General features: G+C 49.1%; 44 protein-coding genes and 1 pseudogene (1 of these 45 running past the window's edge). 9 read left to right on the forward strand and 36 right to left on the reverse strand.

Going from position 1 to position 52,459, the window contains the following annotated elements:
- Nucleotides 1-809 carry the beginning of an excinuclease ABC subunit UvrC gene (gene uvrC / locus SOW26_RS04865; RefSeq protein ID WP_276958585.1) on the reverse strand. 1,039 nt of this gene lie to the left of the window's left edge, so only the first 809 of its 1,848 coding nucleotides appear in the window; it begins with the start codon at nucleotides 807-809; the stop codon falls past the left edge of the window.
- Nucleotide 810: 1 nt separating this feature from the next.
- On the reverse strand, nucleotides 811-2,934 hold the full coding sequence (gene ftsH / locus SOW26_RS04870) for an ATP-dependent zinc metalloprotease FtsH (RefSeq protein WP_320651990.1): 2,124 nt from the start codon (nucleotides 2,932-2,934) through the stop codon (nucleotides 811-813).
- Nucleotides 2,935-3,097: 163 nt separating this feature from the next.
- Between ftsH and SOW26_RS04875 the strand changes: the two genes are divergently transcribed.
- Nucleotides 3,098-4,585 carry a DUF1846 domain-containing protein gene (locus SOW26_RS04875; protein ID WP_320651991.1) on the forward strand — a complete coding sequence of 496 codons (1,488 nt, stop codon included), beginning with the start codon at nucleotides 3,098-3,100 and terminating at the stop codon, nucleotides 4,583-4,585.
- A 183-nt stretch (nucleotides 4,586-4,768) separates the two neighbouring features.
- On the opposite strand, the gene SOW26_RS04880 is transcribed toward SOW26_RS04875, so the two are convergent.
- Genes SOW26_RS04880 through SOW26_RS04890 form a run of 3 tightly spaced genes read right to left on the reverse strand, consistent with a single transcriptional unit; the run spans nucleotide 4,769 to nucleotide 8,919 of the window.
- The gene (locus tag SOW26_RS04880) at nucleotides 4,769-6,262 is read right to left on the reverse strand and encodes a BCCT family transporter (RefSeq protein ID WP_320651992.1); all 1,494 of its coding nucleotides are present in this window, start codon (nucleotides 6,260-6,262) and stop codon (nucleotides 4,769-4,771) included.
- A gap of 12 nt (nucleotides 6,263-6,274) precedes the next feature.
- The gene (gene grdH, locus SOW26_RS04885; protein ID WP_472911601.1) at nucleotides 6,275-7,624 is read right to left on the reverse strand and encodes a betaine reductase selenoprotein B; all 1,350 of its coding nucleotides are present in this window, start codon (nucleotides 7,622-7,624) and stop codon (nucleotides 6,275-6,277) included.
- Complete coding sequence (locus SOW26_RS04890; protein WP_154478394.1) at nucleotides 7,594-8,919, reverse strand: glycine/sarcosine/betaine reductase component B subunit; 1,326 nt, start codon at nucleotides 8,917-8,919, stop codon at nucleotides 7,594-7,596. The genes grdH and SOW26_RS04890 overlap by 31 nt, the downstream gene beginning before the upstream one ends.
- A 284-nt stretch (nucleotides 8,920-9,203) precedes the next feature.
- On the opposite strand from SOW26_RS04890, the gene SOW26_RS04895 reads away from it, so the two are divergent.
- Nucleotides 9,204-9,872, forward strand: coding sequence for a TetR/AcrR family transcriptional regulator (locus tag SOW26_RS04895; RefSeq protein ID WP_154478392.1), 669 nt, complete (start codon nucleotides 9,204-9,206; stop codon nucleotides 9,870-9,872).
- A 151-nt stretch (nucleotides 9,873-10,023) separates the two neighbouring features.
- Here the strand turns inward: SOW26_RS04895 and SOW26_RS04900 are convergent, their stop codons facing one another.
- Genes SOW26_RS04900 through nagA form a run of 3 tightly spaced genes read right to left on the reverse strand, consistent with a single transcriptional unit; the run spans nucleotide 10,024 to nucleotide 15,589 of the window.
- Nucleotides 10,024-13,251, reverse strand: coding sequence for an AAA family ATPase (locus SOW26_RS04900; RefSeq protein ID WP_320651993.1), 3,228 nt, complete (start codon nucleotides 13,249-13,251; stop codon nucleotides 10,024-10,026).
- Nucleotides 13,248-14,396, reverse strand: a complete 1,149-nt coding sequence (locus tag SOW26_RS04905) for an exonuclease SbcCD subunit D (protein ID WP_320651994.1) — start codon at nucleotides 14,394-14,396, stop codon at nucleotides 13,248-13,250. The genes SOW26_RS04900 and SOW26_RS04905 overlap by 4 nt, the downstream gene beginning before the upstream one ends.
- A complete protein-coding gene (nagA, locus tag SOW26_RS04910) occupies nucleotides 14,393-15,589 on the reverse strand; it encodes an N-acetylglucosamine-6-phosphate deacetylase (protein ID WP_276958819.1) in 1,197 nt (398 codons plus the stop codon). The genes SOW26_RS04905 and nagA overlap by 4 nt, the downstream gene beginning before the upstream one ends.
- A gap of 229 nt (nucleotides 15,590-15,818) precedes the next feature.
- Here nagA and SOW26_RS04915 point away from each other — a divergent pair, with 229 nt between their 5' ends.
- Nucleotides 15,819-16,106, forward strand: coding sequence for a YerC/YecD family TrpR-related protein (locus SOW26_RS04915; protein WP_154478384.1), 288 nt, complete (start codon nucleotides 15,819-15,821; stop codon nucleotides 16,104-16,106).
- Between the two features lie 153 nt (nucleotides 16,107-16,259).
- On the opposite strand, the gene SOW26_RS04920 is transcribed toward SOW26_RS04915, so the two are convergent.
- The 16 genes from SOW26_RS04920 to SOW26_RS04995 all read right to left on the reverse strand — a co-directional run bounded on the left by SOW26_RS04920 (nucleotide 16,260) and on the right by SOW26_RS04995 (nucleotide 34,937).
- Entirely contained in the window at nucleotides 16,260-16,829 is a 570-nt protein-coding gene (locus tag SOW26_RS04920) for a GNAT family N-acetyltransferase (protein ID WP_320651995.1), read from the reverse strand.
- Between the two features lie 45 nt (nucleotides 16,830-16,874).
- On the reverse strand, nucleotides 16,875-17,603 hold the full coding sequence (locus SOW26_RS04925) for a phosphatase (protein ID WP_276958814.1): 729 nt from the start codon (nucleotides 17,601-17,603) through the stop codon (nucleotides 16,875-16,877).
- 29 nt (nucleotides 17,604-17,632) lie between these two features.
- Complete coding sequence (locus SOW26_RS04930) at nucleotides 17,633-18,826, reverse strand: PP-loop family protein (protein ID WP_320651996.1); 1,194 nt, start codon at nucleotides 18,824-18,826, stop codon at nucleotides 17,633-17,635.
- A gap of 68 nt (nucleotides 18,827-18,894) precedes the next feature.
- Complete coding sequence (locus tag SOW26_RS04935) at nucleotides 18,895-20,232, reverse strand: Gfo/Idh/MocA family protein (protein ID WP_320651997.1); 1,338 nt, start codon at nucleotides 20,230-20,232, stop codon at nucleotides 18,895-18,897.
- Between the two features lie 63 nt (nucleotides 20,233-20,295).
- On the reverse strand, nucleotides 20,296-21,012 hold the full coding sequence (locus SOW26_RS04940; RefSeq protein ID WP_235899437.1) for a YoaK family protein: 717 nt from the start codon (nucleotides 21,010-21,012) through the stop codon (nucleotides 20,296-20,298).
- 127 nt (nucleotides 21,013-21,139) lie between these two features.
- On the reverse strand, nucleotides 21,140-22,495 hold the full coding sequence (locus SOW26_RS04945) for a sodium-dependent transporter (RefSeq protein WP_154478376.1): 1,356 nt from the start codon (nucleotides 22,493-22,495) through the stop codon (nucleotides 21,140-21,142).
- Between the two features lie 153 nt (nucleotides 22,496-22,648).
- A complete protein-coding gene (locus SOW26_RS04950; protein WP_276958808.1) occupies nucleotides 22,649-24,022 on the reverse strand; it encodes a TrpB-like pyridoxal phosphate-dependent enzyme in 1,374 nt (457 codons plus the stop codon).
- A gap of 412 nt (nucleotides 24,023-24,434) precedes the next feature.
- Nucleotides 24,435-24,890, reverse strand: a complete 456-nt coding sequence (locus SOW26_RS04955; protein WP_276958807.1) for a cytidine deaminase family protein — start codon at nucleotides 24,888-24,890, stop codon at nucleotides 24,435-24,437.
- A gap of 121 nt (nucleotides 24,891-25,011) precedes the next feature.
- Entirely contained in the window at nucleotides 25,012-26,208 is a 1,197-nt protein-coding gene (locus SOW26_RS04960) for a sugar ABC transporter permease (RefSeq protein ID WP_154478370.1), read from the reverse strand.
- Nucleotides 26,209-26,225: 17 nt separating this feature from the next.
- Nucleotides 26,226-27,752 carry a sugar ABC transporter ATP-binding protein gene (locus tag SOW26_RS04965; RefSeq protein WP_276958805.1) on the reverse strand — a complete coding sequence of 509 codons (1,527 nt, stop codon included), beginning with the start codon at nucleotides 27,750-27,752 and terminating at the stop codon, nucleotides 26,226-26,228.
- A gap of 149 nt (nucleotides 27,753-27,901) precedes the next feature.
- Nucleotides 27,902-29,032 (reverse strand): sugar ABC transporter substrate-binding protein, encoded by a 1,131-nt coding sequence (locus tag SOW26_RS04970; protein ID WP_320651998.1) that lies wholly within the window; start codon nucleotides 29,030-29,032, stop codon nucleotides 27,902-27,904.
- A gap of 191 nt (nucleotides 29,033-29,223) precedes the next feature.
- Complete coding sequence (locus tag SOW26_RS04975) at nucleotides 29,224-30,252, reverse strand: sugar ABC transporter substrate-binding protein (protein ID WP_320651999.1); 1,029 nt, start codon at nucleotides 30,250-30,252, stop codon at nucleotides 29,224-29,226.
- On the reverse strand, nucleotides 30,249-31,853 hold the full coding sequence (locus tag SOW26_RS04980) for a response regulator transcription factor (RefSeq protein WP_276959571.1): 1,605 nt from the start codon (nucleotides 31,851-31,853) through the stop codon (nucleotides 30,249-30,251). The genes SOW26_RS04975 and SOW26_RS04980 overlap by 4 nt, the downstream gene beginning before the upstream one ends.
- The gene (locus SOW26_RS04985; protein ID WP_276959569.1) at nucleotides 31,846-33,351 is read right to left on the reverse strand and encodes a sensor histidine kinase; all 1,506 of its coding nucleotides are present in this window, start codon (nucleotides 33,349-33,351) and stop codon (nucleotides 31,846-31,848) included. The genes SOW26_RS04980 and SOW26_RS04985 overlap by 8 nt, the downstream gene beginning before the upstream one ends.
- A complete protein-coding gene (locus tag SOW26_RS04990) occupies nucleotides 33,335-34,396 on the reverse strand; it encodes a sugar ABC transporter substrate-binding protein (RefSeq protein ID WP_320652000.1) in 1,062 nt (353 codons plus the stop codon). The genes SOW26_RS04985 and SOW26_RS04990 overlap by 17 nt, the downstream gene beginning before the upstream one ends.
- Nucleotides 34,397-34,733: 337 nt before the next feature.
- Nucleotides 34,734-34,937, reverse strand: a complete 204-nt coding sequence (locus tag SOW26_RS04995; RefSeq protein ID WP_276959565.1) for a hypothetical protein — start codon at nucleotides 34,935-34,937, stop codon at nucleotides 34,734-34,736.
- 151 nt (nucleotides 34,938-35,088) lie between these two features.
- Here SOW26_RS04995 and SOW26_RS05000 point away from each other — a divergent pair, with 151 nt between their 5' ends.
- Genes SOW26_RS05000 through SOW26_RS05015 form a run of 4 tightly spaced genes read left to right on the forward strand, consistent with a single transcriptional unit; the run spans nucleotide 35,089 to nucleotide 38,342 of the window.
- A complete protein-coding gene (locus SOW26_RS05000; protein ID WP_276959563.1) occupies nucleotides 35,089-36,192 on the forward strand; it encodes a metal ABC transporter substrate-binding protein in 1,104 nt (367 codons plus the stop codon).
- Between the two features lie 10 nt (nucleotides 36,193-36,202).
- Nucleotides 36,203-36,916, forward strand: a complete 714-nt coding sequence (locus SOW26_RS05005; protein WP_320652001.1) for a metal ABC transporter ATP-binding protein — start codon at nucleotides 36,203-36,205, stop codon at nucleotides 36,914-36,916.
- Between the two features lie 5 nt (nucleotides 36,917-36,921).
- Entirely contained in the window at nucleotides 36,922-37,767 is an 846-nt protein-coding gene (locus tag SOW26_RS05010) for a metal ABC transporter permease (protein ID WP_418896395.1), read from the forward strand.
- Nucleotides 37,764-38,342: a hypothetical protein gene (locus tag SOW26_RS05015; RefSeq protein WP_320652003.1), complete on the forward strand. Its 579-nt coding sequence runs from the start codon at nucleotides 37,764-37,766 to the stop codon at nucleotides 38,340-38,342. Before SOW26_RS05010 ends, SOW26_RS05015 begins: the two co-directional genes overlap by 4 nt.
- A gap of 96 nt (nucleotides 38,343-38,438) precedes the next feature.
- Here SOW26_RS05015 and SOW26_RS05020 read toward each other — a convergent pair whose 3' ends face one another.
- A complete protein-coding gene (locus tag SOW26_RS05020) occupies nucleotides 38,439-40,199 on the reverse strand; it encodes a B12-binding domain-containing radical SAM protein (RefSeq protein ID WP_320652004.1) in 1,761 nt (586 codons plus the stop codon).
- Between the two features lie 117 nt (nucleotides 40,200-40,316).
- Nucleotides 40,317-40,685, reverse strand: coding sequence for a VOC family protein (locus SOW26_RS05025; RefSeq protein ID WP_276959553.1), 369 nt, complete (start codon nucleotides 40,683-40,685; stop codon nucleotides 40,317-40,319).
- A 613-nt stretch (nucleotides 40,686-41,298) separates the two neighbouring features.
- Here SOW26_RS05025 and SOW26_RS05030 point away from each other — a divergent pair.
- Both SOW26_RS05030 and SOW26_RS05035 read left to right on the forward strand, forming a co-directional pair.
- The gene (locus SOW26_RS05030) at nucleotides 41,299-41,955 is read left to right on the forward strand and encodes a response regulator transcription factor (RefSeq protein ID WP_154478344.1); all 657 of its coding nucleotides are present in this window, start codon (nucleotides 41,299-41,301) and stop codon (nucleotides 41,953-41,955) included.
- Complete coding sequence (locus tag SOW26_RS05035) at nucleotides 41,952-43,307, forward strand: sensor histidine kinase (RefSeq protein WP_276959551.1); 1,356 nt, start codon at nucleotides 41,952-41,954, stop codon at nucleotides 43,305-43,307. The genes SOW26_RS05030 and SOW26_RS05035 overlap by 4 nt, the downstream gene beginning before the upstream one ends.
- Nucleotides 43,308-43,398: 91 nt before the next feature.
- Here the strand turns inward: SOW26_RS05035 and SOW26_RS05040 are convergent, their stop codons facing one another.
- The 10 genes and pseudogenes from SOW26_RS05040 to SOW26_RS05085 all read right to left on the reverse strand — a co-directional run bounded on the left by SOW26_RS05040 (nucleotide 43,399) and on the right by SOW26_RS05085 (nucleotide 52,083).
- Nucleotides 43,399-44,202 (reverse strand): MerR family transcriptional regulator, encoded by an 804-nt coding sequence (locus SOW26_RS05040; RefSeq protein WP_320652005.1) that lies wholly within the window; start codon nucleotides 44,200-44,202, stop codon nucleotides 43,399-43,401.
- A gap of 82 nt (nucleotides 44,203-44,284) precedes the next feature.
- Nucleotides 44,285-45,004, reverse strand: coding sequence for a CPBP family intramembrane glutamic endopeptidase (locus SOW26_RS05045; RefSeq protein WP_276958675.1), 720 nt, complete (start codon nucleotides 45,002-45,004; stop codon nucleotides 44,285-44,287).
- A gap of 191 nt (nucleotides 45,005-45,195) precedes the next feature.
- Nucleotides 45,196-45,636 (reverse strand): Rrf2 family transcriptional regulator, encoded by a 441-nt coding sequence (locus tag SOW26_RS05050; RefSeq protein ID WP_276958674.1) that lies wholly within the window; start codon nucleotides 45,634-45,636, stop codon nucleotides 45,196-45,198.
- 45 nt (nucleotides 45,637-45,681) lie between these two features.
- A complete protein-coding gene (locus tag SOW26_RS05055) occupies nucleotides 45,682-46,488 on the reverse strand; it encodes an ABC transporter ATP-binding protein (RefSeq protein WP_320652006.1) in 807 nt (268 codons plus the stop codon).
- Complete coding sequence (locus SOW26_RS05060; protein WP_320652007.1) at nucleotides 46,485-48,035, reverse strand: ABC transporter permease/substrate-binding protein; 1,551 nt, start codon at nucleotides 48,033-48,035, stop codon at nucleotides 46,485-46,487. Before SOW26_RS05060 ends, SOW26_RS05055 begins: the two co-directional genes overlap by 4 nt.
- A gap of 1 nt (nucleotide 48,036) precedes the next feature.
- Nucleotides 48,037-48,714, reverse strand: coding sequence for a 4Fe-4S binding protein (locus SOW26_RS05065; protein WP_276958582.1), 678 nt, complete (start codon nucleotides 48,712-48,714; stop codon nucleotides 48,037-48,039).
- Between the two features lie 263 nt (nucleotides 48,715-48,977).
- Complete coding sequence (locus tag SOW26_RS05070; RefSeq protein WP_276958581.1) at nucleotides 48,978-49,310, reverse strand: type II toxin-antitoxin system RelE/ParE family toxin; 333 nt, start codon at nucleotides 49,308-49,310, stop codon at nucleotides 48,978-48,980.
- Nucleotides 49,311-49,607, reverse strand: coding sequence for a type II toxin-antitoxin system RelB/DinJ family antitoxin (locus SOW26_RS05075; protein ID WP_276958580.1), 297 nt, complete (start codon nucleotides 49,605-49,607; stop codon nucleotides 49,311-49,313). It abuts the gene before it with no gap.
- A gap of 232 nt (nucleotides 49,608-49,839) precedes the next feature.
- A pseudogene (locus SOW26_RS05080) lies at nucleotides 49,840-49,986 on the reverse strand (IS256 family transposase); the annotation flags it as partial.
- Nucleotides 49,987-50,439: 453 nt separating this feature from the next.
- Nucleotides 50,440-52,083, reverse strand: a complete 1,644-nt coding sequence (locus SOW26_RS05085) for a MutS-related protein (RefSeq protein WP_320652008.1) — start codon at nucleotides 52,081-52,083, stop codon at nucleotides 50,440-50,442.
- Nucleotides 52,084-52,459 lie beyond the last annotated feature (376 nt).

Below are 52,459 nucleotides of genomic sequence, written 5' to 3' on the forward strand. Positions count from 1 at the left end.
AACACCTGGACCACCGCCTCCTGCCCTTCCTCTGCTATGGCAAGAAGATCCCTGTCTTCTCCTGCCGTATAGGCCATTTTCTGTTTCTGGGAAATCTGCTCCACACTGGCCAGAAGTTCCCGGTACTCCAACGCCTTTTCAAATTCCAGCCGCTCTGCCGCTTCCTCCATGGAAGCTCTCAGCTCTTTGCTGACTGTCTCATACTCGCCCCCCAGAAAACGGATCACCTGATCTACCGACTTCCTGTAGGTTTCCGGCGAAACATATCCCTGACAGGGAGCCTCGCACTGATGGATATGGTAATTCAGGCAGGGTCTTTCTTTCCCCATATCCCTCGGCAATCTCCTGTTGCAGCTGCGAATGTGGTAAAGCTTCCAGATCAGCTCTATGGTATCTTTCACTGCTCCCGCACTGGGATAGGGACCAAAATACTTTGCCTTGTCCTTTTCTATCTTTCTTGCCAGAAACACCCTGGGATAGGCTTCATCCACCGTCACCTTAATAAAAGGATATGTCTTATCGTCCATCAGCATGGTGTTATACCGGGGGTGATGTTCCTTGATCAGGTTGCATTCCAGCACCAGGGCTTCCATCTCCGAATCCGTTACGATGTATTCAAAACGTGCGATCCTGGAAACCATCTGCTCTATCTTGGCGCCCTTATTCCGACTGGTCTGAAAGTACTGACGAACACGGTTTTTCAGGCTGACGGCCTTCCCCACATAGATGATGTGGTCCTGAGAATCGTGCATAAGGTAAACGCCCGGTTTCCCGGGCAGTTTTTTTAATTCTTCCTGTATATCAAACATACTATTTTCCTGTCTGTTCTTCTGTGGTTCCTTCCGCTTCCCGGGAGACGATAGCTTCCTGAGAAGCGACAGTTTCCTGGGAGATGACGGGTTCTTGTGAGGCAGCAGCTTCCTGAGAAACGGTGTCTTCCTGAGAGGCAGCAGCTTCCTGAGAAACGGCGTCTTCCTGAGAGGTGACGGTTTCCTGGGAGGCGGCAGCTTCCTTTAAGATAGCTTCCGACACCGGATTGATCACGATGCGGGCATCGCCGCCTGCTTCCTTTTCTCCCGGTTCTCCTTCTGCTTTGTCTCCTTCGATCTGGTGAAAAATCTCCATAAACTCTTTTCCTGTGATGGTTTCCTTCTCGATCAAAAAGGCTGCGATCCGGTCCAGCGTTTCTCTGTGTTCTGCAAGGAGTGCCTTTGCCTCCTCATAGGCCTGACGCAACGTCTCCATGATCTCCTTGTCGATCTCTGCCGCCGTGGCTTCCGCGCAGTTACGTACCGCCCTTCCGTCCAGATAGCGGCTCTGGATGGATTCCAGACCGATCAGTCCAAATTTTTCACTCATGCCATACTGCGTGATCATGGCTCTTGCAATCGCCGTAGCTCTTTCAATGTCGTTGGACGCTCCCGTCGTAACCGTATCAAAGATCAGTTCTTCCGCCGCACGTCCTGCCAGAGCTCCCACCAGCATTGCCTGCAGCTCTTTTTTCGTATTCAGGAACTTCTCTTCCTCCGGCGTCTGCATTACATACCCCAGCGCTCCCATGGTTCTTGGAACGATGGTGATCTTCTGCACCGGTTCTGCATCCTTCTGGAGAGCGCTTACCAGTGCATGCCCTACCTCATGATAGGATACGATCCGCCGTTCTTCCTGGCTCATGATACGGTCTTTCTTTTCTTTTCCCACCAGAACGACTTCCACCGCTTCAAACAGATCTTTTTGTGAAACGGCGTTCCTTCCGTTTTTCACTGCATTGATGGCCGCTTCGTTGATCATATTGGCAAGGTCAGATCCCACCGCCCCCGAAGTTGCCAGCGCAATCGCCTCCAAATCTACCGTTTCGTCCATCCTCACATCGGTGGCGTGTACCTTCAGAACTTCCACACGCCCCTTCAGGTCCGGCTTTTCCACAATGATCCTGCGGTCAAATCTTCCCGGACGCAAAAGCGCCGGATCCAGGATCTCCGGACGGTTGGTGGCCGCCAGAAGCACCAGTCCTTTATTGCTCTCAAAGCCGTCCATCTCCGCCAGAAGCTGATTCAGTGTCTGTTCTCTTTCATCGTTGCTTCCAAACTGGTTGTCCCTGCTTTTTCCTACCGCATCTATCTCGTCGATAAAGATGATACAGGGCGCCGTCTGCTGTGCTTCTTTAAACAGATCCCTTACCCTGGAAGCGCCCACGCCTACATACATTTCCACAAAGGCCGAACCGCTCAAAGAAAAGAAGGGAACATTGGCCTCTCCCGCCACAGCCTTTGCCAAAAGCGTCTTTCCGGTTCCCGGAGGGCCTACCAGCAGCGCCCCTTTCGGCAGCTTGGCTCCTACGCTGGTATATTTGCTTGGGTTGTGCAGAAAATCCACCACTTCCTGAAGAGACTCCTTGGCCTCATCCTGTCCCGCTACATCTTTAAAGGACACTCCCGTCTGTTTCTCCACATACATCTTGGCATTGCTCTTTCCAATTCCCATCATGCCTCCGCCCTTTGCCAGCTTTCTGGTCATCCAGCCCAGCATAAGAAGCAGCAGCAAAAGCGGAACGAAAGAAAATAGTGTCTGTATGATCACACTGGATGTGGTATCCGGTATCTTCTGTTCATACTTGATCCCGGCCTTATACAGGCGTTCTGAAAGGGTATCATCTTTCACCACTCCCGTATAATATTTTTTTGCCTCCGGATCTCCCGCCTGCTTTTTGGCTGTGATCACGATCTTGTCCGCCTGGATCTGAACCTTTTCCACCTGCTTTTCTTCCACCATATCCAGGAACTGATTGTAAGAAATCTCCTTCTGTCCTCCCTGGTTCTGCAGCTTACTCAGAGCCATCACCAGAAGCGCCGTGATCAGCGTCACAAATATGATAAAGGGTATCCCCATTTTGTTGCGATTACTTCCGTTTTTATTGCTTCCGTTGTTTTCCATGCCTATCCTCCTATACAAAACTCATTATACGAACGACATCTGGGGAAATCAATAAAAACATTATAAAAGAATTGTAAACTCTCCCGCCCGTATAGTATAATGGCAAAGGCATATGTCTTCCTTGGGGAGACGATATGAAATTTTTGAGAAAGAAGGCTCTACTATGAAAATCGGTTTTGATAATGACAAATATCTGCAGATGCAGTCCCAGCACATTCGGGAGAGGATCGACCAGTTTGACAACAAGCTGTATCTGGAATTCGGCGGGAAACTGTTTGATGACTTTCACGCCTCCCGTGTCCTTCCCGGCTTTCAGCCGGACAGCAAGCTCCGTATGCTGAAACAACTGTCCGAGCAGGCTGAGATCATCATTGTGATCAGTGCGGAGGATATTGACAAAAATAAAATGCGGGGAGATCTTGGCATTACTTATGATATGGATGTGCTGCGGCTCCGCTCTGCCTTTCAGGAGCAGGGGCTGTTTACCAGCAGCGTGGTCATCACCAAATACAGCGGCCAGGAGAGCGCCCGTCTGTTCCAGATCCGTCTGGAGAAGCTTGGTATCCCTGTCTACCGCCACTATCTGATCCCCGGCTATCCCACCAACGTTCCTTCCATTGTAAGTGAAGACGGCTATGGAAAAAACGATTACATCCGTACCTCAAAGCCTTTGGTGGTGGTAACCGCTCCCGGTCCCGGCAGCGGAAAAATGGCAGTCTGCCTGTCTCAGCTGTATCACGAGCACCAGAGAGGCGTCTGCGCAGGCTATGCCAAATTTGAAACCTTCCCGATCTGGAACATTCCGCTGAAGCATCCGGTCAACCTGGCCTACGAGGCCGCTACGGCAGACTTAAACGACATTAATATGATAGACCCCTTCCACCTGGAGGCTTACGGAAAAACCACGGTCAACTACAACAGGGATGTGGAGATCTTTCCGGTACTCAACGCCATGTTCCAGCGTATTTACGGAGAAAGTCCTTACAAGTCTCCCACGGATATGGGCGTCAACATGGCCGGGAACTGTATCTGTGACGACGAGGCCTGCAAGGAAGCTTCCTGCCAGGAGATCATTCGCCGTTACTACGATTCTCTCCGCCGACAGCTGTTTGGGGAATGCCCGGATTCAGAGGTTTTCAAAGTAGAAATGCTGATGAATCAGGCCGGTATCACCATCCACAACCGTAGTGTGGTGGACGCTGCTCTTTCCCGGGAGGCTGAAACGAACGCGCCCGCCGCCGCCCTGCTTCTGGACGACGGACGGATGGTCACAGGAAAGACCAGCAAGCTCCTTGGCGCATGTGCTTCTCTTCTGCTCAATGCCCTGAAAGAACTTGCCGGGATCGATCACGAGGTACACGTGATCTCCCCTTCCGCCATCGAACCCATCCAGGCTCTGAAAACCCAGTACCTGGGCAGTAAAAATCCCCGGCTTCACACAGACGAAGTGCTGATCGCACTTTCTGTCAGCGCCGCTACCGATCCCAACGCCAGCCTTGCCCTGCAGCAGCTGCCTAAGCTGAAAGGCTGCCAGGCACACACATCTGTGATGGTGGGATCTGTGGACATGAAGCAGTTTAGGAAACTGGGGATCCAGGCAACCTTTGAAGCGGTTCAGGAAAGAAAATCCCTGTATCCTGCAAAAAACTAAAACCAACAGAACAGTCCGGGTGACAGGACCTCACACGACAGAGCCTCCAAAAGGCGGGAACATCCCTTTCCTTTTGGAGGCTCTGTCTACACATTTCATAGAATCGATCTCTTCCGGTCCGGCGCTGTCCTGGCGCCGAACCGTTTCGTTATTTTTCTCACTGTTTGATTTTTTTCTTTCGCATTATAGCTTCTCTTTTCCAATCGCCTTGATAAAAGATGCACATGCGGCAAACATAATAAATATAAAAGGAAATGCCGCCGCCAGGGAGATGGTCTGCAAAGGCTTTAAGCCGCCTGCCATCAAAAGTCCTACCGCCATAACAGACTGGATGATCCCCCACAGGATCTTCTTATTGTTGGGCGGGTTGATATCGCCCTCCGTCGTCAGCATAGACAGCACATAGACTCCTGAATTGGCTGAGGTGACAAAAAACGCGCAAAGGGATATGATCGCTACAATGGACAGCAGAAATCCCAGCGGATATTCCTTCAGGACTACAAAGAGTCCCACCTCCGGTGCTGCCGCGATCTTTTTCAGCTGCTCTACAGCCAGGATCCCTTTTTCTCCCAGATTGATCCCCAGACTTCCAAACACGGCTCCCCAGATACAGGAGGCCAGCGCCGGCACCAGTACGACGCCCATCACAAATTCTCTGATGGTCCTTCCTTTGGAGATTCTGGCAATAAATACCCCTACAAAAGGCGCCCATGCAATAAACCATGCCCAGTAAAACACCCGCCAGCTTCCGATCCAGCCATTGTCTCCATAGGCGTCGATCCGAAGGGCATCCGGAATGAAATTCCCCACATACTGTCCCAGCCCGTTTACAAAGCTGTTCAGGGTCTCTATTTTGGGGCCTACGATAAAGCACACTGCCATCAGTCCGATCGCCACATAAAGATTGGTATCGGAAATCACTTTGATCCCTTTTTCGATCCCGGAAACCGCCGACCCGATGTAGAGCACCGATACCACCACAATGATGATGATCTGCACAGCCAAGGTGGACGGGATTCCAAACAGGTGCTGAAATCCTGCATTGATCTGCAGGGTTCCAAGCCCCAGGGAAGTTACCACACCTGCTACCGTTGCGAATACCGCAAGGATGTCTACCGTCTTTCCCAGCCATCCTTCCGCTCTCTTTTCTCCGATGAGCGGCTCCAGGATCCCACTTACCAGTCCTTTTTTGTTTTTACGGAACATAAAATAGGCCAAAGCCAGTCCGATCACCGCATAGTTTGCCCAGGGAAGGATCCCCCAGTGCATAAAGAAGGATTTCATGGCAAAGTCCGCAGCTTCCGGAGTGGCGCCCTTTCCTCCTGCCGGATTCAGGTAGTGGGTAAGCGGCTCTGCCACTCCCCAGAACACCAGTCCCACGCCCATTCCGCATCCAAACAAAAGACCAAACCATGTCAGATTGCTGTATTCCGGCCTGGAATCGTCTCCGCCCAGACGGATCTTTCCATACTTCCCAAAAGCAACATACAGGACAAACAGGAAAAACACCGCCATCGCCAGAAGATACAGCCAGCCAAATTTTGTTGTAAGAAAGGTGAAAACGGCATTGGATACTACGGTAAAGCTTTTGTTAAATGCCACAGACCAGACGGCGATCACCGCGATCAGCACCAGTGATACATAAAACACAACATTCCCTGTCTTTTTATCTCTCATGCCAATCCCCCTCTATACCTTAAATACCGTCTGCTCCTCAATGTCTGTAGCAAGAGCTTCCAGCGCCACCTTTGTTCTGTGATACCTCAGTTTCCACTGATCCTCCTGGGTCGTCGCCGGATCTCCCAGTGGATACGGAATAGAGATCGTAGGAACAATCCTGTTGGCACCTACCGTTTTTGCCACCGGAATCAGATTACACATCTGCACAATAGGGAATCCTGCTTTTTCGATTACTTTTACCATCGTTGCACCGCAACGCGTACAGGTTCCTCATGTGGAGACCATAATAACGGCATCTACATGATCTTCCTGGAAATAAGGGATCATTTCCGCTGCCATCCTCTCTGCCTCCGCCTGCGTGGTCCCCGTTCCTACGGTAGAGTAGAAATAAGGATGAAGGCTGCCAAATACGCCTTCCTTTTCCAGCGTCTTTAATGCGTCCACCGGCGTGATCACGTTGGGCTGGGCGTCTGCCGCTGCCGGATCGAACCCTGCGTGGATCGTCTTATATTCTCCCCCTTTCAGCACCACGTCTCCGGAGATATCGTACCGTCCCCAGCGGGTTGCGGAAGCGGACTGAATACGGTCGGGATTGTCCACCGGAACGATTCCTCCCGTGGTAACCAGCGCGATTCTCGCTTGTTTCAGATCTTTGACTGCCGGCGCAATGGGCACTCTGTCCAGCTTCGGCATGGGAAGCTCCGTTTCAAAGGGCTCTCCGTTTAATTTTTTCAGCAGCATATCGATCATTCTTTCTGATGCCGGTTTTTGGTCCGCCCGCCAAACCTGACGGCGTATTCCTCTGGCAAAATATCCTTCTTCCTCTGCGCTGCCGACTTCCTCTCCTCTGAGTATTTTATTTGCCAGATTCACCATTGCCTTGACATCTGCCCGCATCCTGGATGCAATATTGCCTCCCCGCAGCACATACATGTCCTTTTTAAACATCTCTGCGCCGGGATTCTCCTCATTGATGGAGGTTATGACAGGTACCTGATATCTTCCTTTCACTGCCTTGCATATGGTTCCGCAGGCAACTCCATATCTTCCCGCCTGAAATGCCGGTCCTGCAAGAAACAGATCGAAAGACTTGTCTGCCAGCATATCCAGGATCTGATCTACCGCTTCCTCTGTGTGCGATCCCATATAATTGTCTCCGCAAATGATGGTATGGGTGATCTCCGCTTCCAATGTTTTTGAAAATTCCAAAGCCGGTCCTACTTTTCCTTCTCGAATCTCCGGTGCAAAATCTGCTTTGTCCTCTCCTCCGACCTGGCCAAAAAACTGATTTACATACAAAATCGCCTTTTTCATCGCAAATTTCCTCCTTAAAATTCTTTCATTGTCTTCGGTGACCATCCGCAAACCTGATCGCCGCAGAACATCGCGTTGTTCTCCATGATAATGGAACCATCTTCTCGCACGGAGGGTCCCAGCTTTTCATCCGCTGCCCAGCCTCCCGACAGTCCGTCTCTTGCCAAAGCTTCCAGTTCTCCCAACACCGTTTCCATCGGCGGAAGCTCTATCAGTTCCGATACATTTCCGCAGGATACGATAGCATCACACTTCTCGTCCAGAGTTACCAGGGGCTGTGACTGCCCGTCCCGTCCTGTACACTCATTGGAGATCCCTACCGTCTTCACGCCCGCATCTTCCAGCGCCACGATGCAGCCCACAAAATCCGCATCCGGGTTTCCATAGCCTTCTTCTGCTACCACTGCCGCATCGGCTCCCAGGGTATTGGCGATCTGAGCCACATAAAGCGCCGCCCTTTCCTTCTGTTCCAGGGCCACATTGAGATTGGACATGATCACTCCCAGAAAATTGATCGTTTTTCCATGTTCCCGGTACAATGCTTTGATGTTTGGACAATTCTGAAAATCATAGGTAGACCATTTGGAGGAAACCGGCATGAAGCTTCCTGAAACCATGGCTCCGTCCAGCACTTCGTTTGGATGCATGACGGTGGGAAGCATCCGGTTCATGTCCCAACCGTATGCCAGGTCGTTGTATCCCAGCTCTTCCATCTGGGACTGCGGCTGCATAACATAGACAACGGAAGGCAGCTTCTCTGTCTCGTTCGCTCTTCGGATCATGGGCTCCAGCTCAAACACTTCTGTTTCTTCCGGCTGCAGCTCTTTGATGCACTGTGCCACATACTCCGCCAGTCTGTGGCCGGCTCTTCTTAATGCATCGTTCTTCTTTTGCTGCTCTCTCTGCTCAAACACTTCGTTGGTATCGGCAACCAGCACAAGATTTTGGAGTTCTCCGAAGTGTGTGTACTTCTGTCCTTCTCCGCTCATGTCGATCAATCCGTCCTGAAATCCGCCCCAATGTCTTCCTACCACCAGCACGCTGCAGTTTTTCAGCGCATGAGTCACACCCTCTCCCGCACGGGTCAGATCTCCTGTGTAGCCGGGAAACACGCTTCTGCCGTCGGGACGAACCCGTGGTTCAATAGCTTCCTTTACCGGACACATACGGATCTTGTCGCCCGGCTTTGCAATATACAGCTCCGCTTCTGTGATCCTCTCGTCTTCCCTTACAAATTTCAGGGCTTCTTCCTTCTGGATCGTAAGGATCCCTGCCTGATAAGACAGTTCCTTGCCAAACCGGATATCCTTCACATAGAAGTTTCCTATCTCCAATCTCATGTTTATTCCTCCTTCTCTTTGTGCAATTACTACAATGTTTCCCTTTATTAATCGCGATTAATCATAAATTTATACAGCCATACTACCATCAATCGCGATTATCGTCAATAGATATTTCAAATATCCTTTATTGATCTTTTCGATATCTGTGCCGTCCGGCTCTGCCTTGGATACTGTCCGGTTTCTTCCTGCCTGCCTCCGGCACCGGCCAGAGCCGTTTTTTCTTGAACATTGGTTTCTATTCCTGTATACTACCTAAGGATAAAACAAACAGGGGGATTTCCATGATAGACTATCGTACTGACCTTTCCAAAAGAGAAAATCTGATCCATTTCATAAAAGTAACCCAGCAGTTGATCGAAACCGACGGGATCCAGGGCGTATCTACCCGAAAGATCGCAGCGATTTCCGGCTTCCACAATTCTACCATCTATTTTTATTTCAAGGATCTGCATGAACTGATCATGCTGGCTTCTATTAAACGGTTTCAAAAATATACCGATACACTGGAATCTCTGAGTCGTAACACCGATTCCTACGAAAACTTTTACGCTATCTGGACCTGTTTTGCAGAATCTGCTTTTCAGTATCCCTGTATTTTTTACAATTTTTTCTTTGGAAAATATGGCGACGATCTTCCCTTGTTCCTAAATGTCTACTACGACCTGTTTCCGGACAAGCGAAGACACTATAGTGCAGATATTGAATCCATGTTCTATGGAAAAAATTATAGAGAACGATGCCGGAAGATCCTTCTTCCGCTGATTGGCGACGCCCGGACCCGCGTCACCCAACACAACATAGATACCGTCACAGACATCACCGTCTGTTTTACCAAAAGCCTTTTGAGTCAGAAATGCGAAACTCCTTCGCTGGATTCTCGTCCCCTGCAAAACAGTATGCTTGCTATGCTGCACCTGGTAATTGACCGGGAGGATCCGGCAAGCCCCTGATCCTGACTGTTTCCATCCGGGAATCTTCCCCGACGCCTGACAGCCGCCTGGTTTGTTCCTATATTTACAAAAATACGGAAGGAATCTTCTATTTTCCGAAGTTCCTTCCGTATTTTTATTTGGTCTGTCTGCTGTTTTCTACATTTCGTACCTAACGGCTCCAGGAGATCCGACTTCCTTTCGCAGTTTTTCTGACCTGTAGCTGACAGTCTATCTGCTCCTTCAATTCATTGACGTGTGAGATGATCCCGATCAGATACGCTTCGCCTGCCAGCTGATCCAGGACACGGATCGCCTGCCTTCTGGATTCATCATCCAAAGACCCGAATCCTTCGTCAATAAACATGGTTTCCAGGCGGATCCCGCCCGTTTCCTTTTCGATTTCGTCAGCGAATCCCAAAGCCATGGAAAGCGCTGCCAGAAATGCCTCTCCCCCCGACAGGGTCTTCACGTCTCTGATGGTCCCGCTGACCATCTCGTAAACATCCAGATCCAGTCCGGACTGCCCCTGGTTGCTCAGTTGCTCCAGGCTGCGGCATTGAAGGATAAACTCCCCGCCTGTCATCAGATATAATCTTCTGTTGGCCGATTCCAAGATCTTGCGGAAATATTGCCGTTGGACGAAAGTCTCCAGATCTATTTTCGCACTTCCTCCCAGCGTTCCGTTTGCTGTCCGGCTCAGCTGCTCTAAGACTTCATATTCCATGATCTTTTCTCTGTGGGAGACAAACAGCTCTTCCAGCGTTCGGATGGCCTTCTGATTGCTCTCTCTTTTACTAAACCATTCCATATACCCTTTCATGGCCGCTTCCATCTCCGCCTTTTTCTCCTCTGCCTGCCGTTCCAGTTTTGCCGGATCTTTTCTTTCTTTTCCCTGTAGCTGCTGTTCCAAAAGGGCCTTTCTTTCCTCCGCCGCTCTACGGCTCTGGAAATATTCTTCACAGCGCCGCCGGAGGGCTTCCTTTTCCTCTTTGGGAAGTCTTCCGGCCTCGTAATCTTCCCTGCGCAAAAATCCCTGGCGCTTCATCCTGTCTTCCAGGGCGACCCGGATGGTCAGAACTTCTTTTTCTTTACGGGAAGCCTCTTCTTCTTGTCTTAAGAGTTCTCCTTCCTTTCGACTGATCTCCTCCTTGACTGCCTGAAGCATCTGCAAGGTTTTTTCCGCTTCCTGCCTGCCCTGCTCCAGCAGCTTTTCCCACTCGTCGATTTTTTCCCTGGCTTTTGCTTCTGTCTCAAACGGAAGAGTCTTTTCCATTTCTTTTTCTCTTTCTTTCCACTGCCCAAGCTCTGCCAGGATTCCCGCTCTTTCTTCTTTTTTCCGGGAAAGGGCTGCCTGCCCCTCTTCTATCTGCTTTTGCAGCACCTGCTTTTCCTGTTCTTCTCTCAGTTTTTTCTCTTTTTGTTTTTGAAGGTCTTCTGCCGACTGCTCCAACCGAACAATTCTGCGCTGATATTCTTCCTGTTTTTCCACAAAAAATCCCTCCCGGTTTTCTGTAAAGAACCGGTACTGTTCCGAATCTTGCCAGTCAGACACCTCCTTCCTTCTTCCCTTTTCTTCCTGTGGTCTTTCTTTCTCCCACTGCCTCTCCTTTGCAAACCATTCTTTGAGGCTGCTCTCCAGTTTTCCTCTTTCGCCCCCGCAGCACTCGGAAATCTTTTGCAGTTCGTCTCTGCAGGCTTCTCTTTCCTGCATACACCTGGTCAGCGCCTCTTTTTGCTGCCGGACCTGGTCTTTTGTAGGCGCCGTCTCCGGCAGGACACAGGGCGCCGGATGATGGATCCCGCCGCATACCGGGCAGGGCTTCCCCTCTTCCAGCCGCTGCGCCAGGATTCCCGCCTGCACTTCCAGGTAGCGTGTATATTCCTCCTCATAGCTCTGGCTTTTTGCTCTGTATTCCTCTTGCAGCAAAGAAAATTCTCTTCTCTTTTTCTCCACCTCTTTTTCAGTCTTTTCCAGCTCCCGTTCCTGTGCTTCGCAGCGTTTCAAAAGGTCTTTCTGTTCTCTTTCTTCTTTCAGGCTCCTTTTTATCTGTTCTTCCCAAAGAAGCAGTTCCTCCCTGGCCCCCGGCCGCTTATCCAGTTCTTCCCTTCTCTTTTCCCAGGATTTCAGCTTCCGCTGCAGCTCTTCCGTCTGTCTTCCCACATCTTCTTCCTGCCGTTTGTTTTTCTCCCGCTCCTGTCGGATGCTTTCCAGCTTCCTATAAGATGGCAGCACATTTCTGAGAGTGACCACCCGGTCTGCATAAGCCTCCCGAAGCGCCTGGAATCGCAGCTTCGCATCCTGTCCCTCTTTCTCCAGATCTTTCTTTTTCTCCTCCAGTTCTGTTTTGGCAGACAGGGTTTCCTTCCTTGCTTCTTTCAGCAATTCCCTTTCCGCTTCCTGCTTCTTTTTTTCCAGGAGGATCTCTGTGATCGGCTCCGCCTTTTCCGCCAGTTCTATTTTTCTCTGCAAAAGAAGGATCTCTTCTTCCTGCTTCAAAAACTCCTGCTCCAGAACACATTCTTTCTCCCAGCTTCTGCCTATCTGGAAAAGATGCTCCTGCTCCTTTCTTTCTCTTTCCGTGCTTTCGTAAGCGTCTTTCTTTTCTTCATAACTCCGCCGGTGAGCCTTCTCTTCCCGGATGGACTCCTCCTCTACCCGTTTCAGCTGCTCCTTTATCTCTTCGATCGCTATAACTTCTCTGTCTGTTTCCTTTAGCTGCAGTCCCCAGGAAGGATCTGTCTCCAGTTTATCCAGTTCTCTGCACACCTCTCTTAATCCCTCTTCCAGCTCTCCCTTCAGCAAGGACGCTCTTTGTTTCAGGTCTTCCTGTATTCTTCCATAAATCCCCGTGCGAAACAGCTTTGAAAAAATCTTTTTTCTCTCTCTGGAGTCTGCATGGAGAAGCCTGACAAATTCTCCCTGTGCGATCATCGCTACCTGGAGAAACTGCTCCCTGTCCAGTCCCACGATCTCCACGATCTTCTGATTTGTTTCTTTCTTACTGCCCCGGAACAATTTGCCATCTGAAAGAGTCAGCTCTACCGAGGAGGCTTCCTTTACGAGAGGGATCTTGCCGTCCGAACGCTTTTTCTTTCCCCGGCGCAGGTATTCCGGACTTCTTTTAATGCAATAGGTCTTCCCGCCGCATTCAAATCGATATTCCACAAAAGTGGGGCTGTCTTCTTCCGCATATTTGCTCCGCATCATACTTCCGTCCCGCTTGCCTCCGCTGCTTCCGTCATATAAGGCATACACCATCGCATCAAACAGGGTGGTTTTCCCCGAACCGGTGTCGCCTGTTATGAGAAACAGTCCGTTTGAGATCCCCTGAAAATCCACGACTGTTTCCGAGGCATAGGAGCCGAACGCCGACATCCTTAGTGTTTTTGGTTTCATTCTTCCATCTCCCTACATATTTCCTGAAGGATCTCCTCCTCGCTTCCCGTCAGTTCTCTTCCTTGTATTTCCCGGTAAAACAGCCGGAAATTTTCCAGGGGACTTCTAAGGAGCACCGGCTCCGCTTCCATCAATACCCTGCTCCTGGTCCTGCTGTTATCCGCTTTGATCTCCAGAATATGTGAAAACTTTCTCTCCAGCTGTTCTCTTGGTTTGAAAGGCTGCACTTCATCCGTCAGAGTGATGCTGACATAATCCTCCCGCTCTTCTTCCTTTGCCCCTGCCAGTATCTCCTCCAGCGTTCCCCTTTTTGTTTTTACGTCCCGCCTGGGGTGCAGGGGAAATTCTTCCACCGACGCCGCCTTTCCTTTTTCTTCCAACGTAACCACCTTCAGAGTTTTTTCGTCTCCGCTTTCACTGACCGAATATTTCAAAAGAGTTCCGCAGTACCTGATGTGCTCCGCCTTTATTTTCTGCCCCTTGTGAAGATGTCCCAGCGCCGCATAGTCAAAGGGGAGAAGAAGAGAAGCCTCCACGCTGTCCAGACCTCCGATGGAAAGGATCTCTGAATCGCAGGTTTTGGGCGCACTGCTTCCCATATAAAACTGATGAGAAACAATTACATTTCTCCTCTGGAAATCTATTTTCTCCCGCAGCAGAAGCTGTTCCACTGCCTGTGTATAAGAGGAGGGCTGCCCCTCTTCTTTGCCGGTTTTCAAATGAGACGGCTTTAAAAACGGAAGCAGATAAAAATCCACCTCTCCGTATGTATCCTTCAAGGTTACCTTCTTGATTCTTTCTTGCGGCGTTTCCGGAAGTTTGCCCGCCAGATAGATCTGCTGGGTTTCCAGGATCTCTTCCGCATACCGGAGTCTTTCTGCCGAATCATGATTGCCGCTGATCACCAGGATAGCCATCGGATCCGGCAACGCAAATATCTCCGTCAAAAACCGGTTGAATAACTGCACCGCCTCTGCGGATGGCACCGACTTGTCATAAATGTCCCCGGCAATGATCACTGCATCCGGTTTTAATACCTTTGCATACGCCACTACTTCTTTTAAAATATGCTCCTGATCTTCCTTCAGACTATATCCATGCAGTTGCTTTCCTATGTGCAGATCTGACAAATGAAAAAATTTCATACGTTCCTTCCCCGCTTTCCCGGATCTTCCTCTGTTCCGGCTCCCGTGAGGCGATTGACCCGGATCACTCCGTCCTTGATAACCGCCCTGACCTGTAGCCGCTCATCCAGAAGAACCACATTTCCTTTTTTCCCCGGCGAGATCGAACCGTAGTTTTCATATATTCCCAGACTTTTGGCAGGGTTGCAGGTGACACAGCCCACCGCTTCCTCCAGAGGGATTCCCATATTCTGTACCGCATTCCTCATACATCCCATCAGGTTGGTCACAGATCCTGCCAGCGCCTGATCTGCCGCCAGCCGCGCCTGGTTCCCTTTCACTTCCACTTCCAGTCCTCCCAGCGTATAGGTGCCGTCTCCCATTCCTGTAGCTCTCATGCTGTCGCTGATCAGAATGATCCTTTCGGCTCCCAGCATCTTAAAAGTAGCCCGAACTGCCGCTCCGTGTACATGTACCCCGTCACAGATCAGCTCGGCATATGCATCCGGCGTATCAGATACGGCTCCTATTACACCGGGCTCCCTGTGCGTATAGGGCGGCATGGCATTGTAAAGATGGACGGCATGGCTGGCGCCTGCCTCCATGGCCTCCATTGCTTTCTGGTAATCTGCATTGGTATGTGCCAGCGCCACCGTGACGTCTTTTTTCATTTCCCGGATAAACGCCGCCGCATCCTCACTTTCTTCCGGAGCGATCCCCATATACTTCACCAGGCCTGCGGATGCTTTTACAAACCGCTTTCCCAGCTCGATACTGCAGGGAAGGATATGCGTTTCGTCCTGGGCTCCCTTCTTTGCCCTGCTGATGAAGGGTCCCTCCATGTTGATCCCTACCAGATCCGCCTCCCTGACATCCTGCTGCGTCTTCTTGTAGGCCGCCGCCGTGGAAAGGATCTGTTCCAGCTCCTCTGCCGGAAGGGTCATGGTAGCCGGCGCTATGGCTGTCACGCCCACCTCCGCCTCGTATTCCGCGATCTTCCTGATCGCTTCACAGGTTCCGTCACAAAAATCATAGCCCATACAGCCATGGAGATGGATGTCGATCAACCCCGGAATCGCATAGCAGCCTTCTCCGTCCAGGATCTCCTCTCCTCCTTCCTCCAGCCGTTCCGTAAACACTCCGCTACTGATAGCAATTTCTCCCTTGTGAAACTGTCTGTCTTCCTTATATACTCGGATATTTTTTATGATCATGATCTTCTTCCTCCTGCTGTGAACATTCTGTTTTTATAGTACCATACCCCTGCGCAAAAACAAATAAGAATGCGTCTTTGCACACAAATCTGCATGCTGTTCTCCCTGTGAAACCCTTCTCCCTTGAAACCTGAAAAATATTGCTTCTTCCGAAAAAACTATAGACTTTATGAATTTACTGTGCTAAAATTTAAGAAACTGTATTCAATAACATCAAAGGGGATAAAATATGAATAAAAAAATCAGAACAGAGGCTGTGGATTTTCTTTTTTCCGCCATCCTGAGCCTGAAAGACAAAGAAGAATGCTATCAGTTTTTTGAGGACATCTGTACCATCAACGAACTGGTTTCTCTTTCCCAGCGTTTTGAAGTAGCCAAGATGCTCCGGGAAAATAAAACCTACCTGGAGATCGCTGAAAAAACCGGCGCCTCCACCGCTACCATCAGCAGGGTCAACCGCTCTCTCAACTATGGCAACGACGGATACGACATGGTCTTTGAGCGGATCTGCAAATAATCCCACCAACTTCCTGTCAGATCATGATGATTCTGTTAAACGCAACAAGAGGACTGCTTCCCGGATACCGGCGCCGTCCTCTTGTCTTTTTATTTTTCTCCGGAAATCAGGGAATTGCATCCTGTGAGATACAACTGCTCCGCCAGGATCCCTCTATGATCCTCTCCCGGAAATCTCCCCATAGCTTCTGACCGGAGGCTGATCCCTCCGATGCTCTCCTATCTCTTTTTCCATCCAGATCATATGATACCAGCGTTCAAACTTATACCCGCACCGTAAAAATTTTCCAGCCAGCCGAAATCCCAGATGGGCGTGGAAATCCGCACTGTTCTTGTTCAGATAGTCGTCTTCCGTCTCCGGATAGCTGATGCAGGCGTACAGATTCTGTATCCCCATGCTTCCCAGCGCCTCTTCCAAAGCCTCATACAGCCTCCGTCCGTATCCCTGTCCCTGCACGCCCCGGGCAAGATAGATCGTCAGCTCGCAGGACCAGTCATACGCAGCTTTTCCTACAAAAGGACCTGCATACGCATACCCTTTTATTTCTCCGTCCTCCTCCAGTACCAGATAGGGATATTTTTCCATGATCCCGGTCATCCGCCTTTGAAATTCCTGAAGATCCGGAGTCTCATATTCAAACGTGATCGCCGTTTTTTCCACATAGTATCGATAGATTTCGCAAAGTTCCCTGGCGTCCTCCCATCTGGCATCTCTGATCGTCATATGCTTTCGTCTCCCTTTTCCTTTCCGCAGCTGCCGGCTTGTATCCTATTTTATCTCCCTTTTTTCTTTCAGAAAGGCTTCCACCTGCTCTGCCGATGTATTGACTACCAGTTCCTCCGGAAACCCTGCTTCTTCCAGGACGGCCTCCGCATATGCAAAGGTTCCCACATCGCAGTCCACATGTGCATCCGAGCCTAATACGATCTTTGTTTGCTCCTTCATACAAGCGCGCAGAAGCTTCCCGGCATTTTCTCTGGTGTTCAGCCGGAACCCTCCCGGCTTTAAAGAGCTGTTATTCAGCTCCAAAAGGGTACCTGTTTCCTTCGCCTTCTTGGCCAGCCGTTCATAATCCACCGGAAATCTTCCGTCATCCGGGTGACCGATGATATCCACCACCCCGCTTTCCATCACTCGCTCATAGCACCTGGTGATCTCTTCCAGGGTGCAGTCTCCCTCGTAACAGGGTGGATGTATGCTTGCCACCACAAGATCCAGCTTTCTTAGGATCTCTACAGGAAGATCCACTTCTCCCAGGCCGTTCCGGATATTCACCTCGCTTCCCATCAAAAGACGGACGCCGTACATCTGCTTTGGAACGACACGGAGATTCTGAAAATGAAACAGATGACAGCTCCCGGGCATATCCGGCGCATGATCTGTGATCCCGATAGCCTTCAGTCCCTTCTCCGCTGCCATCTTTGCCATTTCTCTCAGCGAGCTGTAGGCATGTCCGCTGGAAATCGTGTGCATATGTGTATCTATTTCCATTTTCATAATAGCTCCTTTCCCGTTCCCCTTTTTCCTTATGCGTCTTCCTGCTCTGACGGATCCGCCTCTTTCTTTCCTCTTCCTCTTTCCTCGTAGTCATCCAGAAAGCAATAGGCTTCCTCGCCTTTATGATATCCGATGAGAGTCCCCAGGTTTACATTGTGGACGCTTCTGAAAATATTCTGATCCACCACCGAACTGACGGTTCTGAAATGAGACACCAGCGCTTTCATTTCATCTCTTTTGGATCCCTTCTCCCCTCCGCAGATGGAGCAGTGCTCCGTAAACCGGCAGGCACACTGGATAAAGTGCAGCCCGTTATAATCCCTCCAGTGCTTGATGGCTGCCTCTTTTATCATATACATGGGGCGGATCAGCTCCATCCCTTCAAAGTTTTTGCTGTGCAGCTTAGGCATCATGGTTTCGATCTTCCCGCTGTAAAACATTCCCATCAATACCGTTTCGATCATATCGTCAAAATGATGCCCCAGGGCAATCTTGTTGCATCCCAATTCCTTTGCCTTGGAATACAGATACCCTCTTCTCATTCTGGCGCACAGATAGCAGGGACTTTTTTCAATTTCTGCCACCACGTCAAAAATATCGCTTTCAAACACTGTCAGCGGAATCCCCAGGACCTTTGCATTGTCCTGGATGATCTTCCAGTTATCTGCATTGTACCCCGGATTCATGATCAGAAACACCAGTTCAAACGTACTTTGTCCGTGCCGTTTCAGTTCCTGCAAAAGCTTTGCCATCAGCATGGAATCCTTCCCTCCTGAGATACAGACGGCGATCTTGTCCCCGTCCTGGATCAGTCGGTATTCCTTAATAGCCTTGGTAAACTGTCTCCAGATAGGCTTACGGAATTTTTTTATGATGCTTTTTTCAATGTCCTTCGTCTTTTCCTCCAGCGCATCTGCTTTGGCAACCGTCGCCTCCAGCTGTCTTCTTAGGATCCCTCTGTATCCGCCCTCCACATTGTAGGCGTCGTAGCCCATCCTGCTGAGGGTATCCACCACATCCATGCTCTGTTCTCCTCCGTGACACAGCACGTACACCGGATAGCCCTTTGGGATCTCCTGATATCTTCCCTCCAGCTTCTGCAAAGGAATGTGCAGCCCGCTTCCCAGATTGCCTCTTTCATAATCTTCCTCACTCCGGATGTCCAGTATGATACAGGCATCTTTCTGTACGGTTTCCAATTCTTCTGCTGTAATTTTCTTCATCGTTTTCTCCATCTATCTGTCTTTTTTTATTACGTTTTATCTGCAGGACAGGGTCTGTCCCTTCCTTTTCAGACAGCCTGAAAAGGTTCTCTCCTCCGGCTTCTGAATTCTTCCATCCCGATCACTGCCCCGCCCCGCTTTCTGGACTCTTCCGCCGCCAGCGCACAGTAATGGCTTTCCATAGACTGTTCCAGCAGGGTGGTGCCGTCTTTTTCCCGGTCTTTTCCGCTGATCACATCAAAGAATTCCTGAAGCATCTGGGATTCCCCTCCGCTGTGTCCGGAAAAATCCTGGGCCAGCTCCCGGATCCTGACAGAATAACTCCTTTCCTCCAGTCCAAAAATCCTTACGGTAATTTCGCAGGCCTCCACATCGTCCGGATTCAGCCGCAGGATCATTTCTCCCTTTGTACCCATAAATTTAGCAGCCCTGGAAATATCGGACGTATGACCGCACATGGTAAAGTTGAAGGTGGATCCGTCCTCCATCTCCATCTGTACCACCTGATGATCCGGCACGGTGTTGTCGCAGGCGTAGACGCACCTTCCGTAGCGTCCCTCCTCCAGAAGCCGGCGGATCGACCCCTTGGGATCTTCCGGGGAAACCGCTCCGTCCAGCGGCCATCTTCTGTTTTTATTCCCATAGCCCATCAGCCTGTGCCGGAGATAGATCTTTTCCGCGTCAAAAATACAGTCCTCCTTCGCCGCACATCCCTGCAGGCATCGCTTCGCCGCTCCCCTGGGCGCCTGCTCCTGGGAAAATAGATACAGTCCCCCGAAGGAAGAAATCTTTTTGCAGCGTTTGTCTGCCAGCCACAGATACAGATCCATATCATGGCAGCACTTCTGCAGGATGATCGGACTGGTTTCTTCCTCCCTTGCCCAGGTCCCCCGGACGAAGCTGTGGGTATAGTGAAACCATCCTATGTTTTCTGTTGCTGTGATCGCCACGATCTTCCCGATCTCTCCGGAGCGCAGGATCTCCCGCGCTTTCCGGTAAACAGGCGTATATCTCAGTACATGACAGACCATCACGATCCGGTTGTATGCTCTGGCTGTATCCAAAAGTCTGTCACACGCCTCCTTGCTGGGAGCGATCGGCTTTTCCAAAAGCAGGTCATATCCTTTTTCCAGCGCCGGTACCCCGTGAGACACATGATCTTTGTCCAGCGTCGCAATCACCAGTACGTCTGCCAGTTTCGGCGCCTTCAGCAGCTCTTCACAATCGGAAAAGCACTGCTGCTCTGACAGTCCGTACTCCTCCTGCGCTTTTTTTCTCTTTTCCGGATCCGGATCCGCTACAGCTACGATCCGCATTTTGTCCGGATGTGCTTTGATCGCCCTTCCGTAAACGTCATATCCTCTGCTTCCCAGCCCTGCGATGGCCACCTTTATGCATCTTTCCATATCTGCATCCCTTTATATCCGCTGCCGCCTTCCCCTTTGCCGCAGTTGTCCGTTTGCCTTTTTCTACTCTTTATAATCCTTGGCTTCCTGTTCCAGACGGTCCAGCTCCATCAAAAGGAAGCACAGCACCAATATCACACAGGAGATCCAAATGGTCTTTTCCTGAAAATATCCGGAGAGAAGTCCGCCTGTCCCCGCACCTACAGCAAACACGGCGATGACGGAAAAATAATAGCCTGCCCTGTCCTTGTCCTCCTTTTTCCTGTGCCGGAGGTAGACAGACAAGGCTTCCGTCCCGCTTCTTAGATTGCCGATACACATGGTACTGGCATAGGCATGGCCGCACACCTTCCGAAACGTCTGTACCTGCAGCGCACAGGCAAAGGAGACCATGCAGTTTGCCAGCAGATTGTATTCCCTGGATAAAAGCCCTACGCCGATCATAAGCCCGATCTCCATCAGAAGGATCCCCTGTCTCCAATGCAGCAGACGAGCCCATTTGTACCGGGTCCCTATGATCTCCGCCAGAAAGATCCCTGCCGCAAATGCCAGTACGGGAATCAGGTAACGGAGTCCCATCTTCCAGTTGCCCTCCATAAATCCTGCGCTCATCAGTACCACGTTGCCCGTCTGCCCGTTTGCAAACACATGGTCTCGGATCATATAGGTGTAGGCATCCTGCAGTCCTCCGCTGAATGCCAGAAAAAGGCTGAGGATCAGCGCTTCCGATACCTGTTCCTGGTGCGTCATTCTTTCCCTGATATGGCGTCGCATCCGCATGTTCTCCTCCTCCTTTTCCCTCTGTTTCTCGTGTAAAAACACTTTTTTTCATTCTAACACAAGGTTTCTTTTCCGTCAAAAACTGCCCGTTCCAATCCATCCGGAATCTGGAAACGGGCAGTTCTTTTTAAATCAGTCCAAGAACAAAGATCACCAGGATCATCACAGGAATCACAAAGGTAACATATCCTCTCATCCAGGACTTCACCTTCGCGCCTTCTCCTTTGTTGGCTTCCTCCATAAATTTGTCCCAGCCCCATCCATACCTGGAAACACAGAACAGAACAAAGATCAAAGATCCCAGGGGCAAGAGCAGGTTGCTGACGATGAAATCCTCCAGATCCAGGATGCCTGTCCCTTTTCCCATCGGCTGAACCCGGCTCAGTACATTAAAGCCCAAAGCACAGGGAAGGGATAGTACAAATATCAGGATACAGTTAACAATCGAAGCCTTTTGTCTGCTCCAGGAGAAAAGATCCCGGGTGCAGGCAATGATATTTTCAAACACTGCCAGTACCGTTGAAAAGGCTGCAAAAGTCAGGAAAATAAAGAAGAGACTTCCCCAGAACCTTCCGTATGACAGGTGGTTAAAAATATTCGGCAGGGTAATGAAAATCAGGCTCGGCCCGCTGGTTGCCTCCACACCGTATGCATAGCATGCAGGGAAAATGATCAGACCCGACATCAGGGCCACAAAAGTATCCAGCACCGCCACATTGATAGACTCTCCCATCAGCGCCTTTTTGTTGTTGATGTAGCTTCCAAAAATAGCCATGGCTCCGATTCCCAGACTCAGCGTGAAGAACGACTGGTTCATGGCTGCTACGATCACCTTTCCCACGCCGATCTCTGCCACCTTTCCAAAATCGGGAAGCAGGTAAAACTTCAATCCTTCCGCCCCGCCCTTCAGCAGGATACTGTTGACGGCCAGTACGATGATAAGCAGTATCAGGGCCACCATCATATACTTGGTGATCCGCTCCAGTCCTTTTTGCAGGCCGATGGAACAGATGGCAAATCCGCCGCACACCACGATCCCCATGTAGATCACCATAGGCACAGGCTGCGACAGCATTTCACCGAATCTGGCCGCCACCTCCTTTGCTCCGGCTCCCTCAAATTCACCTCTTGCCGTGTCCACAAAATACCGGATCATCCATCCTGCCACCGTCGTATAGAACATCATCAGCACATAGTTTCCGATCATGGCGATATAGCCGTGGATGTGCCACTTACTCCCGGGTTTTTCCAACTGCTGGTACAGACGAACCGGCGATCTTCTGCTGGCACGTCCCATGGCGAATTCCATCGTCATTACCGGAACTCCCATCACGATCAGGAAAAACAAATAGATGAGTACAAAGGCTCCTCCTCCGTTTTGTCCTGCCATATACGGGAATTTCCACACGTTTCCGATCCCGATCGCGCAGCCGGCACTCAACAATATGAAGCCCAGCCGGCTCCCTAAGCGTTCTCTCTGCATAGTTTGTCCTCCTCATCTCTCTTTCCTGTTAATCTCTGAATTTTAGCACAGTAAAGTGCTGCGTGCAACTGAAAACGCTACGTTCCCTCATTTTTGTAAAAACTTACAGGAAAGTCCGAAAAATCCAGGTTCTTTTCGGAAATTTCTCCACGACTACAGCCGGGGGATGGTGGCAAATCCTCTCTCCAGTTCTTCCTGACCGGGGATCTCGTCCGTCATCCGGCCATCGTTATATTTTTCGTAAGCTACCATATCAAAATAGCCGGTTCCCGTCAGCCCAAACAGGATCGTCTTTTCTTCTCCCGTTTCCTTGCAGCGAAGCGCCTCATCCATGGCGGCGCGGATAGCATGGCTGCTTTCCGGCGCCGGAAGGATTCCTTCTACTCTTGCAAACAGCTCTGCTGCTTCAAATACGGCAGACTGTTCCACCGAAGCCGCCTCCATCAGACCGTCATGATACAACTGGGAGATCACCGGACTCATTCCATGGTACCGCAGCCCTCCCGCATGATTGGGGGAAGGGATAAAATTATTGCCGAGGGTATACATCTTTGCCAGAGGCGTCACCATTCCCGTATCACAAAAATCGTAGGCAAATCTGCCCCGGGTCAAACTCGGACAGGAGGCCGGCTCTACTCCGATGATGCGGTAGTCCTTTTCTCCCCGTATTTTTTCTCCCATGAAAGGAGAGATCAGTCCTCCCAGGTTGGAGCCTCCGCCTGCACAGCCGATGATCACATCCGGCACGATCCCATATTTATCCATGGCCGTTTTCGTTTCCAGACCGATCACGGACTGGTGCAGCAACACCTGATTTAACACACTTCCCAGCACATAGCGGTATCCTTCCCTGGAAGCCGCGGCCTCTACCGCTTCCGAGATCGCGCAGCCCAGGCTTCCCGTGGTCCCCGGATGCTTTTTCAAAATAGTTCTTCCTGCCTCTGTCTCCCCGGAAGGAGACGGCGTTACCGTCGCCCCGTAGGTTCGCATCACTTCCCGCCGGAAGGGCTTCTGTTCATAGGATACCTTGACCATATAGACCCGACAGTCCAGTTCCAGATACGCACATGCCATAGACAAGGCGGTTCCCCACTGTCCTGCTCCCGTCTCGGTGGTCACGCCCTTTAACCCCTGCTTTTTGGCATAATATGCCTGGGCAATCGCAGAATTCAGCTTATGGCTTCCACTGGTGTTGTTGCCTTCAAATTTGTAATAAATCTTTGCGGGAGTCTGCAGCTTCTCCTCCAGACAATAGGCTCTGACCAGCGGGGATGGCCGGTACATCCGGTAAAAATTGCGGATTTCCTCCGGAATGGGGATGTAAGCGGTCTCATCATCCAGTTCCTGCGCCGCCAGTTCCCTGCAAAATACCTGCTCCAGTTCTTCCTGCTTCATGGGTTCTCGCGTTCCCGGATTCAAAAGGGGAGCCGGTTTGTTTTTCATATCTGCCCGGAGATTGTACCATGCTGTCGGCATCTCCTTTTCTTCCAGATAGATCTTATACGGAATCTTTTTTTCTTCTGCCATGTTTCCATCCTCCATTCTTTCTGTGTTTGTTTTGGGGAAGGGCATTTTTTGTTTCGTAAAAGGCGATTTCCTGTAAACAAAAATGCCCCTGTCCCCACGATCTTTTGCAGGGACAGGAGCGTATTCTCCTGCGGTGCCACCCGGCTTGACATCCTCCATGGACGTCCTCTCATGCGTACCAACATACGCCGACCCTTGATAACGAAGCGTCACCCTCCGCTTGCCTCCAAAGTCCATTCCTTCTTCTCCACATACCGCACTCTCACCATCTGCGGCTCTCTGTACTGCTTTCAGAAAAAGTACTCCCTCTTCTTCCACGGCTCAAACTTAGAAGAAGTGTACTCTCCCCTGCCGGGATTGTCAATGATCCTTTTTATAATCTCTTTGATCTTCCTGCAGGTTCCCTGCTCTTTTACATGGACGTCTGCTTCTCCTCTTCCTGGCTTCTTTCCTGCCCCCACCAGTCGGGCAGCAATTCTTTCAGTGTGACCGTCTCTCTGGCAGCATAGTCCACCAGGAATTCCGTATCTTTATTTTTTTCGTTTAGCTGATAAAAAAATTCTCTGCACACTCCACAGGGCATTCCGCTTCCGCTGCCATAGGGCGGCCGATCCCGGAAGGTGATCACCCGTTTCGCCCGCGTCTGCCCGCTTTGGGCATACATATTCAGAAGCGCGGCTCTTTCCGCACACAAATTCATCGTTCCACAAAGGCCTTCCACACAAAATCCTGTAAAAATCTGTCCGTCCTCTGCTTCTATCGCCGATACCACATGGCGGGCACAGACAAACGGCGTCAGCTCTGCCGGCGCATATTCCCGCTTTGCCGTTTCATAAAGTGTCTGCCAGATGTCCTGTCTTTCTTTCATAGGATTCCTCTTCTTTCTCCTTGTCTTTTTGTTTCTGATACGATTTGGGCAGGCGCTTCTTTTCTCCTGAAACACCTGCCCGTCTATTGTACCACAAAACTGTGGAAAATTATCTGCTTTGTTATCTGCCCTTCTGTCTGGTCTTTACGTCAAAGGCTACTGCAATAATAAAGATGATCCCTTTTACGATATACTGATAGGAAATGTCCACGCCCATCAGGTTCATCCCGTTGGTCAAAGACATGATCACCAGCGCTCCGATGATGGTGTTGGTCACGCGGCCGATCCCGCCACTGACTGCTACTCCTCCGATGTAGGAAGAAGCGATGGCGTCCAGCTCAAATCCCAGGCCGGCGGTCGGCGTGGCAGACTGGAGGCGGGAGGTGTAGAGGATTCCCGCAAGGGCCGCCAGGGTGGACATGGAGCAAAATGCCATCAGGGTAACTTTCTTTACGTTGATCCCGGAAAGCTCCGCAGCCTGTTCATTTCCCCCGATCCCATAAATATACCGGCCAAGTCTGGTTTTATTTAGCATATAGTTATAGACAAACAGAACCACCCCTACGATCACTGCCGTCCAGGGAATTCCATTGTAGCTTGCCAGTACATAGACGATCACCATGATGATGGCAGACAGACATACCAGTTTTACGGTAAAGATTGGCATAGACATTACATGGAACTGATATTTTTGCTTATTCTTCCTGGTTTTGACCTGCAGAAAAATCAGGAGGATCACTGCCGCCGCTCCGATGAGCATCGTCAGGAGGTGAAAGGAAGTTCCTGCCGGAATGTCCGGAACAAATCCGTTGGACAGCTCGTTGAAGCTTTTATTGGGAATAATGATCGTTCCCGTCTCCTGTAACGTCAGATTCAGAAGTCCCCGGAAGATAAACATCCCCGCCAGCGTGGTAACAAAGGCCGGAACTCCCATCTTGGTCACCAGCAGTCCCTGATAGACTCCGATGAGAAGCCCCATCACCAGTACCGCCAGGATGGCGATCCACTCATTCATTCCGTGTTTGGTCATCAGGACAGCTGCCACCGCCCCGCTGAAGCCCGCCACATATCCCACGGAAAGGTCGATGTGCTTCAGGATCAGGATAATGGTCATCCCGATGGCCAGGATTGCCACATAGCCCGCCTGATTTACCAGATTGGCAAGGTTCCTTGCCTGGATAAATCCGCCGCTGGTCTTTACCGTAAAGAATCCCATGATCAGGATCAGTGCAATATACATCATATATTCACGGATATTCGATTTCAGAAGAGTAAGGATCTCCTGGCCCAATCCGCTTTTTTTCGTTTTCTCACTCATGTTTTCTCTCCTCCTTCTTACGAATTGATCGCCAATTCCATAACTCTTTCTTCCGTCGCTTCTTCCGCCGACAGCTCCCCTGTGATCCGTCCTTCCGACATGACGTACAGGCGGTCGCTCATTCCCAGTACCTCCGGAAGCTCGGATGAGATCATGATAATGCTCATCCCCTCGCTGACCAGACGGTTCATCAGGGAATAGATCTCAAATTTTGCCCCTACGTCGATCCCTCTGGTAGGCTCGTCCAGGATCAGAACGTCCGGCTTTACAAACATCCACTTGGCAAGCTGTACCTTCTGCTGGTTTCCTCCGCTTAGGTTTCCTACCTTCTGTTCCACTGACGGCGCTTTTATGTTAATGGACTCCTTGTAATAGTTTGCCACATTGACTTCCTCGTTCTGGTTAATGGCGATCCCCTCCGTCAAAGCCTCCAGGTTTGCAATGGTGGTATTGTACTGAATATTCTGAATCAGGATCAGCCCGTTTCCTTTCCGGTCCTCCGTCACATAGGCCAGCCCGTTTTTAATCGCTTCTTTGGGCGTTTTAAACCGTTTTTCTTTTCCGCCTACCAGAAGGGATCCTCCCGTCAGCCGGTAGCCTGTGGGATTCCCGAATATGCTCATGGCAAGCTCTGTCCTTCCTGCTCCCATCAGTCCCTGCAGTCCCACGATCTCCCCTTTTCTCACATGCAGGCTGACATGATGAAGGATCTCTTTTCCTTTTGTCGTATCCTCCACCGTCCAGTCCCGAAGCTCCAGTGCGATCTCCCCCGGCTCCTGCTTTTCCCTCTTAGGGTAAATGTCGTTCATCTCACGGCCCACCATGTGCTTTATGATCTCAGCTTCCGTGATCTTCTTTTCTCTCGCATCCAGGGAACAGATGGTGCTTCCGTCCCGGAGAACGGTGATGGTATCTGCGATCGCCGTGATCTCCCGCAGCTTGTGGGAGATCATGATGCAGGTTACGCCCTGCTCCTTCAACTCCCGGATCAGCTGCAGCAGATTCTTGCTGTCGTCTTCATTCAGGGAAGCGGTGGGTTCATCCAGGATCAGAAGCTTGACATTCTTACTCAGTGCCTTGGCGATTTCCACCAGCTGCTGATTCCCCACTCCCAGTTCTTTGACTTTCATTGAAGGATCTGCGTGAAGCCGTACTTTTTCCAGCATTTCTTTCGCCTTCACAATGGTTTCGTTCCAGTCGATCCTTCCGCCGGACAGGATCTCATGTCCAAAATAGATGTTTTCATAAATACTCAGTTCCGGCACCAGCGCCAGCTCCTGATAGATGATGGCGATCTCCTTTGCCTCGCTGTCTGCGATAGACCGAAACTTTTGTACCTCGCCATTGTAAACGATATCTCCGCTGTAGCTTCCGTATTGATGCACACCAGACAACACTTTCATCAGGGTGGATTTCCCCGCTCCGTTTTCTCCCACCAGACAATGGATCTCTCCCCGTCTGACCTGAAAGTTTACATTATCCAGCGCCTTCACTCCCGGAAACTCTTTGGTAATATGTTTCATTTCAAGGATATGATCACTCATACTTTGTCTCCCTTCCTTTCCATGCTCCTGCACATCCATCCCAGTTCCCGCCCGGTCCCTGCCTGCTGTCGTCTCCTTCGATGTGCTTCAACGACAAATCGGCTTTATAGCTTTCACGCTTATAAAGCCGATTTGCTGCTTTTTCTTTCTTATAAGCCTGTAAACTCAGATTCTTTGTAGTATCCTGAATCGATCAAAGCTTTTTTCACGTTGTCTTTTGTTACTACGATGATCGGTGTTTCTTTTGCCGGAACATCTATTTTTTCATTGTTGTAGGTGGTGTCTGTCGCAGGTGTATCTCCTTTCAGGATGGAAAGTGCCATGTCCACAGAATCGGCAGCCAGTGTCCGGGTATCCTTAAATACCGTCATGGACTGCTTTCCGTCTATGATATACTGTACGGATGCCTTTTCAGAATCCTGACCTGTGATCACATAGCTTTTGATTTCCTTGTCTGCCGCAAACACATCAGCGATGGAACGTGCGGTTCCGTCATTCGGAGCCAGAACCAAAACGTCTCCCTTGGCATTTCCGTCTACAGAAGTCAGGTTTGCCTCTGCTTTTGATTTTGCCACATTGAAATCCCAGTCTGTCGTTACCTGTCCGATGATCTTGGCGATCTCATCTCTGGACAGCTCTGTCTTGTCCTTCAGTGCCTCTGCCTCGGAGGAGTTTTCGATCTTGAAGGTTCCGTCGGCAATCTTCGGCTGAAGTACGGACCATGCGCCTTCAAAGAAGATGAATGCATTGTTGTCTGTTGCGGCTCCTGCATACAGATACAGAGGAACGTCCTTTCCCTCCGGAGCGTTGTCAATCAGGTACTGTCCCTGCGCCTGTCCTACTGCAAAGCTGTTAAAGGTAACATAGTAGTCCACTGCGTCGGTTCCTGTGATCAGACGGTCATAAGCGATCACCGTTACGCCTGCATTCTTTGCCTCTTCCACTGCAGCCGCGGCTGCCGCACCGTCCTGTGCACAGATGATCAACACTTTGATCCCCTGGGAAATCAGGGTCTCTACATTGGTTTTTTCCGTTGCGGAAGATCCCTGACTGAATAATACCTGGTTGGTAAATCCTGCTTCTCCCAACACTCTTTCAAACTGTGCCTGATCCTGAAGCCATCTGGGCTCGTCTTTTGTGGGAAGAACGATACCTACCTGAATTTCTCCGTCCTTCTTGTCTTCTGTTTTTTTGTCGTCCTTTTTACCGGATGCACATCCGGCCAGCAGTCCCAGTACCAGCGCTGCCGCCAGTACCATGCTTAGTACTCTCTTTTTCATGTGTTTTCCTCCTTAAAAAAATAGTAGCTGCTTCTTTCTCTGCAGCTACTATATCATGTAAAACTCTGTACTAACTTGTTACTTTCTGAATATTTTCCATCCTTCTTTTCTTCCGAATCTTCTTTTCTAGCACATTTCTGTCATGCATATTTTGCCCGCCAAAAAAGTCCTGCCTGCATCCCCCGTCCTTGTCACGGCATCTCTTCCGGACGGTTCAGATAGATTTCTTCTTTTATGTGGAATCCGCTGTCTATGATGGTGGCATTGATATTCTTTTTGGTGACTGCCAGAGGGCGGAGCCGTATGTACGGAACCTGGTATTTGCCGTCACTGATCTGATTTTCTTCGGCAATCTTCCTGCCCTTTGCCAGCTTCACCGTAGCTTCCGCCGCTTTTTTCGCAAGTTTTTCCACCGGCTTATAGACGGTCATATACTGGGATTCCTCCACAATGCGCTGGCAGGCATCCAGATCCGCATCCTGTCCCACTACCACCGGGATCTCCAGCTGATTTTCCGCAAGAGCCTGCAGGACGCTGCCTGCCAGGTTGTCGTTTCCGCACATCACTCCTCTGGCTTTTCTCATCAACTCCACATGTCCGTCTACATATTTCCTGGCTTCCTCTGCCTCCCAGTCTGCGGCATAGGTCACGTCCAGGATCTCCAGACCATATTCGGACGCAGCTTTGCGAAACCCCGTTTCCATCATGGCTACGTTCCCGTCTGTTTTGGATCCGCAGACCATTACCACGCCGTCCCCCGGTTTCAGCGTATCTCCAAAGGCCTTCCCCATCAGCCTTCCTACCTCTTCACTGTCAAAGGACACATAAAGATCCGTCTTTCCTCCCTGTACCAGTCGATCATAGGAAATCACCTTGATCCCCTCTTTCTGCGCCATCCGGATCTCGTCCAGGAGCGCCTCGGATTCAATGGGTACGATCACGATACAGTCCATCTTCTTTTTGATATAATAGCGAATGCTTTCCTCCTGCTTTTCTACACTCCCGTTGGCATTTTGAATGTCCACCTCTGCTCCCAGGCTCTGGGCCGTGGCCACAAAAACATCCCGGTCCCTCTGCCACCTTTCCACCACAAAGGTGTCAAAGATCACTCCGATCTGCACGCTTTTCTTCTGATGGGAATCGTCTTTTTCCTGTATCCGGCAGCCTCCCAAAAGAAGCAGGAGCATCCCCAGGATCAACAACAGTCTTTGCTTTTTCATGCCTGACTCCCTTCCTTGTACTCTGTGGGCGACACCCCCGTCTGCTTTTTGAAGATCCTGCTGAAATAATTGGGATCACTGTATCCTGTCTGCGCGCAGACCTCCTTCATGGACATATCTGTACTTCCAAGCAGCTCCTTGGCCCTCTGGATCCGGATTTCCGTCAGGTATTCGATAAAATTCTTTCCCGTTTTCTTTTTAAACAGCTTACTGAAATAGTAGGGGCTGATCTTCAGCTCCCGGGAAACCTCATCCAAAGAAAGATCCTTCTTGTAGGTCTCCTTGATATAGTTTTTCGCCTGTTCCACCAGATCCACAGAGCTTTCCTCTTTTTTGGTCATCACATTCCGGCAGGCTTTTTCCACCTTTTTTTCAAACCATCTGCGTAGCTGCCCGTAATCCTCCATCTCCGTCACATCCTGCAGGTACTGACTTCTGGAGGAAAACCGGTAGGTCATCCCGCCGCTCTTATATCCAATGGTCTCCGTCTGGAACACCATTTCCAGTACCTTTAGCTTGACATCCATGGGCGAATCCCCATGATCCGTTACCATCCATTCAAAAAACCGGTTGACGCTGCTTAGGGTTCCCGCCAGATCCCCCTGTTCCACCGATTCATAAAGTCGCTTCTCCAGGGCGATCGGGTAATCTCCCTCATAGCTGCATCCGATGGGCAGGTCCTTTGCATGTACCACCAGTCCCGTACCGATGGCCAGCGCCTGCAGGGCTTCCTGATAGGACTCCACCGCGCAGTGGATCTCCTTGTTGGATCCAAAGGCAATCCTGGTCTGTACCTGCGCTTCCTTTTGAAGATCCCGACCCATTTTTCTGGCTTCTTCGATCTGCCGGATCCGGCTGTCGTATTCCTCCTCTTCCGCCATTCCTTCTCCCGGCAGATAGACAACGATCATATTGCCCATCATGGCGCCTACAATGCAGGAAAAATAGCGTTTGATGATCTCCTTGATCTGAGGGTATTTTCCCTGTATCCGGATGCTGGTGCCCACTGCATTTGCCAGCTCTCCCTTTTCTCCAAGATCGCCGCATTTGATCACCATGATGTTGCCCCGCTTTTCCCGGATATCCAGAAGGCTGATGTAGCTGTCCAGTCCCTCTTTTTCTCCCTTTCCCGACAGCATGGTGTAGATCAGTCCGCTCTCGATAATGGGAACTACGATCTCCAGCTTTTCTCTCGTCTGCAGGTCACTGCTTCTCTTCTTCTTCTGCTGATCCACCTGTTCCATGGCCTTTTTCAGGGTCTCCACGATCTGGGTCTTTTCGATGGGCTTATTGATATAGCGCATCACGCCCAGCTGTATGGCTTCCCTGGCATAATCAAACTTGTCAAAGGCGCTTACGATAATGAAGATCGTAGATGCGTTGGTCTTGCGCACCTCCTTCATGGCGCTGATCCCATTGATCCCCGGCATCTGAATATCGATAAAGGCAATATCCGGTCCGAATTCCTCTGCGGTCTCGATCAGCATCCTGCCGGATTTGGCTGTCTTTATGGAGCATATCCCCGGAAAATGTTTGTCAATGATAAACGTCAGGGCATTGATCACAATCTCTTCATCGTCTGCTATCAATATCTTATACACGGTCTTCTTTCCTTCCTATCGGCAAATATAAGGTCACTTCTGTTCCCATGTGTTCTTCTGTGCTGGTGATTTCCATAATATCATCCCGGTCATAGTACATCCGCAGTCTTGCGATCACATTTTTCATACCGATCCCTCCCGATTCGGAAATAGATTCCTCCACCTCCGTCCGCCGGTCCACTTTCAAAAGCCTCCGGATCAGCTCCTGCTTCATCCCCACTCCGTTGTCCCGGACGGAAATAGCGATCTGGTCTTCCTCACAGACAGCCTCCAGCGTGATCTTCTTTCCGGTTTCCAGTTCTCCCAGCCCGTGTTTGACGCAGTTTTCTACGATAGGCTGCAGGATCATTCCCGGCATCCGGTACTCCAGCACGGACGGATCGACCTTTTTCTCATAGGCGATCTCCCCGGAATATCTTACATTCAAAATGTACATATAATCGTCGATCAGCTCGATCTCCTTTTCCACCGTGACGACTCCACTGTCCTGCTGCGCTGCATAGCGGTAAAAATCTGCCACTGTATGCAGATAGCGGTAGGTTCCGTCCGCCTCTTCCATCATGGCAAGCTGAGCACCGGCATTCAGCGTATTAAACAGAAAGTGGGGGTTGATCTGTGCACGCAGATATTTTAGCTGGGCATCCTTTAGGTGACTCTCCGCCAGAATGGCTTTTTCCTTCATAGCGTTTTCTCTTTGCAGGCTTTCCTGCTGATTCAGGATATACTGCTTCAGACTGAAAACCATCTGGTTGAACGCGTGCATCACCACGTCAATCTCGTCCTGCCTGCCTGTTTCTGTCAGCTGGATCTCCAGATTTCCTGTACCTACTTTTTTGGACGCCTCCACCAGATTTTTCAATGGCTTCACCAGTCTTCCCGTCAACAGCAGCACCAACAGCATATTCAGCACGGCGGTCACTGCGATCAACACCGCATTTTTGATCCCGTTCTGTCTGGTCACTGCCGCGATCTCCTCGTAAGCCGCAGAATTTTTCTCAAATTTACGGTTGTTCAACGTATAGATCGCTGCCGAGAGGTATTCATACTGTTCCGTCAAAGCCTCGTACCGTTTCCGGTATTCTTCGATATCTCTTCCTCTTTTTGCCTGGATCGCCGCTGCCGCCACCTCCAGATAAGATTCGGACATATGATAGATATTTTTTTCCATCATCAGCTCTTCATTTCCTGTCATCCCGGTGTTGAAGGACTTCAGAAGCTTTCGATACTCGCTTTCCTTGTCATAGTAATCCGACAGGGATTTCGTGCTCTTGGTATTGAGATATTCGTTGACGTCTCCCTGGATGTTCTGCAGGATCTCCTGGTTTTTCATCAGTAGCTGATTCCCGAAATAAGTCTTTTCGATCTGCTTCAGGATGCTGCTGTTTTTCATGTTCAGGTATCCGGTTACCGCAAAGCCGGTCACAAAGGTCAGCAGGCAGACCAGCAGGATGCGCATCTGGAGCTTCATGGGATATTTGGGTCTACTTTGCTGTTTCATTCGCCAGATACTCCTTTACATTCTCTTCATGGATCACTTTTGCATCCAGCGCCATATAGTCGCTGACATGTCCGTTTTCCCTGTAATTTTCCAAAGCCTCCAGACATTTTCTTCCGGCCTGGGCTGCATCCGGCTGGATCACCGAAAGCACCGACCCTTTTCTGATGCCGTTGAGGATCAGATCTTCCGTAGACGTGCCGATCAGCTTCACCGTTTTCAGCATATTATAGTCTGCCAGTACCTGATAGACGCTGGTAGTATCCTGATCGTTCAGACAGATTAGAATGTCCGGAATGTCTGAGCCGCTTAAAATCCGCTGTCGGATCATCTGCGCCGAATCAAACTCACTGTTTTCCACTACCTGGGTTTCCAGCTCCAGGTTCAGATGGTTCCCTTCATTTTTCAGGGTATCCCTGATCCCTCCCAGGATCAGGTTCTGGCTGTTGTCCTTTTTTACACTGTGTACCAAAACCAGTACCTTCTGGGTATCCTTGGTAACCGTTTCTATGATCTGTCTTGCATACTCCCGCCCCAGATTGTATTTCCCCATCTCAATAAAGCACTGCCTTTTGCTCCCCTCGCAGTCTGTCATCAGGGTGATCACCGGTATTTTCCTGTCTACGGCCTGATCTACCAGTCCGTTCAGCTTCTGATCGTCCTCTCCCTCCAGAATGATCCCGTCCACCTGCATGGAAACGGCTATCTTCAAATAATCTTCCCTGGTATACTCCTGGGGAAACGTCCGATTCAGGCACTCCACATAGATCCCGGATGCGGCCCCCTGCTCCTTCATTTCCTGGTACAGGGTTTCCCACTGCCGGTCTTCCATACTTTCTGCGATCAGTACATAGTGGGCATGATACGGCTTCCCTTCTCCGGCCTTTTTGCTTTCCGTGTGCTTTCCGGCAAGCAGCCAGACAGTCAGGATCCCTCCAAGCACCAGACATCCCAGGATCCCTCCTGCCAGAAAAAGGATCCTCTTCTTTTTGTCCTTCGCATTCCCTGCCGCTTTCCTTTTTTGATCTTTTCCCACTCGCTCCCACATGGCCTTCTTCCGCCTCTTCCTGTATGGTTTTGACAGACTTTTTCAGCCTGTCTGCCTGCTCCTGCTTCACGTCCTGCATCCGCCCTCCAGCCTGTCTGACCCGGCTTGCTTCTGCAGATATCTTTGTCTGTATCTTACCAAACCGCAGGAAAAAGCACAATCGCCAAAATCCCAAATCCCTTCTTCCATCTTGTATCCCCCGGCACATGATGGTATGATAGAGCAAAAGCTTCGGGAGGGATCTGGCATGATAACACGCAGACGTATATTGGCATTGTCGCTTGCAGCCGCAGTCTTTTTTGTCGTGCTCTTTTCTTCTGTCTTCCCTTCCGTGCAGTCACATCATGTTTGTACCCACCATCACTGCTCCACCTGCGAGCGGATCCTCCTGTGCGAGCAAACAGTCCACTCCCTGGGAGATGTTGCTTTTTTTGCCGCCGTCCTTTTGGTGTGGGTCCTCTTCCGGTTCCTTTGCCCTTCCGTTTTCGTGGAAGGAAAGCGGATCGAGTCTCTGGTCACTCTCAAGGTCAAGCTTTCTCATTGAAGTCTTTCCGGGCAGCGTTTTTCGTCTATCTGACAGATAGGCTTTGTTTTCGTTGCCTTTTCGGACACTCTGCCTGCATGCTTTGCTGTCTGCTTTGCCTGCCGGCATCATACCAGTTATTTCATTTATTTTATATTGGGAGGATTTTATGAGAAAAATAGCAATTTTACTTTGTACCGTCCTGGTTATGAGCGGCATGTTTTCTGCTTGCTCCGCAAAAACGAATACCGAACAAAACGCCAAAAAGAAGATCCATGTCGTTACCACCATCTTTCCTGCCTATGACTGGGTTCGTGAGATCCTGGGCGATCAAAAGGACCAGGTAGATCTGACGCTTCTGGCCGATAAGGGCGTGGATCTGCACAACTACCAGCCGACCGCCGACGATCTGGTTGCCATTTCCAACTGCGATCTGTTTATCTATGTGGGAGGCGAGTCTGACGAATGGGTAGAGGATGCCCTGGCGCATGCAGACAACAAGGACCGAAAAGTCATCAATCTGATGGAAGTCCTGGGTGATTCTGCCAAGACAGAGGAAGTGGTGGAAGGCATGCAGGAAGAAGATCACCATGATACGGAAGAGGCAGACCACGAAAGCGAGTCTGCAGAAAAGGATTCCCATACAGAGGAGGACTCTCATGAAGAGGATTCCCACCAGGAAGAAAAAGATTCTCACACAGAGGATTCCCACCAGGAAGAGCATGAGCATGAAGAAGAATATGACGAACATGTATGGCTCTCTTTAAAAAATGCCAGCCTGTTCTGTAAGGAGATCGCCTCCACACTGTCCTCCATCAACCCTGCACAGAAGGAGACCTATACCAAAAATGCAGACACCTATGTGGAATCTTTGTCTCAACTGGACAAGGCTTATGAAGAGGCTGTTTCCAACGCTTCCAACAAGACTCTGCTGTTTGGAGACCGGTTCCCCTTCCGCTATCTGACAGAGGACTATCATCTGGCTTATTACGCTGCCTTTGTGGGCTGCTCTGCCGAAACGGAAGCCAGCTTTGAAACCATCAAATTTCTTGCAGAAAAAACTGATGAACTGAAGCTTCCCTGCGTCCTCACCATTGAAGGCGCCACTCATGAAATCGCAGAGACCATCGTCGCCAACACTGCAGAAAAGAACCAGAAGATCCTGACTTTGGACTCCATGCAGTCTGTCACAAAAGACGATATCAAAAACGGCGCTACCTACCTTGGCATTATGACCGATAATCTTGCCATTTTAAAGGAAGCCCTGCAATAGGAGGAATGTCATGGCCCTATTGACTGTTCGGAATCTGACCGTCGGATACGATACCAGACCTGTTCTGGATCAGATCCACTTTACCGTAGAACCGGGAAACTATCTGTGTATCGTAGGAGAAAACGGATCCGGAAAAACAACTTTAATGAAAACCATCTTAGGTCTTCTCCCGCCTCTGGCGGGGGAGGTCCTGTTTGAAGACGGACTGAGCGCCCGGGAAATCGGATATCTGCCGCAGCAGACCGTTGTCCAGAAGGACTTTCCGGCCTCTGTAAAAGAAGTGGTCCTGTCCGGCTTCCAGGGAAAATGCGGACTTCGCCCCTTTTATCTTCCGGAGGAAAAAGCGTTTGCACTGACAGCCATGGAAAAAATGGGGGTTCTCCCCCTGGCAGACCGATGTTTTCGGCAGCTTTCCGGCGGACAGAGGCAGCGCGTTCTTTTAGCCCGTGCCTTTTGTGCGGCTCAGACGCTGCTGCTTTTGGATGAACCGGTGTCCGGATTGGATCCCCAGGCCACCGCAGACATGTACCGGCAGATCGCAGAGCTGAACCAGAAGGATGGCGCCGCCGTCATGATGATCACCCATGACATGTCTGCAGCCGTCACCTGTGCCAGTCACATTTTGTATCTGGGGAACCGTCCCTGGTTCGGCACTGTGCAGGAATACAAAAACAGCAGGATCGGCCGGAATTATCTTGCCATAAAAGGAGGTGTGCTGTCATGAGTCTCATGCTGGATAAACTGGGAAATTACCTGAACTATCCCTTTGTGCGCTATGCACTGGCTGCCGGTACCCTGATCGCTCTGTGCTCTTCTCTTTTGGGCGTGACTCTGGTACTAAAGCGTTTTTCTTTCATCGGAAGCGGTCTTTCCAATGTTGCCTTTTTTGCCATGTCGCTTTCTACCGTACTAAGCCTTGCCTTCAAGCTTCCGGTTGTGCTGGTCGTTACGGTGCTCTGCGCCGTTTTTCTCCTGCAGCGGAAAGAAGGACGGCAGATCAGCCCGGACTCGGTGATCGCCATGGTGTCTGTCGGATCTCTTGCCTTTGGATACCTGGCCATGAACCTGTTTGCCCCCTCCTCCAATCTGGCAGGAGATGTGTGCAGCACCCTGTTTGGCTCGACTTCCATCCTGACTCTGACCCTCTCCGACGTATGGCTGTGCATCCTTTTGTCTGCCGCAGTTCTGACGGTTTTTCTGCTGTTTTATCACAAGCTGTTCAGCATTACCTTTGATGAGGAGTTTGCCAGAGCCACCGGAACCCGTGTGTCCTCCTATAAGCTGATCATCGCCGTCATTACCGCCGTCATCATTGTGCTTTCCATGAATCTGGTGGGCTCTCTTCTGATCTCGGCTCTGATCATTTTCCCTGCGCTTTCTGCCATGTGCGTCTGCCAAAGCTTTCGGGGAGTGACCATCTGTTCCGCTATTTTCTCTGTATGTTGTGCTGTCTCGGGGATCCTTCTTTCCATTCTTCTGGGAACCCCTGTGGGATCCACCATCGTGGCCATAGATCTGCTGGGATTTGCCTGCTTTTATCTGGCAGGCTGTTTGAAAGGAGTGTTTCATCGATGAAAAAATTGATCGCCAGTGCTCTTCTTTTGTCCGTTGTTGCCATCTTGGCTGCCTGCAGTGGCAGCCGCTCTTCCGGCACGCCTGCCTCCGACTCTTCCTCCAAGAAGGAAGCCGCAAAAAAGGAAGCCGTTTTAGAGAACGCCTCCCAGGATCCCAATCTAACGGACAAGGACGATGCTTCCGGCTCCGTTTCCCAGGACAACGCCTCCTCCGATCCTTTCGCTTCCGAAAAGGTAGACGTGGACCTGACTGTTTCTAGCAGCACCATGGTGTTTTCTGAAGTGTACCAGATGATGATCGCTCCCCAGGAGTATGCCGGAAAACGTGTAAAGATGAAGGGCGCCTTCTCTGTCTACCAGGGGCCTTCCAAAGATTCCTATTACTTTGCTGTGATCGTGGCGGACGCCACTGCCTGCTGTACCCAGGGACTGGAATTTGTACTGGAGGAATCCCGCCGGTATCCGGAGGATTATCCGGAGCAGGGAGCGGAAGTGACTGTAGTGGGAGAATTCCAGACTTACACGGAAAGCGGACGCACCTACTGCCATCTGGTTCACGCCAAAATGGCTCCTTAAACGGCTTTTTTGCCTCTCCTGCCAGAAAAAGGAGAACAGTGCCTGCCTTTTCTATCGGCCCGGTGCTGTCCTCCTTTTTGCTTTCCGATCACGCTTTCAGGAACGCTGTCTCTCCCATCCGTCTTCTGCCTGTTCCCATGCGATCTCAAACACAGTGGCATTTCCGGTGAGAGGATCCCTGTGCAGATAGTCAAACAGCCAGGCTTTCTGCCGGGAGCTGACCCATTCCAGATGTGTCCTTCTTTCCAGCTGCTTGCTGTCCCATTGTTCATATCCCTGCTTCAGGTAGTCTCTCCTTTTCTCTTCCCTGCGGTAAAATTCCGTCAGACTCTTTCCGCTGATCTTCTGTTTTCCCGCAAATTCCGGCCGTTTTTTGCTGTTTTCCCGCAGATAATAATCCAGCGTCAGACATTCCCGGATCCTTTCGCTGCTGTTTTCTCCTTTTTCCAGGCCAAACTCCAGCAGATGCCTGTATCTTTCCTCCCGGGAGTGGGAACGTCCCACATATCCTCTTCTTCTGTAAAATCCTGCCAGCGCCTCATAGAAAGAAAAGGGTCGCTGAAACTGTCGCTCCAACAGTGAGATCGTGTAAGAAAACTGGCAGCTGTTGAAAAAAATCTCCACCATCTCTTCGATCTCCTTCAGCTTTCGGATTTCTTCATAGGATATCCATTTGGTGGAGATCACCTCATAGGGCGCGTCTGCCCCATGTACCAGGCCGTAGGCTTCCCTTTTTGCCTCCATCGGCGTTCCCTTCAGGACTTTCAGAAATCCCAGCTGCAAAGCGGTCGGCTTCAGGTGGTAGACCTGATCAAACGAACGTTGAAAGGTCTGATAGTCCTCATAAGGAAGGCCTGCAATCAGATCCAGATGCAGGTGGGTGTTTCCATAGCTTCTGATGGTGGTCACCGTAGAAGCGATCTGATAAAAAGGCGCATATCTGTTGATCTCCTGCAGCGTCTTTTCATGGGTAGACTGCACTCCGATCTCCAGCTGGATCAGCCCCGGCCGCATCTGTCGGATCAGCTCCAGATCCTCTTCTTCCAACAGATCCGCCCCGATCTCAAAATGGAAATTTGTCACCTGATTGTCCTGCTCCAGCAGGAATTTCCAGATCCGCCTGCTTCTTTCCTTCTGACAATTAAAGGTACGATCCACAAACTTTACCTGCGGAACCTTTTGATCCAGGAAAAACTGCAGCTCCCCCAACACCTTTTCCATACTGCGAAACCGCAGCCGTCTGTCTATGGAGGACATGCAGTAGCTGCAGGAAAACGGACATCCCCTGCTGCTTTCATAGTAAATGATCCGATGCAAAAACTGTTCCATATTTTCGTATACGAAAGGAATAGCGTCTAGATCCATGAAAGCCGCCTCTCCTGTAGACAGGATCTCCTTCGTCTCTCTGCGAACAAGCAGTCCCGGGATCTCGCCCTCCTCCTTCCGGCTAAGATGGGCCTCCACCAGACGGGCAAAGGTATGCTCTCCTTCTCCCCGGATCACTCCGCTGACCTGCGGATACTGATGCAGCAGAATTTCTCCCGAAAATCCGGCTTCCGGTCCTCCCAGCCACACTTTGGTCTTTGGCAGAACCTTCCACAGGTCCGCCAGGATCGACCTGACTGTGGCAATATTCCAGATATAGCAGGAAATTCCCAGGAGCTCCGGTTTTCTTTCATACAGATCCGCCAGGATCTCTTCGTTCTTCTGGTTAATGGTATATTCGGCAATCTCAATAGACGCCTCTTCTTCCAGTCCCTTTTTTCTCAGATACTGTCCGGTATAGGCGCCTATGTCATAGACGGCCAGGTTCGAATGAATATATTTTGCGTTCACTGCCATAAGTACGATCTTCATCTGTTTTCCCGCCTGTTTCTTGTCTTTGTCACGTTTTCCTTCCTCCCGGTCCTTTTCGCCTGTTCCTCTGCGCTTCTCCTTTGTCTTCCGGAAACGGTTTTTGTACGTTTCTACCTCTCATCTTTGCATCGGCACGCCTACCTCGATCACCGTCTGATCCGGATCATAAAACCGCACCATTTTCCGCGCAGGATCTCCTTCGTCCAGCCGGGTCAGGTATTTGACCGGCGGCTCATACCTCTCCAGCTTCTTGACAAACGCCTCGATCTCCTTCTCCTCAAAATACAGTTCTCCTCCATGGTGTCCCCACAGGACGGGCCTTCCCACCTCTTCTTCCCAGCCGGTTCGCTTCTGAAGCACAAGCCCCTCCGTCAGGATCACCTTGCTGTCACTGTCCAGGATCACAGAGAGTCCAAACAGCTCCCGGTAAAACCGTTTGGAACGTTCCAGATCTTCCGCTACGATCAGAATATTTTTTAATTTCATGTCCTCTCCTCCCTCATGCTCTCAGCTCTTTTTCTCCGGAAACCAAAAAGGAACGACCGCCCACAGGTGACCCCTCACCGGTGCTGCAATCGTTCCTTTTGCCCCATTCATTTTCTGTTTCGTTCTGACACAATCCATATGTCACGCTCTCAACAATGTACAAAACGGTCAGTCCGGTGCTTCAAGCCTTCCCCTCGGCAAAGCACCCTTCTCCTGCAGAAACCTCCTGCATCACTCCTGTGGCTTCATTATACAAAGCTCTCCGCTTTTTGTCACTGCCTATTTCAACAAAACCTCTACTCTTTTTGTCACTGCCTTCTTCAGATGTTCTTCCCCAATCACAGTCTGCAGACCGGCAGGATATTTCTTTCCTCCCCAGGAAAGTCCTATACAAAAGTCCTTCCGACTTCGAATGTTATTCTATCAGATCCTCCTGTCCTTCCTCTAACGCCCATCTACTTTTTTTCTGTTTTTTTCTTTCTCAGCAAAACTTCCTGTATTTTCAGGCTGCTCTTCTTTTTCTCTCCCACCGTCTTCGCTTGCAGAGAATCCCCTATCCCCTTATAATACTGTTAGGACAGACAACAATCAGACAGGATACAAGGAGGAACCTATGGCAACTATTATGGTCGTAGAAGATGACCCGGTCATCAGCCAGGTCGTCTGCGAATTTTTAAAAGAACACGGGCATCAGGCGATCCCCGTCTTTGATGGCAAAGCCGCGCTGGAAATATTTCCCACAGAAGACTTTGCTCTTATCATACTGGACATTATGATCCCCTCTCTGAGCGGAATCGAAGTCCTGAAGCAGCTCCGCAAGACCTCGTCCGTCCCCGTCCTGATGCTGACGGCCATGGACGATGAATATACACAGCTGATCAGCTTCAATCACATGATCAGCGACTATGTCATCAAACCGTTTTCTCCCATCATTCTGATGAAACGGATCGAAAATATCCTTCGTGATAAAGCGCCCTCCGCCGTCTGCTCCATCGGATCTGTCTCGATTCACGCAGACGAGGGCGTCGTTTACGATGGGGAGCAGGAAGTCAAGCTGACCAAAAAAGAGTATGACATCCTTCTGTTTCTCATGAAGCGAAAGGGACAGGTGGTCAGCCGGGAGCATCTGACCATGAGCATCTGGGGATATGATGATGTATACAGCCGTGTTTTGGACAACCACATGAAAAATCTGCGCAAAAAGCTTCCCTCTCTCCCTCTGCGGACCATTGTAGGGCGCGGCTATCAGATCGAGGAGGGAAATGCATGAAACTGGTCCGCAAGCAATTTCTCATCGTAAGCACCATGATGATCGTAACCATCCTCGTTCTTCTCGCCATGATCTACTTCGCCACGCCTGTCTATTATAATCAGGTCCGCCAGGATCAACTGAAACAGGAATATCTGTCTCTGGTGGAACAGTTGGACGGCCTGCCGGAAGAAGAGATCATCCGGAAAGTGGAAAAAAAGGATAAGGAGCATGACAACCTTTTTATCAACCTGTTTTATGGAACAGGCGAGCTGATCTACCCTGCCATCTCAGAAGAGCAGCTTAGCAAGGAGGGGCAGGTTTATCTGGAAAAGGGAGATTTCGATCAGGCCGGCGCCTGGTCAAAGGTCATCACTTCCAAGGAGGGAACCGATCTGATCCTGCAGGGAGAATATGCCTTTCATTCCCTGTCCTATATCAGTCAGGGACTGGTTACTTTCTATCCCTTTATCCTTGTTCTGATCGTGCTTTTAACCAGCTCCGTGGCCTTTATCTACAGCCATCTGTCCAATAAACGGATCACTGCCATCTCGGAAACGGCACGCCAGATGCAGGAATTAAAAGAGGGCATCGCCTGTCAGATCATCGGGCGGGACGAGGTTGCCCGTCTGGCCGAGGATGTCAATCATCTCTATAACAAGCTGTTGTCCAGCATCAAGGAGCTGGAATCCGAAAATGAACGCGCACTTACGCGTGAAAAGCAAAAATCAGAATTTTTGCGCATGACCTCCCATGAGCTGAAAACCCCCATCGCCAGCATGTTGGGATTGGTGGAGGGCATGCTCTATAATGTGGGTGAATTTAAGGATCATGAAACCTACCTGAAAAAGTGTAAGGACATCCTGACCGAACAGGCTCAGCTGGTGCAGTCCATCCTGGATGCCACCAATGCGGAGATGCTGCGAAGCGCCAACCAGGAAGCCTTCCGTCTGGATGCACTACTGGCAGAGCACCTGCAAAGCTATACCGTTTTGTCAGACATTCATCACTACCAGCTCTCTACAGACCTGCATCCGACAGAAATCACTGCCAGCAAGCTTTTTCTGCTGAAGGCTCTTAAGAACCTTCTGGATAATGTATTCCGTTACACCACTCCCGGAGGCTTCATACGGATTCGCCTTTCCCAACGTTGTCTTACCATAGACAACCAGGCGGAGCATCTTCTGTCTCCGGAGGAACTGGAACAGATCTTTCATCCTTTTTACCGGCCGGATTTTAGCCGCAACCGCAAGGATGGCGGTACCGGGATCGGCCTTTATCTGGTACAGCAGATCCTGGACAGTCATGGCTTTGCCTATTCCTTTGAGGCGGTGGAGGATTCTTTTATGCGATTTACTATCCGTTTCCCATAAAAAAGAGGCTGCCGCATTAGTTGACGATGGATTCTCAACTGGTGCGCATCCTCTTTTTCTTTTTACTGTCTTCTATTCTTTCTTCTGTCTTTTATTTTCTGCACACAGGGAAGTACACTTCTGTCTCCCACTGCTCCGGAGGCAGGGCATCCATTCGCGACTTCACATAAAGTTCAAACGGCGCTCCGGCCATCTCGTACCCCTGTTCCACGATCCAGCCCGCCACCGCACTGTACGCTTCTGAGAGTGTGGAATAGCCGCCGCGATGTACTGTCCTTGCACATTCGCAGGATTCCAGGATGGTATCCGCCTTGTCTGCTTCCCGAATCCCCACAAACACTTCAATGTCTGAAGAATCATGGTGGAACTCCTCATCATGGTATCTTGCTCCGATCTGTCCCGTGGGCGTCGCCTTTTCCCTGGAGATCCGTTCAAAAAGCACTCCATAATACTTTCCAAACTCATCTACTCCCATTCTGGTGCGATTTGCCAGCACCTGCATAACGGGAGATGTTCTTACTTCCACCACATACCCCTTCTGATACGTCATCACATCACCTGTCCTTTCAAATACCGCAATATGCGCCTGCAGCTCCTTCAGGATGCTGTCTGTCTCCTGCTGCCTGCGCTGTAATCGTTCTTTTTGCTGCCGTAAATGTCTGGAGATCTCCTTGTCATCTGAAAGGGTGAGCAGCGTCTGGATCTCTTCCAGCGAAAACCCGTAACGTTTCAGGCGCTGGATATAATTCATGGTGTCTGCCTGTTGGGCCTTATAGTATCGATACCCTGTCATCCGGTCTACTTCCGCCGGGGCGAGAAGCCCGATCTTATCATAGTGGCGCAGCGTTTTTACACTGACATGGCATATTTTTGAAAATGCACCGATCTGAAACAATACTGTCTACTCCTTTCACAAGCTTCGATTCGAATCTAAGGACAGCCTACCCTCTTCCCCTGGGGGAGAGTCAACTGTTTTTTTAGCGAAGAACCGGTGTTTTCATTTTTCGAAACTTCAGCAGAAGGATGATGGAAACCACCAGTTCCGCCAGTGAAACGCCCATCAGAAACACGATCAGTACGGAGGAATCGGAAATCGCTCCGCTTAACAGGATGTAATCCCAGGCAGAATGAAACAGGATCGGAAGATACAGCTTCTTGGTCTCCAGGTAGATCGCCCCCAAAAATAGCCCCATAAGGAAGGTGGAGCCCATTTGATTAAACACTTCCCCGGATGACATCCCTCCTAAAAAGTTCAGTGCATGCAGAAGGGAAAAACACGCCGCCGAAACGATGATCGCCGCTGCTGGATTTATTTTTTTCACCAGGCCTCCCAGAAGGATCCCTCTGTACATCCCTTCTTCCGCAATTCCAATCAGCACTACGTCCAGCAGAGCAATGAAAAATGTCGTGCTGACAGAAAAGTTTGTTGCGGCGGCGTAGAGTCCCAGTCCCAGAATCGGCAGGATCGTCACTGCGGCCCACAGATACCCGGGCCGATTTTCTGTGGGCAAAGACAGGGCGTCCCTGTTTTTCCACCTGTAGCACGTTGCAAGCGCCGCCAGTAAAAACATCACCGGCAAAAATTTTTCACTGAAATTTTCGGAGGCATACGTTGTCCCGAAAAAGGTATTACAAACCGCCAGTCCAGCCCCCATTATAAGCATATACAACCCCAAAACCATAACATGTTTCTTCATAAAAAACCTCCCATATTCAATCAATATTCAATCATTCACCTGTTTGTTTCTCTTTGTTCCGGCATCTTCTGATGGAAGATATGCCGTTTCCTCACTTCTTTTTTCTTCCCCTGTGTCCGCTTCCGTCCGCCTTCGATTTCCGCCGGCAAAACGTCTTTCCCTCCGCCGTTCTTTTTCTCCCCAAGTCCGTATCATCCCGCCAGCTGGATTTCTTTTCGGATGTCTTCTGTCACCGCCGACACCGGAATCTGCCGCATCTCCTGTTCCATCACCCTTTGTACCCGCAGCAGCTTCCCATCTAAGGCTTTATGGATGTTTTTTCCCACCGGACAAACCGGACTTACGTTTTCATGGAACCGGAATATTCCTTTCTCACTCATATCGTCAACGGCACGGTAAACATCATAAAGCGTCACCTGCGAAAGCGGTTTTTGAAGGACAATATCTTTTTTCCCTTTCCCCGTACTGATCATCCCTGCCTTGCTGAGGGAAGACATCACACCGCGCACAATGACCGGATTGGCTCCGATACTCTGTGAAAGCAGACCGCTGTTTACCGGCACCTTCCCATGAAAAAAGTCGATGCACGTCAGAATATGAATCCCAATGGTAAATTTACTTGTAATTTGCATATTTCCTGTTGTTTCCTTTCTAAATTCCGTCGTAAGAGGCAGTTGTCATTCTTCGGGAGAGCCGCAGACAGCCCCGCAGTATTCACAATCTTTCAGTTTTCCTTCCGGCAGGAAGCACATTCTTCGCTGCTTTTCCACCAGTCTCTCTACAAACTCTGTCTTCGGATCCTGAAGAAGTTCCTTCGGCGTTCCATACTGCTGTATCTCTCCACGATCCATCACAAGGACTTTCGTGCCCAGTTTTAGAGCCTCCTCAATGTCGTGAGTGACGAAAAGGATTGTGATCCCCGTCTTTTGATGAATGGTTTTTATCTCACTTTGCAGCTGTTCTCTCGTAATGGCATCCACTGCACCAAAGGGTTCATCCATCAGCAGAATGTCGGGAGAAGCCGCCAATGCTCTCGCGATCCCTACCCTCTGCTGCTGACCGCCGGAAAGCTCAGAGGGATACCGCTCCTTCATGGAAAAATCCAGGCCCACCATCTCCATCCATTTGTCAACAGCCTGCGCCGTCTTTTTCCTGTCCTTTTTATTTAGAAGGCTGGGCACGTAAGAGATATTCTGTTCCACCGTCATATTGGGAAACAGAACGCTTCCCTGTATTGCATAGCCAATGCCGCGGCGCAGCATAATCATATCCTTTTCCTTGATATTCTCCCCATTCACCAGAATGTCTCCATCGGTGGGCTCATACAGGCCATTGATCATCTTGAGCGCCGTCGTCTTGCCACAGCCGGAAGAGCCGATGATCGTAACAAATTCTCCTGTTTCGATCTTCAGATTCAGATCCGGAATAACCACCGTATCGCCGTAGGTCTTTCGTACATGCCGGAATTCAATTGCTGTGTTCATCTGGCACCTCCCTTTATCAGTCCTTTTTTCTTCAGAAACGCTTTTGCCACGTCTGCCGGCTCCTTTTTTTCTGTTTCCACTTCGTAGTTCATTTTCTGCATATCCGCTTCTGTCAGTATCCTGTCCAGCTTCTGAAGCGCCGGGACCAGCTCCGGGTATTTGTCCAGGATTTCCTGGCGGACAACGATCCCACATTGGTAGGAGGGATACATTCCCTTATCATCTTTCAGAACAGTCACATCTGCCTGGGCAAGCTGACCGTCTGTGGTGTTGACCGGCATGATATCAATTTTCCCACTGTTGATGGCCTGATACTTTAATCCCATGTCCATATCACTGGTAGAGCGAAAAGACAGATCGTAGGTATCACAAAGTTTATCATAGCCGTCCTGTCGTTCAAAGAAATCATATTCTGCCCCAAACACCAACTGTCCGTTTACCCTTTGGAGATCCGAATAGGTCTGCAGCCCATACTGTTCGGCAATCTCCTTTCGGACTGCAATGCCGTAGGTGTCATTAAAGCCCAGCATTACCTGCCAGGTAAGGTTCAACTGCTCCTGGTATTCCTGCTGCAGTTCGGCAAACTGCTCCTCCGAATAAAGATTATCACGTTTTAGCACCATATTCCAGCCTGTTCCCGTATATTCCGGATAGAGATCAAACTCTCCGCTTTCCATAGCCGGCGCAATATTGGATGTTCCGCCGCCGACGCCCTGGGTCAGATCTACCGTCAGATCTGTGTCCTGCTCCAGCATATATTTTAGCATTTCTCCCAAAATATACTGTTCTGTCATGGGTTTGGTGGCAAGATGGATCTCTTTGCCCCTGTCCTTCGGTATAACGATCCCTGCCACAAGGCAAATCAGAAGGATGGCCGCTGCTGCCGCCATGATCCTGTTTTGCCTCTTCGCCTCCCTGCCATGCCTGTTCCTTCGTTTTTCCACGATTCCAAGAAAAAAATCAACCAGCAGCGCCAGCAGTGCGATTAGGAAACTGCCTGCGATCGTCATGGCTCCATTGTTGGTCGTAATGCCGCGGTAGATGGCGACACCAAGCCCTCCTGCTCCGATAAAAGATACGATACCGGCGAGGGCGATGGTCATCGTCACCATGTTCCGAATACCGGAAAGGATGACCGGCATTGCCAGTGGCAGCTGCACACGTAGCAGAATCTGTTTTTTCGTGCTTCCCATGCCTTTTGCCGCCTCCAAGATCGCCGGATCCACATTGGTCATGCCGGTATAAGTGTTTCGGACCATCGGAAGCAGGGCATAGACCGTAAGTGCGATCACCGCCGTTGCATTTCCGATTCCGGAAAAGGGGATCAAAAACCCCAGCATGGAAATGGAGGGAACTGTGTATAAAAAGTTGATGACACCCAGCGTCGGCTTGGCACTTTTTTGATATTCGCTGATCAGAACTCCAACCAGCCCGCCCCATACGACTGCGATCAGAATCGCCGCAAGGGATATTTCGATATGCTCCAACAGTAGTTTTCCAAAAAAATCCTGCTTGGTGATCAGTAAGTCCCATACTTCCTTTAACATCTTATTCTCCTCTTCTTACGATGGCCTGTCCCGGACAGCTCTCAAAGCAAAGGCCGCAGTGCAGGCAGTTTTCCTGACGAATCAGATAAGGGGTTCCTTTTGTGATGCATTGCTGCGGACAGACACGCATACATTTTCCGCAGCCAATACAGGCCTCCGTGATCCAAAATCCCTTTTTTTCATCATTTCCGCTTTCACTCTCTTTTGCAGTCTCCTTCCCGTTCTCCCTTTCTCCTCCTGCTGCAGCTCCTTTCGCCTTTCCAAAAACAAAATTTTCCCGGTAGATGGGACTTTTGCCCAAATCAAAGAACTCCAGATCTCCGCTATCTATGCAAAAGGGTTCCAGAATATAGCGGCTTTCTCCCGGATACACTCCGTTCATCACTGGGTTCTCCTCAAAGATCCGGTCGATCCAGTACTTCTGTTCCGGAAGCTTCTTCGCCTTTCCGGACAGCCGCACCATCTGGAACTCCTTGTTGAGTCCCGTGATAGCCACTTCCGGTTTCCTCCTTAGCTGGTTATAAAATTCCTTCCCCCGTCCGGTACAAAAGTACAGTTTCTCTTTTTCTACAAGCATCACGTCGATAATCCGAACCTGAGGGTTCCCTTTCTCATCCACTGTGGCAAAAGCCACATCTTTCATTTCTCGCAGCATGGCAAGACAGTCTTGTGCATTCATCGTCTTCCTCCTTAAATCTTTCCGGCCTCTGCCTGTTTGACCGGTCCGGCATCCATCCTTTTCTATGTTTCTTTTTCTTTTATTTGTAATATATATCATTACATTAATATTGTCAACATTTTATTTACATTTTTCAATATTCTTTCCAATTCCTTTTTCAATACTGTGGTGAAGTTTTCTCGGAAGCAGTCAGGACCACCGGCTTAGCCAGTGATCCTGACTTGAAAGGAAAACTCCCCGCTGCAGTAACGGGGAGTGCTTTGTTAGTCGAGTTTCATATTGGCGAGCTGCCGCAGCTGGTCACGTCTGCTGTAAATGACGTTCATGATGTAGACCCGTTTGGCATCCTCATCGATCCGGTAATAGACATAGGAGTTCTTTGTCATGATTTTCCGGATTCCGCGTGAGTGCCAAGGTTCGTCATCGACAGGCTTTATCCGACCGGGCATTTCCGACAATTTACTGATTTCCTCACGGATCGAGCGGATATAGGAAAGCGCCGTATCCGGAACGCGAAGGACATCGGCGATATAGTCGCGCAGTTCCACAAGGTCTGTCGTGGCGTCCGGAGTCGTGATGATTTCGTAAGAATCCATTTATCTGAGGCCCCTTTCGAGTTCATCAAAAACCTCAGTGAACGGACGGCCTTCGCCGTGGAGCGACTGCTCATAGCTGTGTGTAAGTTTTGCGTTCAGTTCGGCATCAGACATGGTATCGAGCGTTTTCGGCTCTTTCGGAATCGTAAGAGAGAAAGGAATCCCATGTCTGTATATGATCTGCCGATAAAGAGAGTTGATTACGACAGATACGGGAATGCCGAGTTTCTGGAGAATATCTTCCGCCTCGTTCTTTACATCAAATTCGACACGGGCGCTTACGGTTGCATCTTTCATGGTAACACCACCTTTCAAAGTTATTGTACTGTATTGTAATGCAGATTGCAATACAATTTGAAAGAGGTGATGGAAATTAAGGATTAAGTTGGTAAATAGCTTAAGGATTAAGTTCGCAGCTTCGCAAAAATTAATTTCAGAGGAAATTAATTTCATAAAAATAGACAGGCGGTAGGACAAAACATGTTGGTCGTTAGTCCCAGTTCCGAAACGATTTATCTACCTTATGGAAAAGCGGTTCTGGCGAGTGCATATAGCACCACCAGTAAACCGCTTTTATTCTTCTTTCTATTGAAAGTCCTCTATGATTTCTGAGCAATTCTCTCAGTCTGGAATTAACACCGCCCTCTATTCGATTATTCGTTGCTGGCGGTTCAAAATCAGCCTCAACCTGACCATAATCGCCTAACGCCATCATTGCACAGTCGATTCTATCAAGACTACACTTAAATAGTGATTCAAATCTCTTCGTATACTCTAGATTTTCAAGTCCAACTATACTAATCTGACCATTAAGCAAGAAGTGATCTTCCAACTCAAACATTATGTCTGCCATACTTGGATTAGTCTCAAGAAATGCAATCTTTTCTTTTTCCTCTGAAAGCTGACTTACATTAAAATTGTTTTTTATTGAGTCATCTATAGTTTCAATCAGAATGATTGCATCTGATTCAGCTAATATAGCAGGTATTCTGTTTCTATCTGTTCTATCTGAGACCTCATCTTCAGAATTTTGTATACCTATAAATTCCATTTAAAAACAAAAGATATATAAGATAAATAATTCGTACCAAAATCCATACTAAAATATTATTAACCTTTTTGCTTATTTTCAAAGAATGCTTGAATATTTATTTGCTTCTTTCACAATAGCTGATGGATATCCAAACAAATCCAATAGCTTTATTGCGTTGTTTTGTTTACAAACTCCTTTGTGAATCTTATAATCAAATAGTATTTCTCTATTTTCCGATTTTTCACAAAAATAATAATTATCATATTTACTATTTTTTAATAAATCTATTAACTCTATATCATGAGACGCGACTATCACTATGCAATTCTTATTCTCTAAATATCTCAAAATCGCCACAGAAGCTGCAACACGTTCCTTGGTATTTGTTCCTCGTAAAATCTCATCAATAATCGCTACAACAAATCTGTCTTGCTCTATAATATCTATGATTCTTTGTAATGATTTTACTTCCTTAACAAAATAACTATCCCCAGCCAACAAATCATCTCTGATTGCCATTGATGTATATATCTCTGCTTTTGAAATTCTAGCCGATTTTGCTGTACAGGTATGAATATTCATTGCTAATATCCCATTTATTGCTATTGCTTTAATAAAGGTAGATTTACCTGAAGCATTTGATCCTGTAATAATACAATTCGTATTCAAATTAAAATCATTACAGATAGGATTATCTAACAATGGATTATACAACTCCTGATAATATATTTTATTTTCTTTACAAAATTCCGGAAGACAGTATAATGGAACACTATTTCGGAATGATGCTATAGAAATAGCCATATCTATTTCCCCAAGCAAGTTTAACAACGCTAATATGTCGGTTAATTTTTCTTCTAGTTGTATAATCACCCTATTATAGACAATAAAATCAAATAAAAAAGCACCCGTTAAATACATAGCACCTAATTCCACGAAATCTGCCGTATACTGCCGTTGATACCTTCCATTAATCAATGCCATTGAATGCGTTAGTTTATTTATCGTTCCTGTATATTCTTTAAACTCAGAAAATATCGTTTCTTCTTTTTGGGTAAATTCCTTACTAACCTGTAAGACACTCTGCACTGCCACCATTAAGTCCATATTAATCTCATATTTATTCTTCATTAATGCATACACGCTTATATTTATAAAAAAAACAATTCCCAAAAATAAATATGCATAATTATTCCGAAAAACTACAGCTAAAACAAGAACGATTAATAACATTATTTGCAAAAAATAATAAATCCAACATCTATTTAACTTAAAACTATCCAGACATTTCAAAAACGTCACAACATGGTAATTATTATTTCTCTTTCCTATATATAATAATTTTTTTTGTACGTCTATTCTAGTATTTTTATTTTTATCTAGATATCTTATCTTTTCCTCTAAATTATTGAGTTTTTCACTATTGAAATTAGTATTTCTTAAGCTTTTGTACAAATATTGTTCTCCAATGGATGAACAACACATATTAATTCGTGCAAAGACATCATTCATATTTAAATCATTCCAAGTAATATCATCAATATCACCTTTACACCTTTCATCTTTCAATTCTTTCCACAAGATTTTTATATCGTCAAAGTCATAATCTTTATACTCTGGTTTTCCTCCAAATCTCTGTATAATCATTTCTTGAATTCTTTTTCTATTCAAATAATCATTATAAAAAAAAGCAACAACAACTGTTAGAATAATACCAATTGTCAGAATCACTATTTCCATTCTTTTCTCCTTCTGAACAAAACACTATAACATTTATCCCAAATACTATTTGCAATTATTCTTTTCTAAATAAAATGCACTCATAGTTACCAAGTCTGTATGATTTGGAAGAGGTTTCGGCCTCTTCCTTTTAACTTTTTGCCAACTATAATTTTACTCTAAGATGAAAATTAAGGATTAAGTTCGCAGCTTCGCAAAAATTAATTTCAGGGGAAATTAATTTCATAAAAATAGACAGGCGGTAGGACAAAACATGTTGGTCGTTAGTCCCAGTTCCGACACGATTTATCTCCCTTATGGAAAAGCGGTTCTGGCGAGTGCATATAGCACCACCAGTAAATCGCTTTTATTCTTCTTTCTATTGAAAGTCCTCTAT

It is taken from the genome of Suipraeoptans intestinalis, from assembly GCF_034091795.1.
GTDB lineage: Bacteria > Bacillota > Clostridia > Lachnospirales > Lachnospiraceae > Suipraeoptans > Suipraeoptans intestinalis.

Coding starts and splice junctions, on each gene's coding strand:
- SOW26_RS05035 (WP_276959551.1), top strand. CDS start 41,952: ATGAAACTGGTCCGCAAGCAATTTCTCATCGTAAGCACCATGATGATC.
- SOW26_RS05060 (WP_320652007.1), bottom strand. CDS start 48,035: ATGTTAAAGGAAGTATGGGACTTACTGATCACCAAGCAGGATTTTTTT.
- SOW26_RS05020 (WP_320652004.1), bottom strand. CDS start 40,199: ATGAAGATCGTACTTATGGCAGTGAACGCAAAATATATTCATTCGAAC.
- SOW26_RS05065 (WP_276958582.1), bottom strand. CDS start 48,714: ATGAATGCACAAGACTGTCTTGCCATGCTGCGAGAAATGAAAGATGTG.
- SOW26_RS04900 (WP_320651993.1), bottom strand. CDS start 13,251: ATGAAACCAAAAACACTAAGGATGTCGGCGTTCGGCTCCTATGCCTCG.
- SOW26_RS04880 (WP_320651992.1), bottom strand. CDS start 6,262: ATGAGAGATAAAAAGACAGGGAATGTTGTGTTTTATGTATCACTGGTG.
- SOW26_RS04950 (WP_276958808.1), bottom strand. CDS start 24,022: ATGGCAGAAGAAAAAAAGATTCCGTATAAGATCTATCTGGAAGAAAAG.
- SOW26_RS04985 (WP_276959569.1), bottom strand. CDS start 33,351: ATGAAACAGCAAAGTAGACCCAAATATCCCATGAAGCTCCAGATGCGC.
- SOW26_RS04915 (WP_154478384.1), top strand. CDS start 15,819: ATGAATAAAAAAATCAGAACAGAGGCTGTGGATTTTCTTTTTTCCGCC.
- SOW26_RS05015 (WP_320652003.1), top strand. CDS start 37,764: ATGAAAAAATTGATCGCCAGTGCTCTTCTTTTGTCCGTTGTTGCCATC.
- SOW26_RS04895 (WP_154478392.1), top strand. CDS start 9,204: ATGATAGACTATCGTACTGACCTTTCCAAAAGAGAAAATCTGATCCAT.
- SOW26_RS05070 (WP_276958581.1), bottom strand. CDS start 49,310: ATGGATTCTTACGAAATCATCACGACTCCGGACGCCACGACAGACCTT.
- nagA (WP_276958819.1), bottom strand. CDS start 15,589: ATGATCATAAAAAATATCCGAGTATATAAGGAAGACAGACAGTTTCAC.
- SOW26_RS04935 (WP_320651997.1), bottom strand. CDS start 20,232: ATGGAAAGATGCATAAAGGTGGCCATCGCAGGGCTGGGAAGCAGAGGA.
- SOW26_RS04890 (WP_154478394.1), bottom strand. CDS start 8,919: ATGAGATTGGAGATAGGAAACTTCTATGTGAAGGATATCCGGTTTGGC.
- SOW26_RS04995 (WP_276959565.1), bottom strand. CDS start 34,937: ATGAGAAAGCTTGACCTTGAGAGTGACCAGAGACTCGATCCGCTTTCC.
- SOW26_RS04975 (WP_320651999.1), bottom strand. CDS start 30,252: ATGAAAAAGCAAAGACTGTTGTTGATCCTGGGGATGCTCCTGCTTCTT.
- SOW26_RS04965 (WP_276958805.1), bottom strand. CDS start 27,752: ATGAGTGATCATATCCTTGAAATGAAACATATTACCAAAGAGTTTCCG.
- SOW26_RS04970 (WP_320651998.1), bottom strand. CDS start 29,032: ATGAAAAAGAGAGTACTAAGCATGGTACTGGCGGCAGCGCTGGTACTG.
- SOW26_RS04940 (WP_235899437.1), bottom strand. CDS start 21,012: ATGCGGATGCGACGCCATATCAGGGAAAGAATGACGCACCAGGAACAG.
- SOW26_RS05055 (WP_320652006.1), bottom strand. CDS start 46,488: ATGAACACAGCAATTGAATTCCGGCATGTACGAAAGACCTACGGCGAT.
- SOW26_RS05050 (WP_276958674.1), bottom strand. CDS start 45,636: ATGCAAATTACAAGTAAATTTACCATTGGGATTCATATTCTGACGTGC.
- SOW26_RS05010 (WP_418896395.1), top strand. CDS start 36,922: ATGCTGGATAAACTGGGAAATTACCTGAACTATCCCTTTGTGCGCTAT.
- SOW26_RS04990 (WP_320652000.1), bottom strand. CDS start 34,396: ATGTGGGAGCGAGTGGGAAAAGATCAAAAAAGGAAAGCGGCAGGGAAT.
- SOW26_RS05075 (WP_276958580.1), bottom strand. CDS start 49,607: ATGAAAGATGCAACCGTAAGCGCCCGTGTCGAATTTGATGTAAAGAAC.
- SOW26_RS05030 (WP_154478344.1), top strand. CDS start 41,299: ATGGCAACTATTATGGTCGTAGAAGATGACCCGGTCATCAGCCAGGTC.
- SOW26_RS04875 (WP_320651991.1), top strand. CDS start 3,098: ATGAAAATCGGTTTTGATAATGACAAATATCTGCAGATGCAGTCCCAG.
- ftsH (WP_320651990.1), bottom strand. CDS start 2,934: ATGGAAAACAACGGAAGCAATAAAAACGGAAGTAATCGCAACAAAATG.
- SOW26_RS05085 (WP_320652008.1), bottom strand. CDS start 52,083: ATGGAAATAGTGATTCTGACAATTGGTATTATTCTAACAGTTGTTGTT.
- SOW26_RS04945 (WP_154478376.1), bottom strand. CDS start 22,495: ATGCAGAGAGAACGCTTAGGGAGCCGGCTGGGCTTCATATTGTTGAGT.
- SOW26_RS05005 (WP_320652001.1), top strand. CDS start 36,203: ATGGCCCTATTGACTGTTCGGAATCTGACCGTCGGATACGATACCAGA.
- SOW26_RS04955 (WP_276958807.1), bottom strand. CDS start 24,890: ATGAAAGAAAGACAGGACATCTGGCAGACACTTTATGAAACGGCAAAG.
- SOW26_RS04905 (WP_320651994.1), bottom strand. CDS start 14,396: ATGAAATTTTTTCATTTGTCAGATCTGCACATAGGAAAGCAACTGCAT.
- SOW26_RS04960 (WP_154478370.1), bottom strand. CDS start 26,208: ATGAGTGAGAAAACGAAAAAAAGCGGATTGGGCCAGGAGATCCTTACT.
- SOW26_RS04925 (WP_276958814.1), bottom strand. CDS start 17,603: ATGAAAATGGAAATAGATACACATATGCACACGATTTCCAGCGGACAT.
- SOW26_RS05025 (WP_276959553.1), bottom strand. CDS start 40,685: ATGAAATTAAAAAATATTCTGATCGTAGCGGAAGATCTGGAACGTTCC.
- SOW26_RS04920 (WP_320651995.1), bottom strand. CDS start 16,829: ATGACGATCAGAGATGCCAGATGGGAGGACGCCAGGGAACTTTGCGAA.
- SOW26_RS05045 (WP_276958675.1), bottom strand. CDS start 45,004: ATGAAGAAACATGTTATGGTTTTGGGGTTGTATATGCTTATAATGGGG.
- SOW26_RS04930 (WP_320651996.1), bottom strand. CDS start 18,826: ATGAAGAAAATTACAGCAGAAGAATTGGAAACCGTACAGAAAGATGCC.
- SOW26_RS05000 (WP_276959563.1), top strand. CDS start 35,089: ATGAGAAAAATAGCAATTTTACTTTGTACCGTCCTGGTTATGAGCGGC.